The 57,671-nt window shown below is 63.4% G+C and carries 51 protein-coding genes; 16 read left to right on the top strand and 35 right to left on the bottom strand.

The window, feature by feature from the left end; genetic code table 11:
• Positions 1-91: 91 nt before the first annotated feature.
• The 6 genes from MUO32_RS12775 to MUO32_RS12800 all read right to left on the bottom strand — a co-directional run bounded on the left by MUO32_RS12775 (position 92) and on the right by MUO32_RS12800 (position 6,458).
• Complete coding sequence (locus MUO32_RS12775; RefSeq protein ID WP_257948678.1) at positions 92-1,093, bottom strand: ABC transporter ATP-binding protein; 1,002 nt, start codon at positions 1,091-1,093, stop codon at positions 92-94.
• A gap of 11 nt (positions 1,094-1,104) precedes the next feature.
• Positions 1,105-2,169, bottom strand: a complete 1,065-nt coding sequence (locus MUO32_RS12780; RefSeq protein ID WP_257948679.1) for a Gfo/Idh/MocA family protein — start codon at positions 2,167-2,169, stop codon at positions 1,105-1,107.
• On the bottom strand, positions 2,166-3,005 hold the full coding sequence (locus tag MUO32_RS12785) for a carbohydrate ABC transporter permease (RefSeq protein ID WP_257948680.1): 840 nt from the start codon (positions 3,003-3,005) through the stop codon (positions 2,166-2,168). The genes MUO32_RS12780 and MUO32_RS12785 overlap by 4 nt, the downstream gene beginning before the upstream one ends.
• Positions 3,006-3,020: 15 nt before the next feature.
• Positions 3,021-3,974, bottom strand: coding sequence for a carbohydrate ABC transporter permease (locus MUO32_RS12790; protein ID WP_257948681.1), 954 nt, complete (start codon positions 3,972-3,974; stop codon positions 3,021-3,023).
• A gap of 286 nt (positions 3,975-4,260) precedes the next feature.
• Positions 4,261-5,520 carry an ABC transporter substrate-binding protein gene (locus MUO32_RS12795; RefSeq protein ID WP_257948682.1) on the bottom strand — a complete coding sequence of 420 codons (1,260 nt, stop codon included), beginning with the start codon at positions 5,518-5,520 and terminating at the stop codon, positions 4,261-4,263.
• Positions 5,521-5,564: 44 nt separating this feature from the next.
• Entirely contained in the window at positions 5,565-6,458 is an 894-nt protein-coding gene (locus tag MUO32_RS12800) for an N-acetylmuramic acid 6-phosphate etherase (protein ID WP_257948683.1), read from the bottom strand.
• 197 nt (positions 6,459-6,655) lie between these two features.
• On the opposite strand from MUO32_RS12800, the gene MUO32_RS12805 reads away from it, so the two are divergent.
• The 7 genes from MUO32_RS12805 to MUO32_RS12835 all read left to right on the top strand — a co-directional run bounded on the left by MUO32_RS12805 (position 6,656) and on the right by MUO32_RS12835 (position 12,967).
• Positions 6,656-7,543 carry an N-acetylglucosamine kinase gene (locus MUO32_RS12805; RefSeq protein ID WP_257948684.1) on the top strand — a complete coding sequence of 296 codons (888 nt, stop codon included), beginning with the start codon at positions 6,656-6,658 and terminating at the stop codon, positions 7,541-7,543.
• The gene (locus tag MUO32_RS12810) at positions 7,540-8,304 is read left to right on the top strand and encodes a GntR family transcriptional regulator (RefSeq protein ID WP_257948685.1); all 765 of its coding nucleotides are present in this window, start codon (positions 7,540-7,542) and stop codon (positions 8,302-8,304) included. The genes MUO32_RS12805 and MUO32_RS12810 overlap by 4 nt, the downstream gene beginning before the upstream one ends.
• Positions 8,305-8,324: 20 nt before the next feature.
• Positions 8,325-9,347 (top strand): SIS domain-containing protein, encoded by a 1,023-nt coding sequence (locus MUO32_RS12815; protein ID WP_257948686.1) that lies wholly within the window; start codon positions 8,325-8,327, stop codon positions 9,345-9,347.
• On the top strand, positions 9,344-10,504 hold the full coding sequence (gene nagA / locus MUO32_RS12820) for an N-acetylglucosamine-6-phosphate deacetylase (protein ID WP_257948688.1): 1,161 nt from the start codon (positions 9,344-9,346) through the stop codon (positions 10,502-10,504). Before MUO32_RS12815 ends, nagA begins: the two co-directional genes overlap by 4 nt.
• Before the next feature lie 72 nt (positions 10,505-10,576).
• Complete coding sequence (locus MUO32_RS12825; protein WP_257948689.1) at positions 10,577-11,632, top strand: dipeptidase; 1,056 nt, start codon at positions 10,577-10,579, stop codon at positions 11,630-11,632.
• A gap of 19 nt (positions 11,633-11,651) precedes the next feature.
• Positions 11,652-12,398 (top strand): copper homeostasis protein CutC, encoded by a 747-nt coding sequence (locus MUO32_RS12830; RefSeq protein ID WP_257948690.1) that lies wholly within the window; start codon positions 11,652-11,654, stop codon positions 12,396-12,398.
• 62 nt (positions 12,399-12,460) lie between these two features.
• Entirely contained in the window at positions 12,461-12,967 is a 507-nt protein-coding gene (locus MUO32_RS12835; RefSeq protein ID WP_257948691.1) for a CreA family protein, read from the top strand.
• A 76-nt stretch (positions 12,968-13,043) separates the two neighbouring features.
• Here MUO32_RS12835 and MUO32_RS12840 read toward each other — a convergent pair whose 3' ends face one another.
• Both MUO32_RS12840 and MUO32_RS12845 read right to left on the bottom strand, forming a co-directional pair.
• Positions 13,044-13,508, bottom strand: coding sequence for a chemotaxis protein CheW (locus MUO32_RS12840; protein ID WP_117366518.1), 465 nt, complete (start codon positions 13,506-13,508; stop codon positions 13,044-13,046).
• A 2-nt stretch (positions 13,509-13,510) separates the two neighbouring features.
• Entirely contained in the window at positions 13,511-15,505 is a 1,995-nt protein-coding gene (locus MUO32_RS12845) for a methyl-accepting chemotaxis protein (protein WP_257948692.1), read from the bottom strand.
• Positions 15,506-15,772: 267 nt separating this feature from the next.
• Between MUO32_RS12845 and MUO32_RS12850 the strand changes: the two genes are divergently transcribed.
• The 4 genes from MUO32_RS12850 to MUO32_RS12865 all read left to right on the top strand — a co-directional run bounded on the left by MUO32_RS12850 (position 15,773) and on the right by MUO32_RS12865 (position 20,048).
• Entirely contained in the window at positions 15,773-15,931 is a 159-nt protein-coding gene (locus MUO32_RS12850) for a hypothetical protein (RefSeq protein WP_257948693.1), read from the top strand.
• Between the two features lie 122 nt (positions 15,932-16,053).
• The gene (locus MUO32_RS12855; protein WP_257948694.1) at positions 16,054-16,653 is read left to right on the top strand and encodes an SCO family protein; all 600 of its coding nucleotides are present in this window, start codon (positions 16,054-16,056) and stop codon (positions 16,651-16,653) included.
• 69 nt (positions 16,654-16,722) lie between these two features.
• On the top strand, positions 16,723-17,601 hold the full coding sequence (locus tag MUO32_RS12860; RefSeq protein ID WP_257948696.1) for a 50S ribosomal protein L11 methyltransferase: 879 nt from the start codon (positions 16,723-16,725) through the stop codon (positions 17,599-17,601).
• Positions 17,602-18,212: 611 nt separating this feature from the next.
• Positions 18,213-20,048 (top strand): aminopeptidase P family protein, encoded by a 1,836-nt coding sequence (locus tag MUO32_RS12865; RefSeq protein ID WP_257948697.1) that lies wholly within the window; start codon positions 18,213-18,215, stop codon positions 20,046-20,048.
• Here MUO32_RS12865 and MUO32_RS12870 read toward each other — a convergent pair.
• From MUO32_RS12870 to panC, 4 genes are all read right to left on the bottom strand, one after another.
• Positions 20,038-20,349, bottom strand: coding sequence for an AzlD family protein (locus MUO32_RS12870; protein WP_257948698.1), 312 nt, complete (start codon positions 20,347-20,349; stop codon positions 20,038-20,040). The genes MUO32_RS12865 and MUO32_RS12870 overlap by 11 nt on opposite strands.
• Before the next feature lie 2 nt (positions 20,350-20,351).
• Positions 20,352-21,083, bottom strand: coding sequence for an AzlC family ABC transporter permease (locus tag MUO32_RS12875; protein WP_257948699.1), 732 nt, complete (start codon positions 21,081-21,083; stop codon positions 20,352-20,354).
• A gap of 129 nt (positions 21,084-21,212) precedes the next feature.
• Positions 21,213-22,037, bottom strand: a complete 825-nt coding sequence (panB, locus tag MUO32_RS12880) for a 3-methyl-2-oxobutanoate hydroxymethyltransferase (RefSeq protein ID WP_257948700.1) — start codon at positions 22,035-22,037, stop codon at positions 21,213-21,215.
• A 1-nt stretch (position 22,038) separates the two neighbouring features.
• The gene (gene panC / locus MUO32_RS12885; protein ID WP_257948701.1) at positions 22,039-22,902 is read right to left on the bottom strand and encodes a pantoate--beta-alanine ligase; all 864 of its coding nucleotides are present in this window, start codon (positions 22,900-22,902) and stop codon (positions 22,039-22,041) included.
• Between the two features lie 281 nt (positions 22,903-23,183).
• Between panC and MUO32_RS12890 the strand changes: the two genes are divergently transcribed.
• The 4 genes from MUO32_RS12890 to MUO32_RS12905 all read left to right on the top strand — a co-directional run bounded on the left by MUO32_RS12890 (position 23,184) and on the right by MUO32_RS12905 (position 27,530).
• Complete coding sequence (locus MUO32_RS12890) at positions 23,184-25,160, top strand: DEAD/DEAH box helicase (protein ID WP_257948702.1); 1,977 nt, start codon at positions 23,184-23,186, stop codon at positions 25,158-25,160.
• 69 nt (positions 25,161-25,229) lie between these two features.
• Entirely contained in the window at positions 25,230-26,072 is an 843-nt protein-coding gene (locus MUO32_RS12895; RefSeq protein WP_257948703.1) for a TIGR02587 family membrane protein, read from the top strand.
• Positions 26,073-26,079: 7 nt separating this feature from the next.
• The gene (locus MUO32_RS12900) at positions 26,080-26,490 is read left to right on the top strand and encodes a TIGR02588 family protein (RefSeq protein ID WP_257948704.1); all 411 of its coding nucleotides are present in this window, start codon (positions 26,080-26,082) and stop codon (positions 26,488-26,490) included.
• Positions 26,491-26,615: 125 nt separating this feature from the next.
• Positions 26,616-27,530: a M23 family metallopeptidase gene (locus MUO32_RS12905; protein WP_257948705.1), complete on the top strand. Its 915-nt coding sequence runs from the start codon at positions 26,616-26,618 to the stop codon at positions 27,528-27,530.
• Here MUO32_RS12905 and ligA read toward each other — a convergent pair.
• The 8 genes from ligA to MUO32_RS12945 form a co-directional block, all read right to left on the bottom strand.
• The gene (gene ligA, locus MUO32_RS12910; RefSeq protein ID WP_257948706.1) at positions 27,517-29,676 is read right to left on the bottom strand and encodes an NAD-dependent DNA ligase LigA; all 2,160 of its coding nucleotides are present in this window, start codon (positions 29,674-29,676) and stop codon (positions 27,517-27,519) included. The genes MUO32_RS12905 and ligA overlap by 14 nt on opposite strands.
• Before the next feature lie 64 nt (positions 29,677-29,740).
• Complete coding sequence (gene recN, locus MUO32_RS12915; protein WP_257948707.1) at positions 29,741-31,411, bottom strand: DNA repair protein RecN; 1,671 nt, start codon at positions 31,409-31,411, stop codon at positions 29,741-29,743.
• 74 nt (positions 31,412-31,485) lie between these two features.
• Positions 31,486-32,352, bottom strand: a complete 867-nt coding sequence (locus MUO32_RS12920) for an outer membrane protein assembly factor BamD (protein WP_257948708.1) — start codon at positions 32,350-32,352, stop codon at positions 31,486-31,488.
• 155 nt (positions 32,353-32,507) lie between these two features.
• Entirely contained in the window at positions 32,508-33,464 is a 957-nt protein-coding gene (lpxC, locus tag MUO32_RS12925; RefSeq protein WP_257948709.1) for a UDP-3-O-acyl-N-acetylglucosamine deacetylase, read from the bottom strand.
• 331 nt (positions 33,465-33,795) lie between these two features.
• The gene (ftsZ, locus tag MUO32_RS12930) at positions 33,796-35,532 is read right to left on the bottom strand and encodes a cell division protein FtsZ (RefSeq protein WP_257948710.1); all 1,737 of its coding nucleotides are present in this window, start codon (positions 35,530-35,532) and stop codon (positions 33,796-33,798) included.
• A 97-nt stretch (positions 35,533-35,629) separates the two neighbouring features.
• A complete protein-coding gene (ftsA, locus tag MUO32_RS12935) occupies positions 35,630-36,961 on the bottom strand; it encodes a cell division protein FtsA (protein WP_257948711.1) in 1,332 nt (443 codons plus the stop codon).
• On the bottom strand, positions 36,958-37,878 hold the full coding sequence (locus MUO32_RS12940) for a cell division protein FtsQ/DivIB (RefSeq protein ID WP_257948712.1): 921 nt from the start codon (positions 37,876-37,878) through the stop codon (positions 36,958-36,960). Before MUO32_RS12940 ends, ftsA begins: the two co-directional genes overlap by 4 nt.
• Positions 37,866-38,792 carry a D-alanine--D-alanine ligase gene (locus MUO32_RS12945; protein ID WP_257948713.1) on the bottom strand — a complete coding sequence of 309 codons (927 nt, stop codon included), beginning with the start codon at positions 38,790-38,792 and terminating at the stop codon, positions 37,866-37,868. The genes MUO32_RS12940 and MUO32_RS12945 overlap by 13 nt, the downstream gene beginning before the upstream one ends.
• A gap of 439 nt (positions 38,793-39,231) precedes the next feature.
• Between MUO32_RS12945 and MUO32_RS12950 the strand changes: the two genes are divergently transcribed.
• Positions 39,232-40,536: an MFS transporter gene (locus MUO32_RS12950; protein ID WP_257948714.1), complete on the top strand. Its 1,305-nt coding sequence runs from the start codon at positions 39,232-39,234 to the stop codon at positions 40,534-40,536.
• Between the two features lie 72 nt (positions 40,537-40,608).
• Here MUO32_RS12950 and aqpZ (MUO32_RS12955) read toward each other — a convergent pair whose 3' ends face one another.
• From aqpZ (MUO32_RS12955) to MUO32_RS29305, 15 genes are all read right to left on the bottom strand, one after another.
• Positions 40,609-41,295: an aquaporin Z gene (gene aqpZ, locus MUO32_RS12955; RefSeq protein ID WP_257948715.1), complete on the bottom strand. Its 687-nt coding sequence runs from the start codon at positions 41,293-41,295 to the stop codon at positions 40,609-40,611.
• 150 nt (positions 41,296-41,445) lie between these two features.
• The gene (gene aqpZ, locus MUO32_RS12960) at positions 41,446-42,132 is read right to left on the bottom strand and encodes an aquaporin Z (protein WP_257948716.1); all 687 of its coding nucleotides are present in this window, start codon (positions 42,130-42,132) and stop codon (positions 41,446-41,448) included.
• Between the two features lie 142 nt (positions 42,133-42,274).
• Positions 42,275-43,249, bottom strand: coding sequence for a UDP-N-acetylmuramate dehydrogenase (gene murB, locus MUO32_RS12965; RefSeq protein ID WP_257948717.1), 975 nt, complete (start codon positions 43,247-43,249; stop codon positions 42,275-42,277).
• Entirely contained in the window at positions 43,246-44,661 is a 1,416-nt protein-coding gene (gene murC, locus MUO32_RS12970) for a UDP-N-acetylmuramate--L-alanine ligase (RefSeq protein ID WP_257948719.1), read from the bottom strand. Before murC ends, murB begins: the two co-directional genes overlap by 4 nt.
• Positions 44,658-45,779 carry an undecaprenyldiphospho-muramoylpentapeptide beta-N-acetylglucosaminyltransferase gene (gene murG, locus MUO32_RS12975; RefSeq protein ID WP_257948720.1) on the bottom strand — a complete coding sequence of 374 codons (1,122 nt, stop codon included), beginning with the start codon at positions 45,777-45,779 and terminating at the stop codon, positions 44,658-44,660. The genes murC and murG overlap by 4 nt, the downstream gene beginning before the upstream one ends.
• Before the next feature lie 9 nt (positions 45,780-45,788).
• Positions 45,789-46,943, bottom strand: a complete 1,155-nt coding sequence (gene ftsW / locus MUO32_RS12980) for a putative lipid II flippase FtsW (RefSeq protein WP_257948721.1) — start codon at positions 46,941-46,943, stop codon at positions 45,789-45,791.
• A gap of 69 nt (positions 46,944-47,012) precedes the next feature.
• Positions 47,013-48,410, bottom strand: coding sequence for a UDP-N-acetylmuramoyl-L-alanine--D-glutamate ligase (murD, locus tag MUO32_RS12985; RefSeq protein WP_257948722.1), 1,398 nt, complete (start codon positions 48,408-48,410; stop codon positions 47,013-47,015).
• Positions 48,411-48,419: 9 nt separating this feature from the next.
• Positions 48,420-49,520, bottom strand: a complete 1,101-nt coding sequence (mraY, locus tag MUO32_RS12990; protein WP_257948723.1) for a phospho-N-acetylmuramoyl-pentapeptide-transferase — start codon at positions 49,518-49,520, stop codon at positions 48,420-48,422.
• 118 nt (positions 49,521-49,638) lie between these two features.
• Positions 49,639-51,072, bottom strand: coding sequence for a UDP-N-acetylmuramoylalanyl-D-glutamyl-2,6-diaminopimelate--D-alanyl-D-alanine ligase (locus MUO32_RS12995; protein WP_257948724.1), 1,434 nt, complete (start codon positions 51,070-51,072; stop codon positions 49,639-49,641).
• The gene (locus tag MUO32_RS13000) at positions 51,069-52,520 is read right to left on the bottom strand and encodes a UDP-N-acetylmuramoyl-L-alanyl-D-glutamate--2,6-diaminopimelate ligase (RefSeq protein ID WP_257948725.1); all 1,452 of its coding nucleotides are present in this window, start codon (positions 52,518-52,520) and stop codon (positions 51,069-51,071) included. The genes MUO32_RS12995 and MUO32_RS13000 overlap by 4 nt, the downstream gene beginning before the upstream one ends.
• 64 nt (positions 52,521-52,584) lie before the next feature.
• Positions 52,585-54,327, bottom strand: coding sequence for a penicillin-binding protein 2 (locus MUO32_RS13005; RefSeq protein WP_257948726.1), 1,743 nt, complete (start codon positions 54,325-54,327; stop codon positions 52,585-52,587).
• The gene (locus tag MUO32_RS13010; protein WP_257948727.1) at positions 54,327-54,725 is read right to left on the bottom strand and encodes a hypothetical protein; all 399 of its coding nucleotides are present in this window, start codon (positions 54,723-54,725) and stop codon (positions 54,327-54,329) included. The genes MUO32_RS13005 and MUO32_RS13010 overlap by 1 nt, the downstream gene beginning before the upstream one ends.
• A 3-nt stretch (positions 54,726-54,728) precedes the next feature.
• The gene (rsmH, locus tag MUO32_RS13015) at positions 54,729-55,754 is read right to left on the bottom strand and encodes a 16S rRNA (cytosine(1402)-N(4))-methyltransferase RsmH (protein ID WP_257948729.1); all 1,026 of its coding nucleotides are present in this window, start codon (positions 55,752-55,754) and stop codon (positions 54,729-54,731) included.
• Positions 55,755-55,768: 14 nt separating this feature from the next.
• Positions 55,769-56,209 carry a division/cell wall cluster transcriptional repressor MraZ gene (gene mraZ, locus MUO32_RS13020; protein WP_257948730.1) on the bottom strand — a complete coding sequence of 147 codons (441 nt, stop codon included), beginning with the start codon at positions 56,207-56,209 and terminating at the stop codon, positions 55,769-55,771.
• Positions 56,210-56,822: 613 nt separating this feature from the next.
• On the bottom strand, positions 56,823-57,632 hold the full coding sequence (locus MUO32_RS29305) for a M10 family metallopeptidase C-terminal domain-containing protein (protein WP_308311287.1): 810 nt from the start codon (positions 57,630-57,632) through the stop codon (positions 56,823-56,825).
• Between the last annotated feature and the right edge of the window lie 39 nt (positions 57,633-57,671).

Below are 57,671 nucleotides of genomic sequence, written 5' to 3' on the forward strand. Positions count from 1 at the left end.
CGCTGTATGTTAATTCCTGATGTTTGACAATCGTAGATCACGCACCGTAAGGCGGCAATCCACCCTGATCACGAACTCGTGATGAGGGACCTCATCGTATTGCCCTGCCGTTTGCATCGAAACGATGCGTCTGGCCGGCCGCCGAAGTGGCGAAGACCACGTCGTCAACGGCGTAGTGGTGCTCGCCGAACAGACGAACGGTGATGAGGCCCACTTTCTCCGATTCGAGATAGATGATCGTGTCCGCGCCGAGGTGCTCGACATGTACCACCTTGCCCTGCCATTCGCCATTGTCACGCGACAGGGACAGATGTTCGGGACGCACCCCTATCGTCTTGGCGTCCGTCACCCCAAGACGGCCTGCATCGATGAAATTCATGGCCGGCGAACCGATGAAGCCGGCGACGAACAGGTTGGCCGGCCGGTTGTAGAGTTCCATCGGCGAGCCGACCTGCTGGATGACACCGGCATCGAGCACCACGATCTTGTCCGCCAGCGTCATCGCCTCGACCTGGTCGTGCGTGACGTAGATCATGGTTGCCTTCAGCTCGCGGTGCAGCCTGGCGATCTCGAGGCGCGTGTTGACGCGCAAAGCCGCATCGAGATTGGAGAGCGGCTCGTCGAACAGGAACAGCTTCGGTTCACGCACGATGGCGCGACCGATGGCGACGCGCTGGCGCTGGCCGCCGGACAGCTCCGCCGGACGGCGGGCCAGGTATTTTTCAAGCGACAGCATGGCCGAGGCCTTGGAGACGCGCTTTTCGATCTCGTCCTTCGGCGTGCCGGCCTGCTTGAGACCAAGCCCCATATTGTCCTTGACGCTCAGGTGCGGGTAGAGCGCGTAGGACTGGAACACCATGGCAATGCCGCGCTTGGCCGGCGGCACGGTCACGACTTCGGCGCCATCGATGGTGATGGAGCCTGATGTCGCGTCCTCAAGGCCGGCGATGATGCGCAGCAGCGTGGACTTGCCGCAGCCGGAGGGGCCGACGAAGATGACGAACTCGCCGTCCTTCACGTCGAGATCGATGCCCTTGATCACGTCGACAGTACCGAAGGACTTGCGTACGGATTTAAGTTGAAGAGAGCCCATCCAATTTCCCCTTAAAGCTTGACCGTTTGACCGGTTCTGACACTTTCGTCGGCCGCAAGGCAGATCCTCAGCGACTGCACCGCATCGTCCATGTGCCGCGTAAGATCGATGTCTTCGCGAATGGCCTTCAGAACATAGGCCTGTTCACGGTCGCAGAGTTCCTGGTGGCCGGGTTCGCCGGCCATCTTCAGGTCCTCGTCCGGTGCCAGGAATTTGCCATCGGCGCCGGTGGCGGCGTTGTGAACGCGGATGACCGCGGTCTTGGTGTGCGTGTCGATATCGTCGGACTTGGCGTTCGGATCCATCACGATGGAGACCGAACCGTTCGGCGACATGACGTCCTTCACGAAGAACGCCGTTTCCGAGATCATCGGCCCCCAGGCCGCCTCGTACCAGCCGAGCGAACCATCGTCGAACAGCACCTGGAGATGACCGTAATTGTACATGTCCGGCGCAATCTCGTTAGACAGCCGCAGGCCCATGCCGCGCACCTCGACGGGCTTGGCATCGGTGATCTGGCACATGACGTCGACATAGTGCACGCCGCAATCGACGATCGGCGGCGTCGTGTTCATCAGCGCCTTGTGGGTCGCCCAGGTCGGCCCGCTCGACTGCTGGTTCAGGTTCATGCGGAACACGTAGGGACCGCCCAGCTTGCGCGCTTCCTCGATGAGGCGGATCCACGAGGGATGGTGGCGCAGGATATAGCCGACGACCAGCTTGCGGCCGTTCGCCTTGGCGCAGGCCACCACCCGTTCGGCGTCGGCGACCGTGGTCGCCAGCGGCTTTTCGAGGAAGACGTGCGAACCGGCTTCGAGCGCCGCGATCGCATAGTCGGCATGACTGTCCGAATAGGTGCTGATCGAGCAGAGTTCGGGCTTGAATTCGTGGAGAGCATCGAGGAACGACGGGTGGATCTCGTAGCCTTCCAGCCCGGCAGGAACCGGAACCTTCGAGCGATTGACGAGGCCGACGATCTCGAAGCCGGGATTTTCGTGATAGGCCAGCGCATGGCTTCTGCCCATGTTGCCGAGGCCGGCGGAAAGAACGCGAATGGGGGGCATGGCTGAACTCACTTGACTGCTCCGGAGGTGATGCCGCGGATCAACTGCCGCGAGAAGACGAGGTAGAGGACGAGGACGGGGAAGATCGCCAGCGATAGGGCTGCGAGCACCGCGTTCCAGTTGGTGACGAACTGGCCGATGAAGATCTGGGAGCCCAGCGTCACCGTCTTGGTCGCCTCGCTCGGCGCCAGGATCAGCGGGAACCACAGGTCGTTCCAGATCGGGATCATCGTGAAGACCGCGACGGTCGCCATGGCCGGGCGCACCAGCGGCAGAACCAGGCGGAAGAAGATCGAGTATTCCGAGAGACCATCGATGCGCCCGGCATTCTTGAGATCGTCGGAGACGGTCCGCATGAATTCCGAGAGGATGAAGACGGCGAGCGGAATGCCCTGCGCGGTATAGACCAGAACCAGCGCCGTCAGCGTGTTGACGAGGCCCGTCGCCACCATGCCCTGAAGGATCGCCACCGTTCCGAGACGGATCGGGATCATGATGCCGATGGCGAGATAGAGACCCATCAGTGTGTTGCCGCGGAAGCGATATTCCGACAGCGCGAAGGCGGCCATCGCTCCGAACAGCAGCACCAGCGCGATGGACGCCACCGTGACGATGAAGCTGTTCTGGAAGTAGTTGGCGAAGTCGCCCTGCCCCAGCACCGTATAGTAGCCGACGAGATCGAAGGTCTTCGGGCTCGGCAGCTGCATCGGGTTGCGGAAGATCGCGTTACGATCCTTCATCGAGTTGATGATCGTCAGGAACACCGGGAAGACCGAGATGATCGCGTAGCTGATCAGCGCCAGGTGAACGAGCGACGTGCGGGTGAGAGACGTGCGTGCTTTAGACATACCCTGCCCTCCCGATCAGAACTGGTAGCGACGCATGCGCCGCTGGATGACGAAGAGATAAAGCGAGACGCCGGCGAGGATGATGAGGAACATGACCGTTGCGATCGTCGCGCCCATCGAGCGGTCGCCGAGCTGGAGCTGGAAACCGAAGAAGGTGCGGTAAAGCAGCGTGCCGAGAATGTCCGTCGAACCGTCAGGTCCGGCCAGCGCGCCCTGCACGGTATAGACCAGGTCGAAGGCGTTGAAGTTGCCGACGAAGGTCAGGATCGAGATGATGCCGATGGCAGGCAGGATCAGCGGCAGCTTGATCTTGAAGAACTGGCTCCAGCCGGTGATGCCGTCGCACTCGGCCGCCTCGATGACTTCTTCGGGAATATTGAGGAGGGCTGCATAGATCAGCATCATCGGGATGCCGACATACTGCCAGACCGAGATCAGCGAAACCGCGATGAGGGCCGAGTTCGGCCGGCCGAGCCAGGGCGCGAACAGCGATTTCAGACCGACGACATCCAGCAGGAAGGGCGACACGCCCCAGATCGGCGACAGGATCAGCTTCCAGATGAAACCGACGATCACGAAGGAAAGCAGCGTCGGCAGGAAGATCGCGGTGCGATAGAACGAGGCGAAGCGCAGCTTCGGCAGCGACAGCATGGCGGCAAGCGCCACACCCATCGGGTTCTGCACCAGCATGTGGATCGCGAAGAAGACGAAGTTGTTCTTCAGCGCGTTCCAGAAGTCATGCGCCCAGCGCTCATCGCCGAACAGAACCTTGAAATTGGCGAGGCCCACGAAGGTCGACTGGCCGTCCACGGTGTTGAACAGCGAAAGGCGCAACGTTTCGATGAGCGGCAGGATCATGACCGCCGAATAGACGATGAAAGCCGGCAGCAGGAAAACGACGATATGCCAGCGCGTCGGGCGCTTGATGATCGGTCCTGTTGCATCATGGGTAGAAGGTGTGTCGCTCATGGCCCTGCCTGCCCCTCCGTTTGTTGTCGTTAAATCCGCATACGCGAACGCCCTGCGCGGCAGCGTGAGCCGCACATGACAAGTTCAGCATACACATTAGTGACGGGGCCGCGCCCCGAATTTGCCCTTCGGCACCCTCTGTCCACCGGGACCGGGAGGGGTATGGCAGGCGCCTGATCGTTCGAGCCGCGCCGCCCAAGGTTCCTCCCCCCGAATTTTACGGGGAGAGGACCGGAGCGGGACGACGCCCGCTCCTCAAGCAGAGTTCAGCAGCCGGAAACCGGGCTTACTTGACCGGCTTGAACCAGCTGTCGAGGCCCTTCTGGAGCTTCTCGGCGGCCTGTTCAGGCGTTTCCGTGCCGTTGATGACGTTGGCCGATGCCGTCCAGGTCTCGTTTTCGAGGTTCGGCGTGCCGCGCGACAGAATCTGGTAGGTCGAGCGGATCGTCGGCTTGCACTTTTCACGCCAGGAAACGAATTCCTGCGCCAGCGGATCGGCCATCTTCACGGCCGTCGAGTTCAGGCTGAAGAAGCCCGGCAGCGAGTTGGCGTAGATGTCAGCGAATTCCGGCGAGGACACGAAGGACAGGAATTTCTTGGCAGCTTCCTGGTTTGCGCCCTTTGCGTTCAGACCAACGCCGATGTCGTTGTGGTCGGAGATGTAGCAGGTGTCGCCGGCATTCTTAACCGGAGGCGGGAAGGCGCCCATCTTGAACTGGGCCTGCGTGTTGAACAGGCCGATTTCCCACGAGCCGGCCGGGTAGATGGCAGCGCGGCCGAGCGTGAAGAGGTTCTGGCTGTCCGGATAGGTCTGGGCTTCGAAACCGTCGCCGAGATAATCCTTCCACTTGGCGAGAACGCGGTAGGGCTCGACCCAGGCGTCGTCGGTCAGCTTCTGTTCGCCCTTGATGAGGGCTGCGCGGCCTTCCTCACCCTTCCAGTAGGTCGGGCCGATATTCTGGTAGCCCATGGTGGCGGCTTCCCAGAGATCCTTCGTACCCATGGCCATCGGGATGTAGCTGCCTTCGGCCTTGATCTTTTCGAGGGCGGCGAAGAATTCGGCTTCCGTCGTCGGAACAGAGATGCCGAGCGTGTCGAAGGCATCCTTGTTGTAGATGAAGCCGTGGATGACCGAAGCCATCGGCACGCAGAACGCCGTTGCACCATCGTCCGTCGTCCAGGCGGACTTGGCGACCGGCGAGAAGTTCTCCATGCCCGGCAGATCGTTCAGGCTGGCCAGGTGGCCCTTCTTGAAGAGCTCCAGCGAAGCGTCGAACGGGCGGCAGGTGATGAGGTCACCGGCCGAACCGGCGTCCAGCTTGGCGTTCAGCGCAGCGTTGTATTCGGTCGGCGCGGTCGGTGCGAAGACGACCTTGATACCAGGGTTCTTGGCTTCGAAGGCCGGAATGATCTTTTCCTGCCAGATGGCGAGGTCGTCGTTGCGCCAGCTTTCGACGGTCAGCGTGACGTCGGCAGCCTGGGCAAACCCGGCCGTGCCGAGGATGCTGGTCGCAAGGAGCAGACCCTTGATTGCGTTGCGTGTCATTGCATTCTCCCCTTTTATGCGCCGTAGCGCGTTTTGAGACTTGATTATCCGAGAGCCTTGAGGGCGCGCCGGAGGCTTTGCCCCGACCGATCCAGCGCCGCCTTCGCGGCACCGGCATCCTGAACCCCCGCAGCCAGCAGCACGGCTTCCTTGACCGAGCCTTCGGAGCGCGTGAGAAGGCGTTCCGCCTCGTCCAGCCCGACACCGGAAATGTCGGAGACGATGCGGCAGGCACGCCCTTTCAATTTAATATTGTCAGCCTTGAGATTGACCATGTGGCCGTCATGCACATGGCCGAGCAGGATGCCGACCAGCGTGGAAAACATGTTGAAGGCGATTTTCTGCGCCGTGCCGGCCCCCATGCGCGTCGAGCCGGAAATGACCTCCGGCGGCGTCTGCAGGAGGATCGAGACATCGGCACCGTCGAACAGCGCGGCACCCGGATTGTTGGCCATCGCCACAACCTGCGCACCCTTCTCTTTCGCATAGGCCGCGATGGCCAGCGCGTAGGGCGTGCTGCCGCTCGCCGAGACGGCGATCACACAATCATTGGCGGCGATTTTCGCCGCTTCGGCATCGCCGACGGCGAGCGCGCGGTCATCCTCATAGCCGCCGGCAAGATCTTCCAGGCTTGCGGCGCCGCCGGCAAGCAGGATGACGATGCGGTCGCGGGAAATACCATAGGTACCGGGAAGTTCGAGGGCATCGGCCATGGCCATCAGGCCGGAGCTGCCGGCACCGACATAGACGAGGCGGCCGCCGGAAAGCAGCGCCTCAGCGGCAAGACGGGCGGCGGCGGCGATATCGGCAAGCGCGCCGTCGACAACGGCGGCCGCGGCCTTCTGGCCATCCGCGAGCACTTTCAACGCGTCGACAGGCTGACATTCGTCCAGCCCTCTCGCCTGATCGTGCCTGCCTTCTGTCCTGCCTGCAGCCATCGTTCGTTCTCCTCTGGCCCAAATTAATGCCAAAAAAATACCAATTGTCCATAGGAAATTAATTTTTGAGACCACTTTTTTGCAATCAAATATTTTTATCGTTCAAAATCAACAATTTGTTGAAAAGCTCATGTTCGATACCACCATACCCCTTGGTTAATGGTATTTTTTTGGTATCGTTGTGCTCGGAGGTGCCCATGACAGATTACATTCTCGGTATCGACGGTGGGGGGACGAGCTGCCGCGCGGCAGTCGCGAGGCCCGACGGCATCATTATGGGTCGCGGCAAGAGCGGGGCGGCCAATATCCTGACCGACCCCAACAATGCGATCATCTCCATTACGGAAGCGGCCAAGGCCGCCTATCGCGACGCGGGGCTCGACGAGGCCGGCGTCAACAACGCCTCCGCCTTTCTCGGCCTTGCCGGCACCAATGTCGGCGATCTCACCCGCTACGTGCATGATCGCCTGCCGTTCCGCCACACGGCCATCGACTCGGACGGCCTGATCGCCCTGCAGGGTGCTATCGGCGACGAGGACGGCGCGGTCGCGATCCTCGGCACCGGTTCAATCTATATGGGGCGCAAGGACGGTACGGTCCGCTATATCGGCGGCTGGGGCTTTACCGTCGGCGATCTGGGCGGCGGCGCGCGGCTCGGCCACGCCCTGCTCCAGGAAGCGTTGCTCGCGCACGACGGCGTGCATCCGCGTTCCCCGGTCACCGACGCCATCATAGAAGAGTTCAAACACGATCCACGCGGCATCGTCGAATTCGCCCGCCTTTCCAAGCCCGGTGATTTCGGGCGCTTCGCACCGCTGCTGTTCGATCATGCGCGGCAGGGCGATGCGCAGGCGATCGCCATCGTCAAGGCGGGTGCGGCTACGGTCAACGAATCCCTCGACGCCATCATGATGCTGGCCGGCGCGCCCCGCCTCTGCCTGCTCGGTGGACTGGCGCCGCTTTATCCGGATTGGCTTTCGGAAAAGCACCGCACGATCCTGGTCGAATCCCAGGCGGACGCACTGACCGGCGCTGTGGCATTGGCCGCAAAGGGCTACCGGGAACGCACGGGAGCTGCCGCATGAGCGCGCCCCTTGCCACGATCCTCACCCCGGAAAGCCTTCAATCCGGCGTGCCGGGCCCGCTTTATCTGAAACTGCGCCAGACGCTGGAAGAGGCGATCACCTCGGGCAAGCTGAACTACGGCGACGCCTTGCCCGCCGAGCGCGACCTGGCCGACCACGCCCATGTCAGCCGCGTCACCGTGCGCAAGGCCGTCGACGATCTCGTCAAGGACGGCCTGCTGATCCGCCGCCATGGTTCCGGCACCTTCGTGGCAAAACCGGTTTCCAAGGTGCAGCAGTCGCTGTCCCGCCTCACCTCGTTCACCGAGGACATGGCGCGGCGTGGCCTCACGACCCGTGCGGAATGGCTCGATCGCGGCCTGTTCCACCCCTCGCCGGACGAGATGATGATGCTCGGCCTGCCCGCCGATGCGCTGGTCGCCCGGCTCGGACGCCTGCGCGTGGCCGACGACATGCCGCTCGCCATCGAGCGCGCCTGCATCTCCTCAGAATTCCTGCCCGACCCCATGCAGGTCCAGGGTTCGCTCTACGCCGCCCTGGAAAAGCACGGTTGCCGGCCGGTGCGCGCCGTGCAGCGCATCTCCGCCTACAACATGAAGGATCCGGACGCCTCGGTGCTCGGCGTTCCCCCGGGCTCGGCCGGGCTTTCCATCGAGCGTGTTTCCTATCTTCGCACCGGCCGGGTGGTCGAATTCACCCGCTCCATCTATCGCGGCGACGCCTATGATTTCGTCGCCGAACTGACGCTGTCCGAGACGTGACCAACCGCAAAGGTACTTCCATGCAGACCAACATGCGCCGAGAGATCAACGAAATCCCCGAGGCGGCGGCCCGCGTCCTGGCAAATGCAGCAGGCTCCATCACGGCTGCCGGCAAGGCGCTGCGCGAGCGTGACCCACAGTTCTTCGTAACGGTCGCGCGCGGCTCGTCCGACCACGCGGCCCTCTTCCTGAAATATGCGATCGAGCTGACCGCCGGCCGGCCCGTAGCCTCGCTCGGGCCATCCCTCGCCTCGATCTACGGCGCCAGGCTGAAGCTCGCGGGCGGTGCGGCCATCGCCATCTCCCAGTCCGGCAAGAGCCCCGACATCGTCGCCATGGCCGACGGCGCGACGAAGGGCGGCGCAATCTCGATTGCGCTCACCAACACGCTGCCCTCGCCGCTCGCCGACGCCTGCTCCCACTCGCTCGATCTCTCGGCCGGTCCGGAGCTCAGCGTCGCCGCCACGAAATCCTATGTGAACTCCATCGTCGCCGGCCTTGCCGTGCTCGCCGAATGGACCGGAGACACCGACCTCGACCGCGCCGTGAAGGGCCTGCCCGAACAATTCGCCAAGGCTGTCGCGCTCGACTGGTCGGATCTGGCCGGCGACCTCAAGGATGCCCAGTCGCTCTACGTGCTCGGTCGCGGCCCCGGCCTTGCAATCGCCAGCGAAGCCGCGCTGAAGTTCAAGGAAACCTCCGGCATGCACGCCGAGGCCTATTCCTCCGCCGAAGTGCTGCACGGCCCGGTCGCCCTCGTCGGCCCGTCCTTCCCGGTCATTGCGCTCGCCGCCCGCGACGCGGCGGAAGCCTCCGTCACCGGCATGGCCGACAGTCTCGCCGACCGCGGTGCCTATGCCTGCGTCACCGCCGCCGGCGGCAAGAGCGCGCGCAAACTGCCCTTCGTCGCGACCGGCCATCCGATCACCGATGCGCTGGCACTCATCGTGCCGTTCTATGGCTTCGTCGAAGCCTGGTCGCGCGGCAAGGGTCTCGATCCCGACAAGCCGGTCAACCTCAAGAAAGTGACGGAAACCCGATGACAGCGCTCACCGCCATTACCGGCGCCCGCATCTTCGACGGCGATCTCTGGCACGAAGACAGCGCGCTCCTGATCGAAAACGGCAAGGTCGCCGCCATCGCGGCTCACCGCGACGTGCCGACGGACGCCCGCCCGGTGCCGATGGACGGGCTGTCGCTCGTCCCCGGCTTCATCGACCTGCAGGTGAATGGCGGCGGCGGCGTGCTGCTCAATGAGCGGCCCGATCTCGAAGGCATCCGCACGATCTGTGCCGCGCATGCCCGTTTTGGCACGACAGGCCTTCTGCCGACGCTGATCACCGACAATGTCGAGGTGACGACGAAGACCATCGCCGCCGGCCTTGCAGCGGAAGCGGCTGATGTTCCGGGCTTCCTCGGGTTGCATCTCGAAGGCCCGCATCTGTCGGTCGCTCGCAAGGGCGCGCATGATCCCTCCCTCATTCGGCCGATGGAACAGGCCGATCTCGAGCGCACGATTGCCGCCCGCAAAGGGCTGACCGCGCTCCTGATGACGCTCGCACCGGAAAACACCACGAACGCCCAGATCGCGGCCCTCGATGAGGCCGGCGTCACGGTCAGCCTCGGCCATTCCGATTGCGGCTATGCAACGGCCGCCGCCGCCGTCGAGGCCGGCGCGCATATGATGACGCATCTCTTCAACGCCATGAGCCCGCTCGGTCACCGCGAGCCCGGCATGGTAGGCGCGGCCCTCGATCTCGGCCATCTCAATGCCGGCCTCATCGCGGACGGCTTCCATGTCGATCCCGCTTCCATCGGCGTGGCGCTGCGGGCCAAGCGCGGCCCCGGCCGCATCTTCCTCGTTACCGATGCCATGTCGACCATTGGCACCGACATGACGAGCTTCTTCCTCAACGGTCGCGAAATCTTTCGCGAGGGCGGTCGCCTGACGCTTGCCGACGGCACGCTTGCCGGCGCCGACATCGATATGGCCTCCTGCATTCGCTATATGCGCGACCACGTCGGCATCGATCTCGAAGAGGCGCTGCGCATGGCCTCGCTCTATCCCGCCGAAGCCATCGGCATGACCGGCCGCAAGGGCCGTCTCACCCATGGCCACGATGCCGATTTCGCCGTCATCGACGGCGACGTCAACGTCGTCTCCACCTGGATTGCCGGCATCCCGGTCTTCGCGGCCTGAGCCATCGCCGCAGTCCTTGCAGGGCGCGGCGGAATCGGCTCTACCCGGCGGGAGCAAGCATAGGAGCGGCACATGCAATTGATCTTCGACGGCCACAACGACGTTCTCCTGCGCCTGTGGGAGCACGCGAAGAAGGGCGCCGATCCGGTCGCCGAATTCGTCGACGGTACCGACAAAGGCCATATCGATGCTCCGCGCGCGAAGAAGGGCGGCCTGGCCGGCGGCTTCTGCGCCATGTTCATCCCGCCGAACGAGGACTATCCGCCGCGCGAAGTCGATGAGAACGGCCATTACAACATCCGCATGGTCGGCCCTCTGGAGCAGCCCGCAGCCCTTAATACGGCGCTCGAAATGGCGGCCATCGCCTTCCGCCTGGAGCGCGCAGACGCACTGTCGATCTGCCGCACCACCGCCGATATCCGCGCCGCCTTCGACGCTGGCCGCTTTGCCGCCATCCTTCACATCGAGGGCTGCGAGCCGATCGCGGAGGATCTGTCCACGCTCGAAACGCTCTACGCCGCAGGCCTGCGCTCCCTCGGTCCCGTCTGGAGCCGGCACAATGCATTCGGCCACGGCGTGCCCTTCGCCTACCCGTCCTCGCCCGATACGGCGCCCGGCCTTACCGACGCCGGCGTGGAACTGGTCAAGGAATGCGACCGCTTCGGCATCATGATCGATCTCGCCCATATCACCGAGCAGGGTTTTTGGGACGTCGCTCGCGTCAGCACGGCGCCGCTCGTCGCCACCCATTCCAACGTGCATGCGCTGACGCCGATCTCGCGCAACCTCACCGACCGGCAGCTCGACGCCATCCGCGAGCGCAAGGGTATCGCCGGGCTCAACTATGCCACGACGATGCTGCGCGCCGATGGGATGGAAAATGCCGATACGCCGCTCGCCGACATGGTGCGCCACATCGACTACATGGTCGAACGCATGGGCATCGATTGCGTGGCGCTCGGCTCGGACTTCGACGGCGCGACCATTCCTTCCGCCATCGGCGACGCGGCCGGCAGCCAGGCACTGGTCGAAGCGTTGCGTACCGCCGGCTACGGCGAAGACGATCTAGCAAAACTCTGCCGCGAAAACTGGCTGCGGCTCCTGAAAACCGTCTGGCACGAAGCCTGACCAACCTGCGGATATCTCCATGACCAAGCCCCTCATCGAACTGTGCGTCGAAGGCATCGACGGTTTCCTCGCGGCCCAGGAGGCCGGCGCCGACCGCGTGGAACTCTGCGCAAGTCTCGTTGAGGGCGGCCTGACACCGAGTCTCGCAACCATCCGTGCCGCTGTGAAGGCGGCAAAAATCCCCGTCCATGTCATCATCCGTCCGCGCGGCGGCGATTTCCTCTATTCGCAGACGGAATTCGAAACGATGGTCGAAGACATCAGGGCGCTGTGCAGTGAGGGCGTTGCGGGCGTCGTCATCGGCTGCCTGACACCGGACGGACGGATCGATGAAGCGCGGACGACGGCGCTGGTGGAAGCTGCCCGCCCGATGTCCGTCACCTGCCACCGCGCCTTCGACATGACCGATGACGCTCATGAGGCGCTGGAAGCCCTCGTCCGCTGCGGCGTCAATCGCGTGCTGACCTCAGGCCAGCGCGACACAGCCGTGGAAGGCATCGCCATCCTCAAGGCCGCCGTCGAGCAGGCCGCAGGCCGCATCGTCATCATGGGCTGCGGCGCGCTCGATGCGGAAAACATCCGCACCGTTCGCGATGCGACGGGTCTCGTCGAGATGCACTTCGCGGCACTGACGACCGTGCCGAGCGGCATGACCTTCCGCAATCCGCATGTAGGCATGGGCGGCACCGAGAAGGACCGCGAATACGAACTGACGCTGACGGACAAGGATGCCGTGCGCGCGACCATCGCCGCGGCAAAATCGTAACGCTCAGCCTTGCAAGCGGCAGGCGGGTATCCTTACGTGTAGGTCGAACAAGGAGACCTGCCATGTCGCTGAAGACTTTCGTCCCCTCGCCCCTTCGCACGGCAATCGCTGCCGGCCTGTTGGCGCTCGCCACCCTGCCCGCTGCCGCAGAGACGGTCGGCAAGGTCGGCGTCGACTGGATCGGCAACGACATCTATATCGACGCGGTCAGCGATCCCGAGGTGACGGGCGTCACCTGCCATGTCACCTATTTCGACCGCTCCGTCATAGATCGCCTGAAAAAGGGCAACTGGTTCGAGGACCCGTCGAACAACGCCATTTCCTGCCAGCAGACCGGCCCGATTACCATCGGCGACATCGAATTGGACAAGGAGGGCGAAGAGGTCTTCAAATCCGGCCTGTCGCTGATCTGGAAATCGCTGATCGTCACGCGCATCTACGACAAGAAGAACGACACACTGATCTATCTCGCCCATTCGCGCGAACTGACGGAGGGATCGGCCAAGATGTCGATCTCCACCGTGCCGCTCTATGGCCAGACCGTCACCTGGACGAACGGCAAGCCGTAGTCCCGCGTACGCGCGAAGGCACCCGGCCGGAAACCGGCCAGGTGCCTTGCAACCCGAGATCCTTCCCCTGAATAAATCAGGCCGCCTGGGCCAGTTCGTCGGCGATGACGGTGTCCAGGTTGAGGAAGCAGACCATCGATTTTTCGAGTGCCACGATACCGCGGCAGAAGGCGCGCTGGGCCTCCGGAATGATTTCCGGCGCCGGCTGCAGGGCCTCGCTCTTGATGGTCATCATGTCCGAAACCTGTTCCACCAGGAGACCGACCAGCTTGCCGGCGATGTCGGTGACGATGATCGCCGAACGCTCGGACGGTTCCGTCATCTTCATACCGAGGCGGCAGGCCATGTCGATGACCGGGATCACCGCGCCGCGCAGGTTGATGAGGCCGAGCACATAGGGTGGCGTGTGGGGCATCGGCGTCACGGGCGCCCAGCCGCGGATTTCGCGGATGGCCATGATGTCGATGCAGAATTCCTGTTCTCCGAGATGGAAGGAGACGATTTCGAGATAGGCGCCGGACTGCTTGATGGCATTGGACATGGTCAGAACTCTTCCCAGTTCTCTGCGGCGGCTTGGGTGTTACCCCTGACCGCGGCACTGCTGCTGAAAGCCCCGGCAACCTTGGAAACAAGGTTTCTTGCCGGAGACGGGGCGGGACGGGAGGCGGTGGAGACCGCCCTCGGGCTACCGACGGAGGCGCGTGCGCCTTCGCGGATCTGGAACTGGCCGACAAGGCGCGTGAGGTTTTCCGCATCCTGGGCCAGCGTATGGCTTGCCGCATTGGTCTCCTCGACCATCGCGGCGTTCTGCTGCGTCACCTGATCCATCTGGTTGACGGCAACGTTGATTTCCTGAAGGCCGCTCGTCTGTTCGCGAGCGGCGGTGACAATGGAGGCCATGTGCTCGTGGATGCGCAGCACGTCGCCGCCGATGCGGCCGAGCGATTCGCCCGTCGCCTGCACGAGGCGCGAACCGGTCTTCACTTCGTCCGACGAGCGGGTGACGAGGCTCTTGATGTCCTTGGCGGCACCGGCCGCACGCTGCGCCAGCTCGCGCACTTCCTGCGCCACGACCGCAAAGCCCTTGCCGGCCTCCCCCGCCCGCGCCGCTTCGACGCCGGCGTTGAGCGCCAGGAGATTGGTCTGGAAGGCGATCTCGTCGATGACGTTGATGATCTTGCCGATCTCGCTGGAGGCGCCTTCGATGCGCTGCATGGCGGCCATGGCGTCGCTGACGATGCGCTCGGATTCCACGGCACTTTCTTTGGTCGAATCGACCATGCGACCAGCTTCCTCGGCGCGCGCCGTCGCGGTGCGCACGGTGGTCATGATCTCGTCGAGGGCGGCGGACGTCTCTTCAAGCGACGCGGCCTGCTGTTCGGTACGGCGGGCGAGATCGTCGGCGGCGGCGCGCATCTGGCCGCTGTTCGACTGGATGGAACCCGTATTGTCCTTCACCTCGGCCATGACGTTGCGCAGGCGCTCGACGGTGCCGTTGAAATCGGAGCGCAGCTGTTCGAGGTCGGCGCGGAAGGGTTCGAGAATGGCCACGCTGAGGTCGCCTTCGGAAAGACGGGTCAGGCCGCGACCAAGCGCCTCGACGGCGATGCGAACCTGGCGCTCGTCCTCACGGGCAATGGCCTCGCGGTCGTGCCGTTCGGTTTCGTTGCGCGAGCGCGTGTTCTCGTTCGCCTCTTCCAGCCGGCGCTTTTCGACGGCCGCAAGCCGGAAGGCTTCGGCGCAACGCGCCATCTCGCCGATCTCGTCGCCACGATCCGTGGCCGCGACCGATGTGTTGAGGTCGCCGGAGAGAATGCGCTGCATGCTGTCGCGCACCGCGAAGATGCCGCGGCGAAGCATGTTGCCGTGATAGACGATGAGGCCGAGAAGCGTCACCATGCCGAGAAGCCCGATGGCGATCTGGTATTGCATGGACTGGGCGGAGGCGAGCTGCGCATCGTGGACGCGCGCTTCGAGCAATGCGGAGCCTTCCGCCGCCAATGCGCCGAGCGCCGCCGTCATGCGCTCGCCGCCGGCATCCACCGCGTCATCGAGCGAGGAAAACGCCTCCATCGGCGCGCCCGCCTCGATCATCGTCTTGAGATCGACGGCGACGGCCTTTTCCATCATCTGCAAATCGCCGTCGAAGGTCTCGAGCAGCGCCGGCTTGCCGATTTCGGCGGCAAGCGCTCTGGCGGAGGCCGTGCCTTCCTTCAACACCTTCAGCGATCTTGCGATGATTTCCACCCGTTCGGGCTGGATGGCCTTCTCCTCGCGATCGATGATGCTGTCCATCGCCACGAGCACGAGATCGACATTGGCGAGCCGCATGGCGCCAACGGTATCGACCTCATCCTGAATATTGACGGCGGCCTCGGAGGCGGCGCCGATCGTCGCATTGCCGTACCAGCCGGCAGCGAGCATCGTGCCGAAACCGAGGAACGCGGCAGCGCCGAGCGTTGCGAGACGGGAATTGACGGAAAGGGTCCGGCCCTTCGCTGTATTTTCATGAGACATGATGCGGTTCGCCCGAGCCATGGCCCTCGCCACGGCATCCCTTCTGGATCCTGGGTGAAATACGCTTCTCGCCGTCTCCCCCGGTCGGCGGACATCATGCCCGATGAGCCGATTCCGGCCCTTGCGCGTAATCCGGACCGTGACAAAGGAAGATTAACCAAAACCTAAGGACATCAGGCCGAAACCTGCATTTTAGCAAAATTTGATAAATTCGGCCTTCCGGAATACCTGACGTTGCGGAATGGAGACGCGGTTCCAAAACCTGCCGTTTCATGCTATGGTAGCACCATGAACAAGACCGCCCGCCGCTATACCGTGCTGCCCGCTGCGCTCATCGCGCTCGGCCTCGGCGTCATGGCGGCAACCGCCGCCTTTGCCGGCTGGATGGAGCATGGAACGGCGATCTTCCTCAGCCTTGCCGAATCCGGCATGTCCTGGTGCTTCTGATCACATTTGCGCGAGCCCGTCATCCATCGCCCCGTTGCGGCATTTGGCGCGTTTGCGCACGGCTCCGCGAGGGACTATGACACCGGCGACCCATTTGCCGTTTCGTCTCCTGAAGGACTGCCATGAAGACCTTGCGCCTCGTATTGTGGATTGCCGTCGCCCTCGTCGCGGCCCTGCTCGGCTGGCTGACGCTGGAAGCGACGCGTACGAAGGATGAAGTGGCCGGCGGCCCGTTCGGCGTGCCCTTCGAGCTCGTCGCGCAGGATGGCAAGCCGATCACCGAGAAGGCGTTCACCGGCAAGCCGACCGCCCTCTTCTTCGGCTTTACCCATTGCCCGGAAGTCTGCCCGACCACATTGTTCGAAATGAACGGCTGGCTCACCAAGGTCGACCCCGACGGCACAAAGCTGCAGGCCTATTTCGTCACCGTCGACCCGGAACGCGATACGCCCGAGCTGATCGGCCAGTATGTCGGAAACGTCTCGAAACGCATCACCGGCATTTCCGGCCCGACCGACAAGGTCCTTGAGATGGCCAAGGGGTTCCGCGTCTACTATCGCAAGGTGCCGCTCGACGAGAAAAAGCCCGACGGTGACTATACGATGGACCACACGGCCTCCGTTTTCCTGCTCGACGCCACCGGCCGTTTCGTTGGAACCATCGCTTATGGCGAGAATGCGGAGACGGCCGAGCAGAAGCTCGCCAACCTGATCACGCGATAAGCGTGATCCGGCTTTGCCCTCGGCTTTCGGACATGCTAGGCGAACCCTGAGACAACAGGGACCCTGGCCGTGAGCGAAATCCGCCTCTACATCACCACCACAGAGAAGAAGGCGGACACCGCACTCTCGCTGATGACCGACGCTTTCGAGGAAGAAGGCTACGCCATCGCGACGATGGAAATCGACGAGAAGAACGACATCTGGGAAGCCTCTGTCTACATGTTCAGGGTGGATGAGGAGGAGGTCAGTGCACGCTTCACCGCTCTTCTTGCCGCCGACTTCCCGGACGCCGAAATCAAGCGTGAAGAACTGCCCGATATCGACTGGATCGCCAAGTCGCTGGAGGGCCTGAAGCCTGTGCGCGCCGGCCGCTTCGTCGTGCATGGCTCGCACGACCGTGGCACCGCCCGTCCCGGCGAGATTTCCATCGAGATCGATGCCGGCCAGGCCTTCGGCACCGGCCATCACGGTACGACAGCGGGTTGCCTCGAGGTCATCAACAGCGTGATGCGGTCCCGCAGAGTCAAGCGTGTGCTTGACCTTGGGACAGGCAGCGGCGTGTTGGCGATCGCTGCGCGAAAACTTTCCCCCGCGAAGGTGCTGGCCACCGATATCGACCCCATCGCCACCCGCGTCGCCCGCGAAAACGTCCGCATCAACGGCATTGCCTCCGGCATTGCGCTGGAAACCGCACCGGGCTTCCATTCCACCGCCTTCGGTCGCCACGGCCCCTTCGACCTCATCATCGCCAATATCCTCGCCCGTCCGCTGATGCGCATGGCGCCGCAGCTTGCCGCGCAACTGACGCCGGGCGGCGACGTCATCCTGTCGGGCATCCTCGCCTCGCAGCGCTGGAAGGTGCTGGCCGCCTACAACGGTGCCGGCCTCAGCCACGTGCGCACCATCTGGCGCGAAGGCTGGGTGACCATCCATCTCGCCAAGCGCTGATGGTTTTTTCAAGCGGAAGGTTCGCCTTCCGCTTTCATTCCAGTGAAATGAAGGCAAAGAAAAAGGCGGTGCCAGAGGCACCGCCTATGGGTCGGCAAGCCGACCTGTCCGCGAGCTTGAGGAGGAGGAGTGCTCAAGCGGACCTATGTGTTCCGAACGCCTTCCCGGAGGAGGGAGGAGGAGTGACCAGAAAGACGCCTGATCGGAACACCTAGTCTTTCGCCTTTCGGCGTTTCATGCACGATACGAAGGACTGGAGGAAGCTTCACTTCGTTTCGTTTGAAGCGCGTTTCAAGTTCGCTTCGTTGGCGCTGCTTATAATCGATTCAGAAATTAACGACAGCGCTGATGTGGCATGGGTGCCATGCGTAAGATGCATAAGTCCAATCCAAGACCTCTTGGGACCAGCCGACATGGCCGCGACCGTCATTCCCCTGCTTGCACGTGCCGCCATCGTCCGGATGCTCTGGACTGCCGTTCGTGCCAATGCGGAAAAGAAGACGCTATTGCAACAACCAGCGCCGTCATGGAGCGCTATCTCTCCCGCCTTTGACCTGCCCCCGCGATGGGCTAGATTGCCGCCACGATTCCTAGCCTGAGCGGAAGTCCCCATGTTCCAGAGTTTCGACGTCACCTCCACGCCCCAGTTCGGCCGCGAACGCGCCGATGCGCTGCGCGCCTCCTTCGATGCGCTCGGCATCGACGGTTTCCTCGTGCCGCGCGCCGATGAGTATCAGGGCGAATATGTACCGGCCTCGGCGGAGCGCCTGTCCTGGCTGACGGGATTTACCGGCTCGGCCGGCATGGCGCTTGTCATGCGCGGTCAGGCCGTCGTCTTCGTGGATGGCCGCTACGTTACGCAACTGGCCGAGCAGGTGGACGGCAGCGTCTATACCGGCGGCGACCTTGTCGGCGAACCGCCGCATCTCTGGCTGCAGAATCACGGTCCCAAGGGGTTTCGCCTCGGCATCGACCCTTGGCTGCACACGGCGGCCGAAGTGCGCCGCCTCGAAAAGGCACTCGCCACGCTTGGCGGCAGCCTCGTCTTCCTGCCCTATAATCCGCTCGACAAGGCCTGGACGAACCGCCCGGCCGAACCGCTCGGCCGCGTGACGATCCAGGACATCGACCATGCCGGCGAACTCGCCAGGGACAAGCTCGTAAAAATGGCCGAGGCCACAGGGAAGGCCGGCGCGGATGCGCTCGCCGTAACCGACCCCTCCTCCATCGCCTGGATCTTCAACATCCGCGGCAGCGACGTGCCGCACACGCCGCATCCGCTCGCCCGCGCCATCATCCCGGCAGACGGCCGTCCCCTGCTCTTCCTCGACAAGCGCAAGACCGGCATCGAGCCGGAAGCCTATCTCACCCAGCTCGCCGACCTCCTGCCGCCATCGGATTTCGACAACCGCATCGCGGTACTCGCCGCCGAGGGTAAACGCATCCTCATCGACCCCGACCAGGCGCCGTTCGCGCTCGGCGAGATCGTGCGCGCCAAGGGCGGCACACTGGTGGAGGCCATCGACCCGGCCCGCCTGCCCCGCGCCTGCAAGAACAGCGTCGAGCTTCAGGGATCAGCCCGCGCCCATCTTCAGGATGGCGCAGCGATGGTGGAATTTCTCGCCTGGCTCGACAGCACGACGCCGGGAACGCAAACGGAAATCGCCGTCACCAGGAAGCTGGAAGAGGTGCGCCGCAGCGTCGGCGAGCGCCAGCAGAACCCCCTGAAGGACATATCCTTCGATTCGATTGCCGGTGCGGGCGCGCACGCCGCCATCATGCACTACCGCGTGACGACCGATACGGACGCGACCATCGAACCCGGTACGATGTTCCTGATCGATTCCGGCGCGCAATATGTCAACGGCACCACGGACATCACCCGTACCGTCGCCGTCGGCGCAGTGCCGGAAGAGCAGAAGCGCTTCTTCACGCTGGTGCTGAAGGGCATGATCGGCATCAGTCTCGCCCGCTTCCCCAAGGGCACGCGCGGCTGCGATCTCGATCCGCTTGCCCGCATCGCACTGTGGAAGGCCGGCGCCGATTTCGCCCATGGCACCGGCCACGGTGTCGGCTCCTATCTCTCGGTGCATGAAGGCCCGCAGCGCATTTCGCGGCTTTCGACGCAGGAACTGCTGGCCGGCATGATTCTTTCGAACGAACCCGGCTACTACCGCCCGGGCGCGTTCGGCATCCGCATCGAAAACCTCGTGCATGTCCTGCCGGCCGCCGCTGTCGCGGGCGGCGATATCGACATGCTCGGCTTCGAGACGCTGACCTTCTGCCCGATCGACCGCCGCCTCGTCGTGACAAGCCTGCTGACGGAGGAGGAGTTGGTCTGGCTCAACGCCTATCACGCGGAAACAAACGCAAAAATCGCGCCGCTCCTTTCGGACGACGCGACCAAAGCGTGGCTTGAGAAGGCGACGGCCCCGATCAGCCGATGACGTGACGCAGCAGCATCACCACGACCCAGCCGACGGCCAGCATCGGCAGAAGCGCGAGGCGCAGGCCGACGAGAAAGGCGACCGCCATGGTGATGCTGACGTCCCATCCGCCCGTGACGGCGGCCGGCGCCACCAGCGTGGTGAGCACCGCTGCCGGGACGGCGTTCAGCGCCGCTTCGGCGCGTGGCGGAATACGTTTCATGCGCGTGATGAAGACATAACCGCCGACGCGGGTGAGATAGGTCGCAACCGCACCGGCGGCGATGATCAGCAGCGTCTGCATGTGAAACATGTTTTCCATGTTCACGCCTCCCCTTCCGCGACATCACCGACCGGCGCTGCGCTTTCCTTGTCGAGCGGCAAAAGCGCCGCGACGGCGACACCGGCAAGCGCGCCGAGGCTGACATGCCAGGGCGAGCCGACGAAATGCATGGCAAGGACCGAGCCCACGCCGGAAGCCAGCACGACGGGCAACCAGTTCGCCCGCTTGCGGAAGCCGAGCACGAGGCCCATGAAATAGACCGGCAGCAGTACATCGATACCGATCGCCCGGGGATCGCCGATCAGGTTGCCGAGCAGACCGCCGACGACCGTCAGGCAGAGCCAGGGCACATAGACGCTGAAGCCGAGCACCATCAGCCAGATATAACTGACCCGGATGCCCGCATCCGCCCGCCGCTCGGTTTCGGCGAATTGCGGGTCCGTCAGAAGGAACAGAGACGTCGCTTTCTGCCAGAAGGTCAGGTGCCGGATATGCGGGGCGATGGCGGCCGAATAGAGCACGTGGCGGAAATTGACGGCGAAGATCGAGAGCACGACGAGCCATGGCGCGACATGGTGGTTGAACAGCTCGACGCCGACGAGCTGGCTGGCACCCGCATAGAGCGTTGCGCTCATCAGGGTCGCTTCGGCCACGGTCAGGCCATTGTCGATGGAAACGGCGCCGAACAGCACGGCAAACGGCGATGCCGCAATGGCAACGGCGATGCCACGCCGAAAGGCGTCGCGGATTTCTTCTTTCGTGTCGGGGGTCATGGGTCTGCTCTATCTTAAGATGGGCAAGCCATAGAGCAGGCACGGTCCACCCGCAAACCAATATGGCTGATGGACCGTTCAGCGCCGTTGATCAATCAGCGCCGATTCTCGACCGGCGCTGATGACTGATCAGACTTTCTTGAGCTGGAACGTGTGCTCCGGCGCAGGGAAGCTGCGGGCCTTCACCTCTTCCGCATAGGTCGCGAACGCCTCGCTCATCACGGGCGCGAGATTGGCGAAATGCTTGACGAAGCGCGGCTTGAAGTCCGTGAAGATGCCGAGCACGTCGTCGACCACGAGCACCTGGCCGTCGCAAGCCGGCGATGCGCCGATGCCGATGGTCGGCGCCTTGACCTTGCCGGTGATTTCGCGCGCCAGCGGCTCGACCGTGCCCTCGATGACGATGGCGAAGGCGCCGGCATCGTCGATGGCGGCGGCGTCCTTGCGGATTTTTTCGACTTCCTTGTCGTTGCGGCCAAGCGAGCGGTAGCCGCCCGTCGTGTTGATGAGCTGCGGCATCAGGCCGACATGGCCGAGCACCGGAATGCCGCGCTGCGTGAGGAAATCGACCGTCTCGGCCATTTCCGCGCCGCCCTCCAGCTTGATCGCCGAACAGCCGGTTTCCTTCAGCACACGGGCGGCCGTCGCGAAGGCCTGCTCCTTGGACTGCTGGTAGGAGCCGAACGGCAGGTCGACGACGACACAGGCATTCGACGAACCGCGCATGACCGCCTGCCCATGGGCGATCATCATCTCCAGCGTTACGCCGACGGTGGAATCGAGCCCGTAGAGCACCATGCCCAGACTGTCGCCGACCAGCATGAAATCGACATGCGGATCCATCAGCTTGGCGACCGGCGTCGTATAGGCGGTGAGGCTGACGATGGGGCGTTCGCCCTTGAGGGCTTTGATGTCGGACGGAGCCAGACGGCGCTTGGCGGTGTGTACGCTCATGTCACGCAACCTTCTTCTTTGGGCTGAGGACCCGGTTATCGAGGAGCTTCGTGCTTCCAAAACGCACGAAAAGCAACAAAAGAGCCGGCTTCTCGCCGACCGTGTCGATATCGGCCAGCGTTTCCGGATCCCTGATGGCGACGACCTCCGGTTTGGCCAGAGGTTGGGTGCGGATGAAGGCGACGATACCCTCCTCCAGCTTTTTCGCATTGGTTTCGCCCGCGGCGACCAACCGTTCGGCTTCTTCCAATGCGCGCGGCACGATGGCTGCGGCGGCGCGCTCTTCCGGGGAGAGATAGACATTGCGCGAGGAACAGGCGAGCCCGTCCGCCTCGCGCACCGTCGGCACGCCAATGACTTCGACGGGCTGGGCGAGATCGGCGACCATACGGCGGATGATGGTGAGCTGCTGGAAGTCCTTCTCGCCGAAATAGGCGCGGTCGGGACCGGCAATATTGAAGAGCTTGGTCACGACGGTCGCGACACCGGCGAAATGGCCTGGGCGCACGGAACCTTCGAGTTCCGCGCCGAGCTTCGGCACGTCGACCACGGTTTCCATCGGTCGCGGATACATATCCTCGACACCGGGCGCAAAGAGATAGTGCACCCCCTCGGCCTCCAGCATCGCCTGGTCGCGGGCGAGGTCGCGCGGATAGCGCGCGAGATCCTCGTTCTGGCCGAACTGCAGCGGATTGACGAAGATGGTGGCGACGACGATGTCGTTGTCGGCGCGGGCCTGCCTGGCAAGCTCCATATGGCCGACATGAAGATAGCCCATGGTGGGTACGAGGCCGATGGTGCGGCCGTCCAGCCGATGCGGCGCAAGGGCCGCACGCAAATCCGCGATGGTGGTATAAGTCTTCATCGGCGGTTCCTCCTTGCTCTCGTCCTCTCCCGTGGACGATACCTCCCATGCGGTCTCTGCGGACCACTTCCCGAGGGCGCCGTTTTCTATCTTGTGCAGCGCAAAAAGACAATCGGGAAAGACTTTCCCCCTCCACCGCTCAACCCGCCGGGCAGCATTGCGTTTTGCGCACTGTACATTTTGCCCAAGGAGCAGTAGAGAGCGCACAACACGCTCGTTAGGTACGGGCTTGCGAGTGCGACGCCAGATCGTCGCTGAACCCGAATTCCGAAAGACCCCACATGACGAGTTTCGACAGCCTCGCTCCGGCGATGGCAAAGGCGTTGGAAAAACGCGGCTATACCACTTTGACGCCGGTGCAGATCGCCGTCTCCGACCCCAAGATCGGTGATTCCGATGCGCTGGTTTCCGCGCAGACCGGCTCCGGCAAGACCGTCGCCTTCGGCCTCGCCGTCGCTCCGACGCTGCTGGAAGGCGAAGAGCGCTTCGACCGCGCCGCCAGCCCGCTTGCCCTCGTCATCGCCCCGACGCGCGAACTGGCCATGCAGGTCAAGCGCGAGCTGGAATGGCTCTACGAGATGACCGGCGCGATCATCGCCTCCTGCGTCGGCGGCATGGATGTCCGCAACGAGCGCCGTTCGCTCGAACGCGGCACGCATATCATCGTCGGCACGCCGGGCCGCCTGCGCGACCATATCACGCGTGGCAATCTCGATCTCTCGGCCATCCGCGCCGTCGTGCTCGACGAAGCCGACGAAATGCTGGACCTGGGCTTCCGCGAAGACCTCGAATTCATCCTCGAGGCCGCCCCGGAAGACCGCCGCACGCTGATGTTCTCGGCCACCGTGCCGAAGGAAATCGCAGCGCTGGCGAAGAATTACCAGCGCAATGCGATGCGCATCTCGACGGCCGCCGAGCGCGAACAGCATGTCGACATCGAATACCGCGCGTTGCTCTGCACTCCCTCGGACCGCGAAAACGCCATCATCAACACGCTGCGCTTCTATGATGCGCAGAACGCCATCGTGTTCTGCTCGACGCGCGCGGCGGTGAACCACCTGACGGCCCGCTTCAACAATCGCGGCTTCTCGGTCGTGGCTCTCTCCGGTGAACTCAGCCAGAACGAGCGCACCCACGCGCTCCAGGCCATGCGCGACGGCCGTGCCCGCGTCTGCATCGCGACCGACGTCGCCGCGCGCGGCATCGACCTGCCGAACCTCGAACTCGTGGTGCATGCGGACCTTCCGACCAACCCGGATACCCTGCTTCACCGTTCGGGCCGCACCGGCCGCGCCGGCCGCAAGGGCGTCAGCGCCCTCATCGTGCCGCTCAGCGCTCGCCGCAAGGCCGAGCGCCTGCTCCAGATCGCAAATCTCAAGGCCAATTGGGCAACCCCGCCGTCGGCCGAAGATATCCTGCGCCGGGACGACGAACGCCTGCTTGCCGACACGACGCTGACCGACGCGATCGGCGAAGACGAAGTCGAGACCATCGATGCGCTCGTCGGCAAGTTCGACGCCCGCCAGCTCGCCGCCGCCGTCGCGCGCTACTTCAAGGCCGGTCGTTCGGCACCCGAAGACCTGATCGAAGTCTCGCTCGAACAGCGCAAGCCGCGCGAGCGCAGCAACGATGCGATCCCTGCCGAAACCAAGCGCCCGCGCGACAGCTTCGCCCGCAGCACCTGGATTTCCGTCTCCGTCGGCCGCAAGCAGCGCGCCGAACCGCGCTGGCTGATTCCGATGCTCTGCCGCAACGGCAACATCACCAAGAACGAGATCGGCGCGATCAAGATGCAGCCGGAAGAGACCTTCATCGAGCTGTCCGCCGATGCCTCCGACGGTTTCATGGGTGCGCTCGGTCCCAACAGCATGCTGGAGCGCGGCATCCGCGTGACCGTGCTGGAAGGCATGCCGGACCTCACCCCGCAGTTCTATGAGCGGACGCCGGGCGAAAAGACCCAGCGCTACGACAAGCCGGTGCGCAACGAAGAGCGCCGCGCCGACTGGAAGCCGCGCGGCGAATTCGACAAGAAGCCCGGCTTTGCCAAGAAGAAGGACTTCGACAAGAAGCGCGAGTTCGACAAGCCCGAGGGTGCGGCGGCCAAGCCGGCGCACTGGAAGGACCGCGACGCGAGCGCCCAGAAGCCGGCAAAACCCTTCGGTGGCCCGAAGCCCTTCAAGGGCAAGCGCGACGAAAAGTTCGCCAAGCCGGAAGGCGGCCCGAAGAAGCCGAAGCCCAAGAAGTTCGACCGCCCCTAAGCGGTTGGCGGCGCGGAACTTTTTGCTCCGCGCCGCATTTCCCCCGCGCTGAAGCGAGGGGACACTGCGATGGCAGATGCGGCCACATCCGCTAACGACACAAAAGACGAATTCAACCGCTTCGTGACCGGTCTCGGCCGTGGTGTCGCCGGCGCTCTTTTCCTGGCGCTGCCGATGCTGATGACCATGGAAATGTGGTATCTCGGCTTCACCATCGCCCGAGAGCGGCTGTTGCTGCTGCTGCTTGTCAATATCCCCCTCCTCATCCTGCTCGCGCACCGTATCGGCTTCGAGGAGACGTTCACGTGGCGCGAGGCGAGCCGCGACGCGACCATCGCCTATGGTATCGGCATCGTGACGAGCCTTGTCGTGCTTACGGCGCTCGGCCTGCTGCGCGGCGACATGCCCGCAGGCGAGATCATCGCCAAGATCGCGCTGCAATCCGTACCCGCCAGCATCGGCGCCATGCTCGGCCGCAGCCAGCTCGGTCACGAAGAGACCGGTGACGACACGAAGGAAACGCCCTATCACGGCGAACTCCTGATGATGGCCGCCGGCGCCCTCTTCCTCTCACTCAACATCGCGCCCACCGACGAGATGATGGTGCTCGCCTACAAGATGTCGATCTGGCACGCCATCGCCGTCACCCTGCTCTCCATGGCGCTCATGCATGGCTTCGTCTATGCCGTCTCCTTCATCGGCGGACACGAGCTTGAGCCAGAAACGCCGTGGTGGCACGCTTTCGTGCGCTTCACCCTGCCCGGCTATGTCATTGCGCTGGCGATCAGCGTTTTCACGCTCTGGATCTTCGAACGGCTCGGCGACAGTTCCGCCGTCGAGATCATGCTCTCCGTCATCGTGCTCGGCTTTCCGGCTTCGCTCGGAGCGGCGGCAGCACGCCTGATCCTGTGAGGCCGCGATGACCAAATCCCAACAGGGCCGCCATCGCGAACGCCACGATCCGCACTGGATCGAATGGCTGACCGGCCTTTTCTCAGCCCTGCTGGTCGCCGCCATGCTTGGCTGGCTGACCTGGGAGGCCTTTACCCGCAAGATGACGCCACCCGATCTCGCCGTGACCGTTCTGACGACGGAAAAGACCTCGGCCGGCCACCGCATCACCTTCGATATCTACAACACAGCGACGACGACCGCCGCGGCCGTCACTGTCATCGGTCGGCTGACGGAGGGCGGCCGCGTAGTCGAGGAAAACGACGTGACCTTCGACTATGTCGCAGCCGAATCCAAATCGACGGGCGCCATTCTCTTCCAGAACGATCCGGCAGGCCGCACCGTCGACATCCACCCCGCCGGCTACACCGACCCTTAGGATACGCCATAAGCTGTGGAAGAGGCTCTGCGGTGCGGAACCAATACCATCGGAGCGAATTGAGCAGGGGTAAAGACCCGTGTCCGGTGACGGAAAGGACATGGCTGACCCTGAAGGGCGGAACCATGGAACTTCCACTGCTCATTCTGCTGACGACCCAGGTCCTTTTGCCCACGTTCTTCCTGCTGTGGCTCTGGCTGCCGCGCCCGGTTGACCGGATCACCTGGCTGATGCGCGTCGTCTACGGCGCCTGCTACTTCGCCTTCATCACCGTGGTCGGCCGCTGGGACTTTCTGAGCACCACGCTCGCGATAGTGCTGCCGCTCGTCTTCCTCGCCTCGGCGACCCTCGCCTATATGCGCGTGCGCCATCACCCGTGGAACCGCTCGGCATCCATCCTGCGCCCGCATGGTTTGACCGCGGCCATGGCCGTCTTCTTCCTGGCCCTCACCGCACGGGCGCTTTCAGGGTATGGCTATCAGGATAGCGCCGTCGACCTCGACTTCCCCTTCGCGTCGGGCAACTACTATATCGGCCAGGGCGGCAGCACGACGTCGATCAACTATCATCACACCGACAAGAGCCAGCGCTATGCGCTCGATATCGTGGCCCTCAACGGTTTTGGCGCCCGCGCCGCGAGTGTGATGCCCAAGAACCTCGTGGACTACGTCATTTATGATCGCGAGGTGAAGAGCCCCTGCACCGGCGTTGCCGTTTCGACCCATGACGGTATCGATGACAACCGGATTTCCGAGACGAACACCGGGGAACCGGCCGGCAACCACATCATCCTTGCCTGCGGCACGGCACGCGTCCTGCTTGCTCATCTCCGTAAGGGCTCGATCACGGTTCAGGGCGGCGAAATCGTCACCGCAGGCGAGACGCTCGGCCGTGTCGGCAATTCCGGCAATTCCTCCGAGCCGCATCTCCACATGCATGCCTATCTCGGCGGCACACTCGACTACAATGCCGGAGAGGGCCTCCCAATGACCTTCGACGGCCGTTTCCTGGTGCGCGGCTCGACCGTCACGCTCCCTTGATCAGCTCGAACCAGCCGTCTTCGTCGATCACCTCGACGTTGAATTCCTTGGCCTTGTCGAGCTTGGAGCCGGCGCCGGGGCCGGCCACGACGAGATCCGTCTTTTTCGAAACCGATCCCGCGACCTTCGCGCCCAGACGTTCGGCCATCGCCTTCGCCTCGTCGCGCGTCATCTTCTCGAGGGAACCGGTGAAGACCACCGTCTTGCCGACCACAGGGCTGGACGTTGCAACGACAGCCTCGGCCGCTTCCGGCGTCACCTCTTGCAACAGCCGGTCGATCACGTCGACATTGCGCGGTTCCTTGTAGAATTCCACCATCGCCCGCGCGACGACCTCGCCGATGCCGTCGATGCTGTTCAATTCATGCCAGGCCTCGCCCGAGAGCGAAACAGACCCCTTCATCGCCTCCTCGAAGGCGGCATAGGTGCCATAGGCGCGTGCCAGAAGCTTGGCATTGTTCTCGCCGACATGGCGGATGCCGAGCGCGTATATGAAGCGGTTGAGCGCGATCGAACGGCGGGCATCGATGGCGTCGTAGAGTTTTTTGACGCTGACCTTGCCGAAGCCGTCGATGTTTTCGAGCCTGGTCAGCGAACCCGCCTGCCGTTTTTCCAGCGTGAAGATATCGGGCGCCGTGCGGATCGCCAGCGATGGGTCCTCCGCCTCGAAGAAGAAGTCGATCTGCTTGGAGCCGAGACCTTCGATATCGAAGGCATTGCGCGAGACGAAATGCTTGAGATGCTCCACCGCCTGCGCGCGGCAGACGAAGCCGCCGGTGCAGCGCGTGACGGAATCGAGCCGCCCCGTCTTCTCATTGCGCTCGCGCACGGCATGACTGCCGCAGACCGGGCAGGTTTTGGGAAACTCGTAGCGCGGCGCATCGGCCGGGCGCTTCTCCATCACGACGTCAAGCACCTGCGGGATCACGTCGCCCGCGCGCTGCACGATGACCGTGTCGCCGATGCGGATGTCATGATCCTCGGCGCGGATACGCTCGCCGCTGTTGCCGATGCCTTCGATATAGTCCGCATTGTGCAGCGTCGCATTTGTCACGACCACGCCGCCGACCGTGACGGGCGTCAGCCGCGCGACCGGCGTCAAAGCGCCGGTCCGCCCGACCTGGATGTCGATCTTCTCCACCGTCGTGAAAGCCTGTTCGGCCGGGAACTTATGCGCCGTCGCCCAACGCGGGGAACGGGAACGAAAACCGAGGCGCTCCTGAAGCGCCAGCTCGTCCACCTTGTAGACGACGCCGTCGATATCATAATCGAGGTCCGGGCGGGCAAGACCGATCTCGCGGTAATGCGCGATGATGTCTTCGACGCGCGACAGCCGCTTGGTCATCGGATTGACGGGAAAGCCCCAGGATTTCAACACTTCGATCATGCCGAACTGGCTATCGGCCGGCATCCGGGACATCTCGCCCCAGGCATAGGCGAAGAAGCGCAGCTTGCGGCTCGCGGTCACGCTCGCATCGAGCTGGCGCAGCGATCCCGCCGCCGTGTTGCGCGGATTGACGTAGGTCTGCTTGCCCTCCGCCGCCATTTTCTCGTTGAGCGCCAGGAAGTCGCTCTTTGCCATGTAGACCTCGCCGCGCACCTCGACGACATCGGGCACGCCTGCTGGCAGGCGGTTCGGAATTTCGGCGATGGTCTGCACATTCGCGGTGACGTTCTCGCCCGTCGCGCCGTCGCCGCGCGTCGCGGCCGTCACGAGGCGCCCGTTCTCGTAGCGGATCGACATGGAAAGGCCGTCGATCTTCGGCTCGGCGGTAAAGGCGATGGAATCGTCCGGCAGGCGGCCGAGGAAGCGGTAGACGGAGGCGACGAAGTCGCGCACGTCCTCATCCGAGAACGTGTTGTCGAGCGACAGCATCGGGCGGGAATGGGCGATCGGGGCGAAGGTTGCGAGCGGCGCGGAACCGACCCGGCGCGACGGACTGTCATCGCGCATCAGCGCGGGAAAGCGCGCCTCGATCGCCTCGTTGCGCCGCTTCAGCGCGTCGTAGTCGGCGTCCGAAATTTCCGGTGCGTCCTGGCCATGATAAAGCTCGTCATTGCGGGCGATCTCCGCCGCCAGAAAGGCGAGCTCGGCCGCGGCTTCGTCTTCGGTCAGGTTTTCGACAGGGGTTTTCGCGTTCGCCATGACATGCTCCGGGATTCGCATCCGTTTTTAGAGAAAAGCTGACGAAAGGAAAGATGGGAGGCCGTCACGTCCCGCCGGAAAGCAGCCGCGCCGCGGCCGCCCGCGCCTCGTCTGTGACGGACGCACCGGCCAGCATACGGGCGATTTCTTCGGTCCGTGCGCCTTCGTCCATGCGGGCCACCCGGGTGGCGACGGTTTCGCTGCCTTCGACCGGCCCCTTGGAGATGAGAAGATGCGTTGCGGCCCGCGCCGCGACCTGCGGCGCGTGGGTGACCGACAGCACCTGCACCGTCGAGGACAGCCGCTTCAGCCGCTGGCCGATCGCATCGGCCACCGCACCGCCGACGCCGGTATCGATTTCGTCGAAGACGAGCGTCGGGGCCGAGCCACGATCGGCGAGCGCCACTTTCAGCGCCAGCAGGAAGCGCGAGAGCTCGCCGCCCGACGCGACCTTCATGATCGGGCCGGGACGCGTTCCAGGATTGGTCTGGACGTGGAACTCGACCGTGTCGATCCCCTCTTCCGCGCCGCCTTCCGGATCCGTGGTGATCTCGACGGTAAAGCGCGCGCGCTCCAGTTTTAGCGCCGGCAGTTCCGCCATCACGGCAGCGGCGAGCGCGTCGGCGGCGTGGTGGCGCTTTTGCGAGAGCGAGCGGGCGGAAATTTCAAAGGCAGCGCGTGCTTCAGTCAGCCGCGCCTGCAACTGCACCAGCCTTTCCTCGCCGGCATCGAGATCGGCAAGATCGGCGATCATCTTGGCAGCAAGCGCAGGAAGGCCTGTGACCGGCACGGAATATTTGCGAGCCGCGGCGCGCAGCGCAAAAAGACGCTCCTCCGTGCGCTCCAGTTCCTTGGGGTCGTATTCGGTCTTCCGCAGCGCCGTTTCCACGGCGGTCTGCGCATCGGAAAGCTGGTTCAACGCCAGATCGAGCAGCTCGACGGTCTCTTCCAGCAGGCCGGGCGCCTCATGGCTCTTGCGCTCCAACCGGCGCACGAGTGCGGCGATCAACGGTACGGGCGAGGCATTGCCGTTCAGGAATTCGCTCGCCTCGTTGATATCACCGGCAATGCGCTCCGCCTTCATCATGCGGGCACGCACCTCGGCCAGCGCATCCTCCTCGCCGTCCTGTGGCGAAAGGATTTCCAGTTCCTCGACGGAGGAGCGCAGATAATCGGCCTCGCGGGCGGCCGCTTCCACCTTCTCGCGGTGGCGGCGCAGCGTGCGCTCGGCTTCCTTCCAATGGTGGTACAACGTGCCGACATCGGTCGCCGCCTCGCTCAGGCCACCGAACGCATCGAGCAACAGGCGGTGCGCATCCGTATCGACGAGCGCGCGATCATCGTGCTGGCCGTGGATCTCGACGAGAAGCTGGCCTGCCTGGCGCATGAGCTGCACGGACACCGGCTGGTCGTTGACATAGGCCTTGGTACGGCCATCGGCCGATTGCTGGCGGCGGAAGATGAGGTCGCCGTCGTCATCGATGCCGTTGTCGCGCAGGAGCGAGCGGGCTGAATGCTGCATCGGCACATCGAAAACGGCCGTCACCTGCCCTCGGTCCGTGCCATGACGCACAAGCGAGCCATCGCCGCGCCCGCCGAGCGCCAGCGAAAGACTGTCGAGGAGGATGGATTTTCCGGCGCCCGTCTCGCCCGTCAGCACGGAGAGACCCGGCTCGAACGCAAGGTCGAGCCGTTCGATCAGAACGATATCGCGGATCGATAGCTGCGCCAGCATGGCACGTTTATCTCTTCAGTTTGTTCGCAATTCCGAACGCAAAACCGCTGCACATAGTTGCTGGCATTGCTCTATCAGGCACCGATCAGCTTCTTGCCGGCGCGCGAGATCCAGGAACCGTCGTTTTCACGCGGCTCCAGGCCCTTCGACTGCAGCAGCTTGTAGCTATCGGCATACCACTGGCTGTCCGGATAGTTATGGCCGAGAACGGCGGCCGCCGTCTGCGCCTCGCTGGCAAGGCCCATCGCGTAGTAAGTCTCTACGAGACGCGCCAGCGCTTCCTCGATCTGGTTGGTCATTGGATAGGTTTCCACGACCACGCGGAAGCGGCTGACCGCCGCGATGAATTCCTTGCGCTCGAGATAATAGCGGCCGATCTGCATTTCCTTGCCGGCGAGCTGGTCTCGGGCAAAGCGCATCTTGGCCTGCGCATCCTCGACATATTCGGAGTCCGGATAGTTGTCGATGACGGCCTTCATCGCTTCGAGCGTCTGCTGCGAGGTGCGCTGGTCCTGCGTCACGCTCGGGATCTGCTTCCAGTAGGCAAGGCCGATGATGTACTGCGCGTAAGCGGCGTCCGAAGATTCCGGATAGAGGTTCAGGTAGCGCTTGCCGGCCGTGACCGCCTCTTCGTACTGCCCCTGACGGTAGCTCGTGAACGCGCTCATCACGAGCGCCTTGCGGGCCTGGTCGGAAAAGGGATTCTGCCGGTCGACGGCCGCGAACTTGCGGTTCGCCTCGCCCACCTTGCCGGCGCTGAGGTTTGCCAGGCCCTGGTTGTAGAGGGTGTCGGCGGATTCGGTCTCGCCGGAGAGTTTCGAAATATCGATGTCGGGATCAGACTGGCAGGCAGAAAGACCAATCGAAGACGCCGTAGCGACAAGCGTAAGATAGACAATGCGCGCCGTCTTCTTCACACCAACAGACCCTGCAACAACCATGTGATAATCCCAGTTCAACGGCGCCCCATGCGGACGGGCCGCATATGCGCCCCGCGTTGTATCTCCAAACACGTGAAGATCGCAACGCCATGCCCGCGCATTAACGCATTTTTATGGCATTCGTGTCGGGAAAGAAAAAGGAAGACGTCCCGGTCTCAGAGAGACCAGGGCGCGAATTCCGGCGCATTGACGGCGATCAGCTCACGCTGGCCGGCGCGCGAACGCGGTGCGGCAGCTTCGACAACCTCATAGGCCGAGCGGTCGCTGAGCAGTGCCTTGAGGGCATGGGCATTCATCTTGTGGCCGCCGCGGTAGGAGCGGTAGCACCCGATGAACTGCGCGCCGGCAAGCGCGAGGTCGCCAACGGCATCGAGCGTCTTGTGGCGCACGAACTCGTCCTTGGCGTAACGCAGGCCCTCGACATTGATCACGGTGTTGTCATCGGAGATGACGACCGAGTTTTCCAGCGACGAGCCGAGCGCAAGGCCGGCAGCCCAGAGCCGTTCGACATCGCGCATGAAGCCGAAGGTGCGGGCGCGCGACAGTTCGCTGCGGAAGGTGGCGGGCGAAAGATCGCCCTTCCAGGACTGGCGGCCGATCAGCGGGCAGTCGAAGTCGATCTCGACCTCGAATCGCGTGCCGTCATAGGGCGAGAACTCGGCCCAGGAAGCGCCCGCCTCGACGCGGACCGGCTTGATGATTCGGATGTAGCGACGCTTCACGGAAAGCGGGATCAGGCCAACCTCGTCGATCGCATCGATGAAGGGCGCGGAGCTTCCGTCCATGATCGGCATTTCGGCGCCGCCGACTTCGATCAGCGTGTTGTCGAGGCCAAGCGCATAGAGCGCGGCCATGACATGCTCGACGGTCGCAACCGACGTTGCCGGCGAGAAGCCGAGAACCGTGCAGAGATCGGTGCTGCCAACCTGTGAGGAGACCGCACGGTATTCGCTGACGGTGCCATCGGCGAACTGGCGCTGGAAGACGATGCCGCTGTCGGCTTCGGCCGGATTGAAGGTGATCGAGACCGGCACGCCGGAATGCACGCCCGTGCCGGAAATCGTCACAGGGTTCGCAATCGTCGTCTGGAAACCGAGCATACCGATCGTCATGTGCATTCGCCTTGTCTTATTGCCGGCTCATTCTTCGCCGACACTTTCAATTCTTGGTCCAAGGGGAGCCCGTGGCCGGACGCTGCGCGCCCGCCGACAAGTTCGCCTGATCGTCTGGAGTGTTTGATGCGCTCCGGCTGGTGCCGGCGATCCGAATCCTGACTGGCCCCTGTGCCCACAGTGAATCTAGTAGGTCCCTCAGCGTCTTACAAATCACTGTTTCTTTCGTTTTGTTACGTTGTCATTCAGCGTGCAAATCATTGAAACAACAGCGAAAACAAAAATGCCCGGATCGAGATCCGGGCATTTTGTTGCAAAGCCGTGTCTGGCCTCAGTTCGACTGGCGGCGCAGGAAGGCCGGAATTTCCAGCTGGTCTTCCTCGTTGAGCGAACGCGGCTGCGGGTTGGCGCGGCCGTGATCGTCGAGCTGGCCACGACGCGGAGCGTAGAGGCTGGCTTCGGGCGAGAGCGCACGGCGCTGCTGCTGGGCGACCGGCTCCTGCTGGGCAACCTGCTGCGGCTCTTCATGACGGCCGAGCGACGAGGTCAGGCGCTTGAGGAGACCCATCGGGCCACGCTCTTCGGTGTGGGTCGCGACCGGCTGCTGGGCCGAACGGTGGTCCATTTCCGCCTGCACGACGGGCGGGAAGTCCTCGATCTTCGGCATACGCATGGCCTGCGGCTCCTGACGGATGATCGGAGCAGACGGCTCGACGCGCTGCTGCATCACCGGAGCCTGCTGGACCGGCTGCTGAACCGGAACGGTGCGCTGGACGACCGGCGCTTCAGCAGGCGCTGCGAACAGGCGGTTCTGCAGGCGCGGCTCTTCCTGGACCTGGGCGACCGGCTGGACCGGCGCCGGGCGCATTGCCGGGATGGCCAGCTCGCGCTCGAGGCTTTCTTCCGAGGCGCGGATGGCTTCGGCGATCGGATCGACGACCGGCTGCTGGAAAACCGGCTGCTGCAGCACGGGCTGCGGCTGGGCGACCGGCTGGGGCTGCGGGGCGACGGCGACCGGCTGGACCGGAACGGCGGCGGACGGACGAACTACCGGCTTGCTGAGGCTGCGAAAGTCAGCATTCCGTGCAGCCACCTCCGAGGCCGCGCGATCGATACCGGTTGCAACAACGGAGACGCGGATCAGGCCTTCGAGCTCTTCATCGAAGGTAGCACCGAGAATGATGTTTGCGTCCGGATCGACTTCCTCGCGGATACGGGTTGCCGCTTCGTCGACTTCGAAGAGGGTAAGGTCACGACCGCCGGTGATGGAGATCAGCAGGCCCTGCGCGCCCTTCATCGAGGTTTCGTCGAGCAGCGGGTTGGCGATGGCGGCTTCTGCGGCAGCCATTGCACGGCCTTCGCCCGAAGCTTCGCCCGTGCCCATCATGGCGCGACCCATCTCGCGCATCACCGAGCGAACGTCGGCGAAGTCGAGGTTGATGAGGCCTTCCTTGACCATCAGGTCGGTGATGCAGGCAACACCCGAATAGAGCACCTGGTCGGCCATCGCGAAGGCGTCGGCGAAGGTGGTCTTGTCGTTGGCGATGCGGAACAGGTTCTGGTTCGGGATGACGATCAGCGTGTCGACCGACTTCTGCAGCTCCAGGATGCCTTCTTCAGCAAGCCGCATGCGGCGGCCGCCTTCGAAGTGGAACGGCTTGGTGACGACGCCGACAGTCAGGATGCCCTTGTTGCGGGCTGCCTGCGCGACGACCGGAGCGGCACCCGTACCCGTGCCGCCGCCCATGCCGGCGGTGACGAAGCACATATGCGTGCCGTTCAGGTGATCGATGATCTCGTCGATGCACTCTTCAGCGGCTGCACGCCCGACTTCCGGCTGCGAGCCGGCGCCAAGACCTTCGGTGACCGCGACACCCATCTGGATGATGCGCGACGACTTGGTCATGGAAAGCGCCTGGGCATCGGTGTTGGCGACGACGAAATCAACGCCTTCGAGGCCAGCGGTGATCATGTTGTTGACAGCATTGCCGCCGCCGCCACCGACACCGAAGACGGTGATGCGGGGCTTCAGCTCAGTGATGTCCGGCTTATGCAGCTTGATAGTCATTCCAGTGTTCCTTTCGTTTCCGGCCGCTTCGCCCAGCCGGTCTATTCCTAAAACTCAGTTGTCGGTCTTTCCCGGCGGCGGACCGCCGGAAAACCCGTCAGAAACTTTCCTTCAGCCACTGGCCCATGCGGGCTATGCGGCCACTGCCCCCCGTCAGCTGCGAGAGCATGCCGCCCTGCACAGCGTGTTCTTCCAGTTCCGCGACCTGCGGATAGATCATCAGCCCGACGGCCGTCGAAAAGGCCGGACCCTTGGCCGCTGTCGGCAGACCTGACACGCCGAGCGGGCGGCCGATACGCACGTTGCGGGCGAGGATGCGGCGGGCCGATTCCGGCAGGCCCGTCAGCTGGCTGGCGCCACCCGTCAGAACGATGCGTTTGCCAACGATCGGCGAAAAGCCGGAGCGCTGGATGCGGTCGCGAATGAGTTCGAGCGTCTCTTCGATACGAGCCCGGACGATGCGCGAGATGAGCGCGCGCGGCACGTGGGTCGGCTGGTCACGGTCGTCCTCGCCGATTGGCGGGACGGTGAGGATGTCGCGATCGTCGCCGGCATTCGCCAGCGCCGAACCATGCACGACCTTCAGCCGTTCGGCGTCCTCGATACGGGTCGAGAGACCGCGCGCAAGGTCGGTGGTGACGTGGTGCCCACCGAGCGACACGGCGTCGGAATGCACCAGCTTGCCTTCGGCGAAGACCGAGATCGTCGTCGTGCCGCCACCCATGTCGATGCAGGCGCAGCCGAGTTCGACTTCATCGTCGACCAACGCCGAAAGGCCGCTGGCGTAAGGCGTCGCAACCATGCCCTCGACGGAAAGATGGGCGCGGTTGATGCAAAGTTCGAGGTTCTTGAGCGACGAACGCTCCGCCGTCAGCACATGCATGTCGACGCCGAGAACATCGCCGAACATGGAGAGCGGATCGCGGATGCCGCGTTCGCCATCCAGCGAGAAGCCTGTTGGCAGCGAGTGGAGGATAGCCCGGTCCGGGCGCAGCGACTGCTGGCCGGCGACGGCAAGCACCTTGCGCAGGTCGTTGGCATCGACTTCCTGACCGCCGAGATCGATGGTCGCGGTGTAGATGTCGCTCTGCAGGCGGCCTGCCGAGACGTTGACGATCAGGCTCTCGATGGTGAGACCGGCCATGCGCTCGGCCGCATCGACGGCGAGACGCACGACGCTCTCGGCGGCATCGAGATCGGCGATGACGCCGTTCTTCACGCCGCGGGATTTCTGGTGGCCGATGCCGATGATCTCGACATTGTGCGTGCGACCCGGAAGGATCTCGCTCTCGGCACGCGGCGTCAGCCGGCCGATCATGCAGACGACCTTGGTGGAACCGATATCGAGGACCGAAACGACGTGAGCCCGCTTGGAAGACAGCGGCTTCAAGCGCGGCAGGCCGAAATGGGACGAACCGAAAATGCTCATGTGCGCTTCGCTGCCTTCTTCAGGTCCTTGGCCCTCTGCTCGACCGCCTTGTTGCGGCGTTCGAGCGCTCCTTCCGTCAATTGAACCGTCGTGCGGTCTTCGAGACGCAGATCGACGGCTGCGATATCGCGCTCCAGAAGCTGCTCGCTCGCATCGAGCGAGGCCAGCATGTCCATGGCCCGCGGCACGTTGTGCTCCGGCAGCTTGACGACGATGCCGTTGTCGAGGCGCAGATCCCAGCGGCGGCCGGCGACCCGGATATAGGCCTTTACCCGCGACTTGAGTTCCGGCCAGCTGTCGAACTCATCGGCAAAGCTTGCCGCGGCGGTTTCAGCGTCGCGGCCGACAAAGAGCGGCAGCGAGGAGAACTTGTTGTCGCGCAGCGGCGCGATCACGCTGCCGTTCTTCTCGATCAGCGAGAGGTCCGTGCCATGCTGCCAGATCGCGAAAGCTTCGCGCTCATTGAGCGCGATCTCGATCGTACCCGGATAGACCTTGCGCACCGAAGCATCCTCGACCCAGGGCAGCTCCGTCAGCTTCTGGCGGGCTTCCTTGACGTCGAGGGCGACGAGCGAGGTCGTGCCATCGAGACCGAGGCGCTCGAGAATGTCGATTTCCGAGGTTTCCCGGTTGCCCGAGACCTTCACGTCCTCGATGGCGAAGCCGATCGCGGTCGTCGACGCCTGGGCGACATCCTGCGAATGACCGCCGAGCGACATGCCGTAGAGGCCCGTCGCACCGAGGAAGAGAGCCGCGGCGGCGCTGCCGCTGTGGCGCGGGATATAGATACGGCCAGCCGCGAGGCTGACGAGGAAGCGGACGATCCGGCGCAGCGGACGCGGCAGCACGCGACCGGCCTCCGTCTCGGGCAGACCGACGGGACGAACCCTGCTCTTCTTGACGCTCAACGCAAACACGACGCGTCCTCCACCATCCACTTCAAGAATTCACCAAATGAATGGCCGGCATGGTCGGCCATTTCGGGCACCAGGGAGGTAGGGGTCATGCCCGGCTGAGTGTTTATTTCCAGCCAGATCAGCTCGCCATTCTCGGAGAAACGGTCGTCGTAACGGAAGTCGGAACGGCTGACGCCACGGCACCCGATCGCTTGATGCGCCTTGAGTGCGAGTGTTTGTACTTTTTGGTAAATATTTGGTGAAATCTGCGCCGGGATGACGTGTTTCGAACCACCTTTTACATATTTGGAATCATAGTCGTAGAAGGCGTGGCCCTGCGGCACCACTTCCGTGACGCCAAGCGCCACATCGCCCATCACGCCGCATGTCAGTTCGCGGCCATAGACGTAACGCTCGACCATGACGCTGTCGCCATAGCGCCATTCCGACGAGGTGATGATCTGCGGCGGATGCGACTGGTCTTCCTTGACCATGACGACGCCGAAGGAAGACCCCTCGCGCACCGGCTTCACCACATAGGGCGGCGCCATCGGGTGGGAAGAGGTGAAATCGAAACGGTTCATCAGGCGCTGCTCGGCGATCGGAATGCCGGCGGCCTTGGCGATGATCTTCGCCTGCGCCTTGTCCATGGCGAGTGCAGAAGCGAGTACGCCGGAATGGGTGTAGGGGATTTCGAGATATTCGAGGATGCCCTGGATGGTGCCATCCTCGCCGAAGGGGCCATGCAGCGCATTGAAGGCCACATCGGGCTTCAGTTCGGCAAGCACGCTGGCGACATCATGACCGACGTCGACGCGGGTGACCTTGTAGCCGACGGCCTCGAGCGCATCCGCGCAGGCGTTGCCCGACGAAAGGCTCACCGGCCGTTCCGACGAAAAACCACCCATCAACATCGCGACGTGCCTGACGCTCATGAAACCCTCGACTGAATACCGCACACTGCCCCTCGTCGCTTGTGCGGACCTGATTTTTGCTCCGGATCCGACTCGGCGAGCGAGATGGGACCACTAGAGCGGCATTAAGGTTAATGAAGCGTTTACTTTCGTTAACCTGACGCATCGCGGGACGAATTTTCCCGCTCCGAATCAAGTCACGCTTCGATTCCTCTTCTGGAATCAGAGAGTTGAAGCCGACGCAAGAAAAACCAAAAAATTAGAAGATGCTGAGCAAGCAGTCCGATACGCCCGAAACGACAGGATGCGTTCGTAAACGCGGGGGAACCGGCAAAGACCGAAAAGTACGATTTGTTGCCCGCCCGCGATCTTTTATTGTTTCATCGACCGCTCGGTTGGCGTAATAGACCCCCGCTGCCTCCCAAGACGGCAAACAAGAAACACCAAAAAGGCACCCACGATGAGTGAGACACTCGCTTCCGGGTCGCCGACCGCAACGCATTCCAACCGCGCTGGATTGAACTCTCCCGCGCGTGTTCTTTTTGCAAGCCTGGTCGGAACGACCATCGAATTCTTCGATTTCTATGTTTACGCCACCGCCGCTGTGCTGGTCTTCCCGACGCTGTTCTTCCCCAACAGCGATCCGACGACCGCGCTGCTCGCATCCTTCGCGACCTTCTCGATCGCCTTTTTCGCCCGCCCGCTCGGCGCCATCGTCTTCGGACATTACGGCGACCGCATCGGCCGCAAGACGACGCTGGTCGCAGCGCTTTTGACCATGGGCGTCTCGACCGTGATCATCGGCCTCCTGCCGTCCTACGAAACGATCGGCGTGCTTGCACCGCTGCTCCTGGCGCTGTGCCGATTCGGCCAGGGCTTCGGCCTCGGCGGCGAGTGGGGCGGCGCTGTGCTGCTGGCCACGGAAAACGCCCCTCCCGGCAAACGCAGCTGGTACGGCATGTTCCCGCAGCTCGGCGCGCCTGTCGGCCTCTTCCTCTCCTCCGGCATCTTCTGGCTGCTGCTGCATGTCATGTCGCAGGAATCGCTGCTCGCCTGGGGCTGGCGCATTCCCTTCGTCGCCTCGATCGTGCTGATCGCCGTCGGCCTGTGGGTCCGCCTGTCGATCACCGAGACACCGGCCTTCCAGAAGGCCATCGAGAAGCAGGAACGCGTGGACGTGCCGGTCGTGGAACTCTTCCGCAACCACAAGCGCAGCCTCGTGCTCGGCACCTTCGTTGCGCTCGCCACTTTCGTGCTGTTCTACATCGGCTCGGCCTACCTGCTCTCCTACAACGTCAAGGTCCTGAAGATCCCGTTCGTAGAGGCGCTGGAGATCCAGCTGCTCGGCGCGGTGCTCTTCGGCATCTTCATTCCGATCGCCGGCAAGCTCGCGGAACGGTTCGGCCGCCGCGAAGTGCTGATCATCACGACCGTGCTGATCGGTGTCTTCTCCTTCTTCCTGCCCGGCCTGATGACGGGCGGCGAGGCGTCGATCTTCGTCTTCGTGATCTTGGCGATGGCGCTGATGGGCATGACCTACGGCCTGATCGGCACGGCGCTGGCCGCGCCCTTCCCCACGACGGTGCGCTATACCGGTTCGTCGATCACCTTCAACTTCGCCGGCATCTTCGGCGCCTCGCTCGCGCCCTATATCGCGACCTGGCTGCAGGCGAACTACGGCATGACCTATGTCGGGTACTATCTCGGCATCGCGGCCGTCATCACCCTCGCCTGCATCCTGCTGTCCGGCAAGGACGAGGTCTGAACCCTTTCAAAGGGCTTCGAATCAAAAACCCGCCGCATCACCGCGGCGGGTTTCTTTTTGCCTGCGATCCAATCAATCGTCTTCGCCGACGATCTTCCAGATCACAGCGCCGATGACGGCGCCGACGATCGGGGCGACCCAGAACAGCCAGAGCTGCGAGAGGGCTGCCGTCTCGGCAAACAGCGCCACGCCCGTCGAGCGAGCCGGGTTCACCGAGGTGTTGGTGACCGGGATCGAGACGAGGTGGATCAGCGTCAGGCCAAGGCCGATGGCAATCGGCGCGAAGCCTGCCGGCGCGCGACCATGCGTGGAGCCGAGGATGATGATGAGGAAGAACGCCGTCAGCACCACTTCGGCCACCAGCGCCGCCGTCAGCGAATAGCCGCCGGGCGACAGTTCACCATAACCGTTGGAGGCAAAGCCGCCCGCCGCAAAGCCGGCCTTGCCGGATGCGATGAGATAGAGCACCGCGGCGGCCGCCACCGCACCCACGACCTGCGCCACGATATAGGGCACGAGGCTGGAAGCCGGGAACTTGCCGGCAACCGTCAGGCCGACGGAAACCGCCGGATTGAAGTGGCCGCCGGAAATGCCGCCGACCGTATAGGCCATGGTGAGGACCGTCAGGCCGAAGGCGAAGGAGACGCCGAGCAAGCCGATACCGACCTCCGGAAAAGCGGCGGCCAGCACGGCGCTGCCGCAACCGCCAAAGACGAGCCAGAACGTACCGAGAAATTCGGCAGAAAGCTTTTTGAACATGAATGCCCCCTGGTCAAAACCCTGCTGGAGCAGGGTTGAATCGCGCAACCGTCACGCGATCACCCCTAGCATTCGCTAAACCCGCATGAATGGAAACTGAAGAGAGGCCGGAAATCATGCGCTTTATCGCAAAACCCACAATTTCCTGGATCAATCGCCCTCGCCGATCATCGTCCAGGCCAGCGCTCCGATGACTGCGCCGAGCATCGGGGCAAGCCAGAACAACCAGAGCTGGGACAGAGCGTTCGTCTCGGCGAAGAACACGACGCCCGTCGAGCGGGCCGGATTCAGCGACGTGTTGCTGACCGGGATCGACACGAGATTGATGACCGTGAGGCTAAGGCCGATGACGGCTGGCGCAAAATCCGCCGCCCCACGGCGGTGAGTCGATCCGAGAATGATGAAAAGGAACAGCGCCATCAGCACCACTTCGGTGACGAAGACAGCCGCCAGCGAATAGCCGCCCGGCGAAAGATCGCCATAGCCGTTGGCGGCGAAGCCACCCGCCTCGAAACCCGCCTTGCCCGACGCGACGAGATAGATCGTCGCCCCCGCCGCCGTCGCGCCCGCAACCTGCGCCGCGACATAGGGCAGGATGCCGGCAGCCGGAAACTTCCCGGCAACACAAAGCCCGACGGAGACCGCCGGGTTCATATGCCCGCCCGAGACGCCGCCAATCGTATAAATCATGGCCATCAGCGCCATGCCGGCGGCAAGGGAAACGCCGACGAGGCCAATGCCGATCTCCGGAAAAGACGCCGCCAGAATACCGCTGCCGCAACCGCAAAAGACGAGCCAGAACGTGCCGATGAATTCGGCGGTCAGTTTTTTGAACAAAATTCCCCCATCGCCCCGCGCATGCGGGGCGTCGCCACGCCCGCGGCGCGCGACTACACAAGTTTTGGATGAACCTGCCTGTGGGGGAGAGGGAGTGCGCAGCGCTCAAGGCGCCCGGGAACTCCCCAGCAAGGATAGCGGATCAGGCCGTTGCGCGGCCCAGAAACTCCTTGACCTCATAGCCCGGCATGAAATTGCCGAGACGCTTGATTTCCCATTGCAGCAGGATGCCGGAATGCTCCAGCACGCGGCTGCGCACGGTTTCGCCGAGATATTCCAGCTCGTGGCCGGTCGCCTGCCCCGTGTTGATCATGAAGTTGCAATGCATCGGCGACATCTGCGCGCCGCCGATCAGCATGCCGCGGCAACCCGCCTCGTCGATGAGCTTCCAGGCCGAATGGCCCTCGGGGTTCTTGAAAGTCGAGCCGCCGGTCTTTTCGCGGATCGGCTGGACGGTCTCGCGGTGCTGGCGCACGGCGTCCATCCTGGCGCGGATCTCATCCTTGTCGCCCGGCTGCCCCTGGAACACGGCGTGCGTGAAGATCAGATCCTTGGGCGCGGAGGAATGGCGGTAGCTGTAGCCCATATCGGCATTGGAGAGCACATGCTGGTTGCCCTTGCGGTCGATCGCATGGACTTCCACGACGAGGTCCTTCGTCTCGCCGCCATTGGCGCCGGCATTCATGCGCAGCGCGCCGCCTATGGCGCCGGGAATGCCGTAATAGAACTCGAAGCCGGCAATGCCGTGATCGAGCGCCATGGCGGCGATGTTCTTGTCCGGGCAGATGCCGCCCGCCTTGATGCGGTTTTCGCCGACAAGCTCGACGTCGCCAAAACCCTTGGCCGAAAGGCGGATGACGACGCCGGGAATGCCGCCGTCGCGCACGAGAAGGTTCGAGCCGACACCCGTCACGGTCAGCGGCACTTCGTCCGGCAGCAGTTTCAGGAAGGTCGAGAGATCTTCGATGTCATGCGGGTGGAACATCAGTTCGGCAAAGCCGCCGGCGCGGAACCAGGTCACGCGGTCCATCGGCGCGTCCGGCGTCAGACGGCCACGCACCGCCTTGATGCCCTCGCCCAGCGACGCCAGAAGTTTTGCTCCATCGACCGTTCTCATGCCACCTCACCCGAAATGCCTGCCAATTCCCTAGGCAACGCCTGCGCCCAATGCGTGATGCTGCCAGCCCCCAAGAGAACCACAAAGTCGCCCGGCTTTGCAATGCCGGCGACGATCTCGGCCAATCCATCCGGCGAAGCGAGGAACCGCGCATCGCGGTGACCGGCGGACTTGATGCGCGAAACCAGTTCTTCCGCAGTCACGCCCTCGATCGGGTCCTCACCCGCCGCATAGATCGGCGGGATCAAGATCGTGTCCGCATCGTTGAAGCAGCCGGCGAACTCCTCGAAGAGGCTCGCCACGCGGCTGTAGCGGTGCGGCTGGTGGATCGCGATGATGCGCCCCGCGCTCGCTTCGCGCGCGGCGCGCAGCACAGCCTTGATCTCGACGGGATGGTGGCCGTAATCGTCATAGACGCTGACACCGTTCCAGCTGCCGGTGAAGGTGAAGCGGCGCTTGACGCCGCCAAAGCTCGCAAGCCCCTTGGCGATCTGCTCCGGCGAGATGCCGAGACGCTGGGCGACCGCGATGGCCGCCGTGGCGTTGGAAACATTGTGGCGACCGGGCATCGGCAGGCGCAGGTCATTTAGCGAAATCACCTGGCCGGTGCGGCGGCGGCGGATTTCGACGTCGAAGACGGAGGTCGCGCCATCCATGCGGATATTGGAAAAGCGCACGTCGGCCTGCGGGTTCTCACCGTAGGTGATGACCTTGCGATCCTCGATGCGGCTGACCATGGCCTGCACTTCCGGATGGTCGAGGCACATGACGCCGAAACCGTAGAACGGCACGTTCTCGACGAACTGGCGGAAGGCCGCGCGCACGGCGTCGAAATTGCCGTAGTGGTCGAGATGCTCGGGGTCGATATTGGTGACGATGGCGATTTCGGCCGGCAGCTTCAGGAAGGTGCCATCCGATTCGTCGGCCTCCACCACCATCCACTCGCCCTCGCCCATGCGGGCATTGGTGCCGTAAGCGTTGATGATGCCGCCATTGACGACCGTCGGATCGAGACCGCCGGCTTCGAGCAGCGTGGCGACCATCGACGTGGTCGTCGTCTTGCCATGCGTACCGCCGACGGCGATCGCATTGCGGAAACGCATCAGTTCGGCGAGCATTTCCGCGCGGCGCACGACCGGCAGAAGCTTTTCGCGCGCCGCGATGAGTTCCGGGTTGTTCTTCTTGATGGCGGTGGAGACGACCACGACTTCCGCCTCGCCGAGGTTTTCCGCCTTGTGGCCGACAAAAACCTCGATGCCCTTTTCACGCAGGCGCTGCACATTGGCGCTCTCTGCCTGGTCGGAGCCCTGCACCTTGTGGCCGAGATTGTGCAGCACTTCGGCGATACCGCTCATGCCGATGCCGCCAATGCCGATGAAATGAACGAGCCCTATGCTCTTCGGCATCTTCATGGCCGTTCTCCCTTGAATTGTGCGATGGTCTTGCCGCCCGCAATAGCCTCAACCATCAAGGCGAGCAAGCGCGCGGCATCCGGTTTGCCCGCCTTTCTGGCATTCGCGGCCATCGTTGCCATGCCCGAGGGGTCGCACATCGCTTTGGAAACGATACTCGCAAGGCGCTCCGTCGAAAGCTCCGATTGCGCGATCACCTTCGCCCCGCCGCCCGAAGCAAGGGCTGCGGCATTGGCCGCCTGATCGTGATCGAGCGCGTAGGGATAGGGCACCAGAACGGACGGGCGGCCGATGACCGAGACTTCCGAAACGGTCGAGGCACCGGAACGGCTGATGATGAGATGCGCATGACCGATACGATCGGCCATGTCGGTGAAGAACGGCGAAACGTCGGCAGGGATGCCCAGGTCGGCATAGCTGCGCACCACCTCGTCGCGATCTTCCGGCCGCGCCTGCTGGGTGATCCTCAGTCGTGCCCGGTCCGCCGGCTCGAGAGCCGCGATCGCCGAGGGAATGGCCTTGGAAAAGAACTGCGCGCCCTGGCTGCCGCCGAACACGACGAGACGGAACTCTCCGTCGACAGACGCTTCGTAGGCAATGGTGGCGGCATCCAGAACGGCCGGACGCACCGGATTGCCCGTCGTCACCGTCTTGTCCGAATATTGCCCGCCCGTCTCCGGCAGGAAGCCGCCGGCAATGGCTTTCACGCGCGCGGCAAGCGCCTTGTTGGCGCGGCCCATCACGGCGTTTTGCTCGTGGATCATCGAGGGGATGCCCATACCGGTGGCGGCGAGAAGCGGCGGCAGGGTCGGATAACCGCCGAAACCGACAACGACCTTCGGCTTCAGCCGGGTCATCAGTTTTCGCGCGACGCGAATGCCCTTCCAAAGCGTGAAGAGGGATTTCGCGACGCTGATCGGGTTCTTCGAACCGATCGTCGCCGAGGGAACGACATGGATTTCGTCCGCCGGAAACTTGCCGGCAAAACGCTCGGCGCGGCTGTCGGTGACGAGATGCACCGACCAGCCGCCGGCCTTCAGCTCATGCGCGAGCGCCTCTGCGGGAAAGAGATGGCCGCCGGTGCCACCGGCGGCGAGGAGAACGATGCCTTTGGTCATTCGAAACCCTTATTCAGCGGGCGCCATGATGCCGCCGCGGAAGAGGCTGCGCTCGGAGGCGCGCTTTTCCGGCCGGTGGCGGGTCAGCGCCAGGATGAAGCCGGCCGTGATGCAGATCGCGATCATCGACGAGCCGCCGTAGGAGATGAGCGGCAGCGTCATGCCCTTGGCCGGCAGCAGTTCGAGGTTCACGCCGATATTGATCATCGACTGGATGCCGAGCTGCAGCACGAGGCCTGCCACGGCGAAACGCGTAAAGTCGTTGCGCTCCTTGAAGGCATGGTTGAGGCCGCGCATCACCACGAAGGCGAAGATCGCGACAATGACCATGCAGAAGATGATGCCGAACTCTTCCGCCGCAACGGAAAAGATGAAGTCGGTATGGCTATCGGGAATGATGCGCTTGACGGTGCCCTCGCCGGGGCCCTGGCCGAACCAGTTGCCTCGAATGATGGCTTCACGCGCCGTATCCATCTGGAATGTATCGCCTTCGCCCGTCATGAATTTGTCGATACGTCCGGCGACGTGCGGCAGGAACGTATAGGCCGTGAGCAGGCCGCCGACGGCAGCACCACCGAGCACGACGATCCACAGCCAGGGCATGCCGGCCATGAAGAACATGCCGCCCCAGACGGCGGCCGTCAGGATGGTCTGGCCGAGGTCAGGCTGGGCGACGAGCAGGGCCGCGACGATGCCGAAGAGGATGATGGCAAAGAGGTTTCCGGGGATTTCCGGCTGGCGGGCATGTTCGGAAAACAGCCAGGCGCAGATGATGACGAAGGCGGGCTTCATGAACTCCGACGGCTGGATGGAGAGGCTGCCGATGGAGATCCAGCGCCGCGAGCCCTTCACTTCGACGCCGAAGAACAGCGCCAGCACCATGGCGGCAAGCGAAATGACCAGGAGGATCATCGCCGCCCGGCGCACTTGGCGCGGCGACAGGAAGGAGATGCCGAACATGATGGCGATCGCCGGCACGAGGAACATCGCGTGGCGTCGCACGAAGTGGAAGCTGTCAAGGCCGATACGCTCGGCGACCGCCGGACTTGCCGCGAAGGACAGCATGAAACCAAGGCCCATCAGAAGGATGAAGGCCGCGAGGAAGAACCGGTCTATCGTCCAGAACCAGTCCGCCAATGCACCGCGTTCGGCACGACTAACCATGTCTCTTTCCCCTGTTTCAGATCAATTCCGGACCGAGCCGCCGCACGCGACTGCCGGAATCGTGCAATTTCAAACGGCGACCAGCATGGACACGCCCGGCACGCCGGCAACGTGTTTCACAAAGGCGTCACCACGCACTTCAAAATTCTTGTACTGGTCGAAGCTTGCGCAAGCCGGGGAAAGCAGAACGGCAACCGGGCCGCTGCCATCGCTCTCAGCATCCGCCGCCGCGTCCGCCACGGCCTGCTCCAGCGTGCCCGACATGGCGTGGGGCACCGTATCGCCGAGCGTCTCGGCAAAAGCCGACGCGGCTTCACCGATGAGATAGGCCTTGGCGATCTTCGGGAAGAAACTGCCAAGGGAAGAGATGCCCCCCTCCTTCGGCACGCCGCCGGCGATCCAGTAGATGCGCTCGAAGCTCGACAGCGCCGGTGCTGCCGCATCGGCATTCGTCGCCTTGGAATCGTTGACGAAGAGCGTGTCGCCCTTCCGGCCGACCGGCTGCATGCGATGCTTCAGGCCGGGGAAGGACTCCAGGCCCGCACGGATCTCGTTTTCGCTGATACCGACCGCGAGGCAGGCGGCAACAGCGGCTGCCGCGTTCTGCGCGTTGTGGCTGCCGCGCAAGGTCTGGATCGACGAGAGATCGGCGATCTCACGCGTCGCGCCGCCCTGCGCGTGGATCAGCCGGGCGCCCTCGGCATAAATGCCATCGGCCAGCACGTTGCGCTTGGAGATGCGCACGACCTTCGTTCCCGCGCGTTCGATGCGGTCGGCGATACCGGCACAATAGGTATCGTCCACGCCGACGATGGCTGTCTTGCTGTTGGCGACCAGCCGTTCCTTGACGTCGGCATAGTGCTGCATCGAGCCATGGCGATCGAGATGATCGGGCGTGAGGTTGAGCAGAATGCCGGCAGAGGGGTTTAGGCTCGGCGCGAGGTCGATCTGGTAGGACGAGCACTCGACGACATAGAAGCGGCCCATCTTCGGCGGATCGAGCGTCAGCACGGCCGTACCGATATTGCCGCCGAGTTGCGTGTCGCGGCCGGAAGATTTCAGGATATGGGCGATGAGCGCCGTCGTGGTCGACTTGCCGTTCGTGCCTGTTATGGCGATGAAGGGGCAATCCGGCGCATGCGCCCGGCGCTCGCGCGCGAAAAGCTCGACGTCACCGATGATCTCCACACCGGCGGCGCTGGCAAGCCCGGCACTCCAGTGCGGCTTCGGATGGGTCAGCGGCACGCCGGGCGAGAGCACCAGCGTGTCGATGCTTTTCCAGTCGAGCTCACGCAGGTCGCCGGTTTTCACGCCGGCAGCGGAAGCGTTCTCGACGCTTGCCGGACTGTCGTCCCACGCGATGACATCAGCGCCACCCGCGGCGAGCGCCAGCGCGGTCGCCAGACCGGAGCCGCCGAGGCCGAAGAGCGCGACCGACTTTCCCTTCAATGTGGTGACGGGGATCATCGGAGTGCCTTACCGCAGCTTGAGCGTGGACAGGCCGACCAGCGCCAGGATGACGGCGATGATCCAGAAGCGGATGACGACCTGGCTTTCCGTCCAGCCCTTCTTTTCGAAGTGGTGGTGGATCGGCGCCATCAGGAAGACGCGCTTGCCGGTGAGCTTGAACGAACCGACCTGGATGATGACCGACAGCGTCTCCATGACGAAGAGGCCGCCGATAATGGCCATGACGATCTCGTGTTTGGTGGCGACGGCAACGGTGCCGATAAGGCCACCCAGCGCCAGCGAACCGGTATCGCCCATGAAAATGGCGGCGGGCGGCGCGTTGAACCACAGGAAGCCGAGGCCGGCACCGATGACGGCGCCGAGAACGACGGCGAGTTCACCCGTGCCGGGCACGAAATGGATCTGCAGATAGTTCGCAAACACCGCGTTGCCGGCGAGATAGGCGATGACCCCGAAGGAGGCGGCCGAGATCATGACCGGGACCGTGGCGAGACCGTCGAGGCCGTCCGTCAGGTTGACGGCGTTGCCGGCAGCGACGATGACGAAACCACCGAAGAGCACGAAGAACATGCCCAGATTGACGATCAGGTCCTTGGCGAAGGGGAAGGCGATGGACGAGCCGAAGGTCGAGCCGGCCGGACCTGTGGCCAGCGAGGCGCGCATCATGAAATAGGTCGCGGCACCGGCGATCAGGAACTCGAGGCCAAGGCGAGCCTTGCCGGAAAAGCCCTTGTCGGTCTGCTTGGTGACCTTCAGGTAGTCGTCATAGAAGCCGATGGCGCCGAATCCGAGCGTGACGAGCAGTGTGGCGACCACATAGACGTTGGACAGGTCGGCCCAGAGCAGCGCGCTGCCGACGATGCCGGCCAGGATCATCAGGCCGCCCATCGTTGGCGTGCCGGCCTTCTTGAAATGCGTCTGCGGTCCGTCGGCGCGGATCGGCTGGCCCTTGCCCTGGCGGACACGAAGCGACGAGATGATCATCGGTCCGAACAGGAAGACGATCGTAGCGGAGGTGAACAGCGCAGCGCCGGTCCGGAAGGTAATGTAGCGAAACAGGTTGAACACCTGAATGGTGTCAGCCAGCTCGACGAGCCAAAGCAGCATTGTCACCCTTTCCCCAAAAGGTTCCCCGAAGCGTCCGCGGCGTGACGGGCCGGCGGACAGAGAAGCAAATCACATAAAGAAGAAGGTCCGGCGGACATCTGCCCGGCCGAACCCCTCCTCAACTCTCGTGTTCCCCATCGGAGAACGCCGGATATTTGTCAAGCAGGGCCGCCACGATGCGGCTGAAACCCGTGCCCTTGGACGATTTGACGACCAGAACGTCACCGGCGCGCACGGCATCCAGTGCGTATTTGGCAAGCTCGTCGGCCGTTTCGCGGTATTCGCGATCAACACCTTCGGGCAGCGCATCGCGAAGCGCCGCCATGTCGGGACCACCGAGCCAGACATCCGCGATGCCGGCTTCGACAAGCGGTTCGGCAAGGCCGGCATGGACGGCGGGCGAATGTTCGCCCATTTCCAGCATATCGCCGAGCACGGCGATGCGCCGGCCCGCACCGTGCGGTTCGCCATCGCGCAGCAGCGAGATCGCCGCGCGCATCGAGGCCGGATTGGCATTGTAGCTTTCGTCGATCAGCGTGAACCAGCCATCATCCTTGGCGAGCCGGTGGCGCCGGCCGCGCCCTTTCTCGGCCTGCATGGTGGCAAGCCCGCCCATCGCCTTCTCGATATCCGCGCCGGCCAGATGCACCGCACCGAGCACCGCAACGGCATTTTCCGCGATGTGCCTGCCGGGCGCGCCCATCGGCACTTCCAGCGTCTGGCCACCCACGGCGGCGCGCAGCAGACTGCCTTCCGCGCTCGGCAGGAAGTCGAGCAGGCGGAACTCCGACTTGGGATCGGCGCCGAAGGAGTGGATATGCGAGACCCCTGCGGCCTGCGCCGCCTTTTCGAGGAACGCGAACTGCTCGTTGTCGCGATTGAGGATGGCGTGACCGCCCCGCACCACGCCTTCGAAGATTTCGGCCTTGGCGGCGGCGATCTCTTCGAGATCGCGGAAATTGCCGAGATGGGCCGGCGCGATCGTCGTGATCAGCGCGATATGCGGACGCACCATGGCGACCAGCGGGCGTATCTCGTTGGCGTGGTTCATGCCGACTTCGAAGACGCCGTAGTCCGTGGTCTCGGGCATGCGCGCCAGCGTCAGCGGCACGCCCCAATGGTTGTTGAACGAGGCGACGGAGGCATGCACGCTACCGGATGGCGAAAGCGCCTGGCGCAGCATCTCCTTGCTCGTCGTCTTGCCGACCGAGCCGGTGACCGCGATGATGCGGGCCGCCGTGCGGTCGCGCGCCGCGCAACCGAGATCGACCAGCGCCTGCAGCACGTCCTGCACCACGATCATCGGCGTGACGAGACGACCGAGCGCGGGCAGCTTGCCCTCGCTGACGACGAGCAGCGCCGCACCGTTGGCGACGGCAAAACTCGCGAAATCATGACCGTCGACACGGTCGCCCTTGATGGCGAAAAAGGCTTCACCCGCACCGATTTCGCGGCTGTCGATGGAAATGCCGGTCACGCCCTGCGGCAGGTTGCCGATGGGGCGGCCGTGCATGGCGGCGATGAGATCAGCGCTGGTCCAAAGCCATTTCAACGGTCGAGTTCCTCCAGCGCCTTGCGCAGTTCCGCATGGTCGGAGAACGGCAGCGTCACGGCGCCCACGGTCTGCCCCTCCTCATGCCCCTTGCCGGCGACGATCAGCGTATCGCCCGCCTGCAGCATCGTCACCGCCCCGCGGATCGCCTGCGCACGGTCGCCGATCTCGGTGGCGCCGGGTGCGGCAACCATGATCTCGGACCGGATGACATCAGGCACTTCCGAACGCGGGTTGTCGTCCGTCACGATCACCACGTCTGCGAGACGCGTGGCGATCTCGCCCATGATCGGGCGCTTGCCCTTGTCGCGATCGCCGCCGCAGCCGAAGACCACGATGACGCGGCCAGTCGTGAAGGGGCGCACGGATGTCAGCACGTTTTCCAGCGCATCCGGCTTGTGCGCATAATCCACATAGGTGAGCGCGCCGTTTTTCGCGTGGCCGACCAGTTCGAGGCGGCCGGGCGCGCCGATCAGCTTTTCGAGTGCAGCCATGGCGACCGCAGCCGGAACATCCGTCGACATGGCAAGGCCGGCCGCAACAAGGGCATTGGCCACCTGGAAATCGCCGGCCAGCGGGATGTGCACTTCATAGATATCGTCACCGACATGGATTTCGGCGGTCTGCTTGTGGCGGAAATGCTCGACGCGCTTCAACGCGAGATAGTCACCCTTGCGGCCAACCGTGCGCACGTCGAGGCCAGCCTTGCGCGCGGCGTCGATTGCGACGCCCGACCATTCGTCGTCGGCATAGATGACAGCCGGAGCGCCCTTTGCCAAAAGCGTATCGAACAGCCGCATCTTGGAGGCCATATAGTGCTCGACCGTTGGATGGTAATCCATGTGGTCGCGGCCGAGATTGGTGAAGGCGGCGGCAGCGAGCTTCACGCCGTCCAGGCGCGACTGGTCGAGGCCGTGGCTGGAGGCTTCCATGGCCGCGTGGGTGACGCCGGCATCGGCAAGCTCGGCAAGCAGCGCATGCAGCGACACCGGATCGGGCGTCGTCAGCGAGCCGTAGTCGTTGCGGCCGGGTGCGACGACACCGGTCGTACCGATCATCGCGGCGGCATGGCCGGCATGCGCCCAGATCTGGCGGGTGAAGGAAGCGACAGAGGTTTTCCCCGCAGTGCCGGTGACGGCCACCATGGTTTCCGGCTGGCGTCCGTAGAATTTTGCGGCGGCAAGCGCCAGAAAGCGACGCGGCTCGGCAGCAACGATGACCGGAACGGACGTTTCGGCTTTGACGCCCTCGGCAACGACAACGGCTGCCGCACCGCGCGACACCGCATCCGCGATGAAGACGCTGCCATCGGCCTTGCTACCCGTCAGCGCGACAAAGAGGTCGCCCGGCTTTACCCTCCGGCTGTCGCTGGTAATGCCGCTTACCGTTGCGGCGGTTGCGGCGCCCAGGTTGTTGCTTTCGGGTCCGGCGAGGTCACTGATCTTCATTGTCCGCTCTATTGCTGTCTGGGGGCGCCGTTTCGCTTCCGAATCGACGCCCCGTCTTCTCCGTTCAATAAGACACAAGCAAGGCAGACCCGTCCTCACCGAATTTCGGCTTTACACCGAGAAGGGCAGCCGAACGGCGAATGATCTCGCCCACCATGGGCGCCGCGTTGAGACCGGCGGTGCGCCCCCCGCCCTCACCCGTCTGCGGCGCGTCGATAAAGGTCAGGACCACATATTTCGGGTCGTCTATCGGGAAGGCGGACAGGAAGGCGTTGAAGTTCTGCGTGTTCGAATAGCGGCCGCCGACAACCTTGTTGGCCGTGCCCGTCTTGCCGCCGACATTGAAGCCGGGAACCAGCGCGCGCCGGCCGGAGCCGTCATTAGCATTCAGCTTGAAGAGGTAGCGCATCTTGTCGACGGTGTCGGGGTTCACGACCACCTTGGCGATTTCGTTTGCCTCCTCGGCCGTGCGAGGCAGGAATGTCGGGTTGATGAGCCGGCCGCCATTCATGAGGGCGGCAGCGGCCACCGCCGTCTGCAGCGGCGTCGTGGAAACCCCGTGGCCGAAGGAGATGGTGATCGAGTTGATCTTCTTCCATTCGCGCGGCTGCGACGGTGTCTTCACTTCCGGCAGTTCGGTCTCCATCCGGGTCAGCAGGCCAAGGCGGGTCAGGAACTCCTTGTGCCCTGCGATACCGACGACGTCAGCCATCTTGGCCGTGCCGATGTTCGACGAATACTGGAAGATTTCCGGCACGGTCAGCACGCGGTGCTTGCCGTGGAAGTCCTTGATGGTGAAGCCGCCGATGCGGATAGGCGCGCGCGCGTCAAAGCTGTCGGTGATCTTCACCTTGCCCGAATCGAGCGCCATGGCGGTCGTGAAGCTCTTGAAGGTGGAGCCCATCTCGAACGTGCCGTTCGACATGCGGTTCATCCAGCCGTCCTTGGCACCTTCGGCCGGGTTGTTCGGATCGTAATCCGGCACCGAGGCCATGGCGAGGATTTCGCCGGTATTGACATCCATCACGACGGCACCGGCGGCAAGCGCCTTGTACTTCTCCATGCCGTCCTTGACGACCTCGCGCACGATGGCTTGGACGCGGAGATCGATGGAGAGGCGCACCGGCTCCAGCTTGGCGTCGCTCGTCATGCCGATGGCGGCAAGATCGGCAAGGCCCTGGCTGTCGATATAACGCTCCATGCCGGCAATGCCGCGGTTGTCGATATTGACATGGCCGACGACGTGCGAAGCGGTCGCACCGCCCGGATAGAAGCGACGCTTTTCCGGCCGGAAGCCGACGCCGGGAATACCGAGCGCCAGGATGCGGCTCTGCTGCTTGGGTGTCAGCTGGCGCTTCAGCCATTGGAAGCGCGACTTGGAGGTGAGCTTGCGATAAATCCCGCGACGGTCGAGATCCGGCAGCACCGTCGCCAGCATTTCGACGGCTTCGTCTGCATCGACGATCTTGTGCGGCTCGGCATAGAGCGAGACGGTGCGGATGTCGGTGGCGAGGATTTCCCCGTTACGGTCGACGATATCGGGGCGCGAGGCCATCAGGTGATCGGCCGGGCCGATGGCGGAAACGGTTTCGGGCGAGGCCATGCCATACTGCACAAGGCGGCCGCCAATGACGGCGTAGGCGATCCCGAAGCAGCAGATCATGACGGCGACGCGGCTGCGGGCCTGCGAACCCGAGCGCTTGCGCGTGCCCTCGAAAGCCGGGCCGCCCGCGCCGGTATTGTTGTTGCCGCCGGCGTTGAAATGCGCCTTGCTTTTGATGACCATGATGCGGGAGAGGAAAGACATCAGCGCGCCACCGATCCGGTTTGGATTGCATCCGTGCCCGAGGCTTTCTTCTTGTTCTGCTTGCCGTCGGCCACCTTCTCGTCCTTGGCAGGCTCCAGCGCCGGCAATTCGGCCATCGGCATCGGCAACTCGTTCGGCTGCGCGAGCTGGGTCGATTCGGTCGGCACGAGCTTCAGGTCGGCTTCAAAGGTCTTCACGAGACGATTGAGACGGTTCGGCTGGGACAGCAGCGCCCAGTCGGCCTTGAGAAGGTCGATCGTATCCTCCTCCAGCTTGATCTCGGCGTCGAGCTTGCGCACCTCTTCCAGCTTGTTCTCAGCCTGGTGCTTGAGCGAATAGGTGACGGTGGCTGCTGCGGTCATGACGGCGATCATCACGACATCAAGGGTACGGAACATCACTCAGCTTCCCATCTTCTCGATGCTGGCAAGGTTGGGCAGATTGAAAATGGACAGATCATCCGTCCCGGCAGGAGCGCTGGTGCGCTCGCCTGCCCTCAGCTTCGCGGATCTGGCGCGCGGGTTGACCGCGCTCTCCTCGTCACTGGCCGCCACCATAGGGCGCCCGACTGGTGCGAAGGTTGCGGCCTTGTCGTGAACCTCGGGAAGGTGCCGGGAGCCAGCCGCCTTGCCCGAGCGATCCTGGAAGAATTTCTTGACGATGCGGTCTTCCAGCGAATGGAAGGAGACGATGACGAGACGCCCGCCCGGCTTCAGCGCCCGCTCGGCGGCAAACAGCGCTTCGGCAAGCTCGCCGAGTTCGTCGTTGACGAAGACACGCAGCGCCTGGAACACGCGCGTCGCCGGATGGATCTTGTCCTTCGCCTTGCGCGGCGTCGTCAGCTCGATGAGATTGGCAAGCTGGCGCGTCGTGGTGAAGGGCTCCTTCTCGCGCGCCTTCTCGATGGCGCGGGCGATGCGCCCGGCCTGCTTCTCCTCACCCAGGAAACCGAAGATGCGGATAAGATCGGAAACTTTCGCGCGGTTCACCACGTCGGCGGCCGAAACGCCCGATGCGGACATACGCATGTCGAGCGGGCCGTTCTTCTGGAACGAAAAGCCGCGCTCGGCCTCGTCGATCTGCATGGAGGACACGCCGATATCGAGCACGACGCCATCAAGCCCGCCTGCGGGCGCATGATCGGCGAGCTCGGAAAAACGCGAATGGATGAGGGTCAGCCGGCCACCGGAGGCCTTGACCAGTTCCTGCCCGCCGGAAATGGCATTGGGATCGCGGTCGAGGCCGATGACGTCGGCGCCGGCAGCAAGGATGGCGGACGTATAGCCGCCTGCCCCGAAGGTGCCGTCGAGAATGATCTCACCGGGCTTGGGCGCAAGCGCCTCGATGACCTCGGAGAGAAGAACCGGAATGTGACGGACCGGTCCGCCTTCGGCATCAGTAAAACCTCCGCCTAGATCCGCCGTCATTCCGATTCTCCGTCTTATTCCGAGCCCAGGCCTCGCATCCTGAACTCTTCCCGGGCCGCCGCCTGCGTGGCTTCGAATATCTGCGGTGCCCAGAGCTGAAAATGATCCGCCCGACCGACAAAGGTCACATCCGTCGTGATGCCCGTGAAATCCCGGATGAAATCCGTGACCGGCAGGCGCCCCTCCGAATCGAGCTTCATGAAGACCCCGCCCCCGTGAATGAGGAGCGACATCCGATTGGCTTTCGGCGAGAAAACATCCTCGCTGGCGATCTGGCGCTCGAAACGATCGAGCAGATCCAGCCCACCGACGCTGATCGCCGGAAACAAGAAATCCTGGAAGCAATACAGCTCCCGGATGTCGCGTTGCGCGAGCACGGAGCGAAACGCCGAAGGAACGGAAACCCTTCCCTTGGCATCGACCCTGTTCGTCGCATTCGACAGGAACCGGTTCATGACACGATACAGCCGTTCCCCAAGCCGGGACGCTGTGCATCCACCCCGGCAAATCCAACACCACACTGCGCGCAGGCACCAGCGCTGATGCAACGCTTACGCGTCGCACCGTCCCCAGCCGGTTTGCCTCAAAGCTTAGCGATGATCGGACGCTCATGCGTCCTCGTGCAGTGTGATTTTGGGATACCATGGGACCATATGGGCGTCAATGGGAAGTGACCTCGTTCCCCGCGTTCAGACCGTCAAACGTTTATAAGCTGTTAAGTTTAACAAAACGTTAGGAAGCGCCCCGCAACGCCTTGTATTTGCAGACGACAAGACACCATCCGCGTGCGTTTCAACGCACGGCAAGGCATGCGCGAAACCCTAGGATTTCAGCGCATTAGCCGGTCATGAAAAAAACGTCGAAAGGGAAAGTTTTGGCGGTCAACCCGCATGTCGGGTTCAGGGTGCATCAGCAAGCAGGTGCCGCTCGCGTAGCAAATCGCGGCGGGCTTCATGGCGCTTCGCACGCCGCCCCGCAACAACGGCGTCACGCCGTGCGCCACATTAACCTGAGGAGGCAACCAGCCTCCTCAGGATGCCGATACGGTCGGCACGACAACAGCAAGCGTTACATAATATCAAAATTATCCGACGTAAGAGCCAAGCCTTTGTTCAGGATTGCAAATTGAACCGCGACAGCGCGACCATTTCCATCAGCATCGTAGTACAGGGCGCCAGTCTTGTTGTTATATATGACGCGATCAAATTCATCCTGAGCTTTTACCCCAATACGAAACTCTTCCTCAATAAGGGTGCCGAGACCGCCATGCGACCCCCGAAAGAACAGATGATCAAGGGAAATTACGTCGCTCTTCGCGGAAAAATCCGTAATCGTATCGATGTTTTTCTTGGAGGCCTTGGCATCAAAGACGAAGATATCGGCCCCGGCACCGCCGGTCAGCTTGTCCATTCCAGTTCCACCGAAGAGAACATCGTTCCCGGCGCCGGCCGCAATAACATCATTGCCTCCACGTCCGCGAACGGTATCGTCCCCACCGAAAGCATCGATAACATCCGCACCCGATCCAAGCGTGATGTCATCATCGCCGGAAAATATATTCTTGAAAATTTCGGCCTTGGAGTCTGCCGTATTCTTTCTGATAAGCGAAGAAATCAGCTTCGCGGACACATCCACTTCCGAAATATATAGCTTCCGATATGGACTGCTTACATAAACGCCTTCGACCGTACCGCCATTGAAAACTCCGGATTTCGTTGTCGACAGTCCTGTTCCAACAAAAGAAAGGAGGTCGTTATTATACCAGAAATTCGTTTCGACAGAATCTCTATACATATCATTGTGATCTCGATAGTTTTCCCAAATGAATGTTTTTTTATAGTTGAATCCATAAATTGCATCGAGAATAAAATTCGCCATTTCACGTCCTCATCAATGGCTTCGATGGAAATTCGAAGC

Source organism: Shinella sp. CPCC 101442, assembly GCF_024704725.1.
Taxonomy (GTDB): Bacteria; Pseudomonadota; Alphaproteobacteria; order Rhizobiales; family Rhizobiaceae; genus Shinella.

Coding starts and splice junctions, on each gene's coding strand:
- MUO32_RS12775 (WP_257948678.1), bottom strand. CDS start 1,093: ATGGGCTCTCTTCAACTTAAATCCGTACGCAAGTCCTTCGGTACTGTC.
- MUO32_RS12785 (WP_257948680.1), bottom strand. CDS start 3,005: ATGTCTAAAGCACGCACGTCTCTCACCCGCACGTCGCTCGTTCACCTG.
- MUO32_RS12790 (WP_257948681.1), bottom strand. CDS start 3,974: ATGAGCGACACACCTTCTACCCATGATGCAACAGGACCGATCATCAAG.
- MUO32_RS12795 (WP_257948682.1), bottom strand. CDS start 5,520: ATGACACGCAACGCAATCAAGGGTCTGCTCCTTGCGACCAGCATCCTC.
- MUO32_RS12800 (WP_257948683.1), bottom strand. CDS start 6,458: ATGGCTGCAGGCAGGACAGAAGGCAGGCACGATCAGGCGAGAGGGCTG.
- MUO32_RS12805 (WP_257948684.1), top strand. CDS start 6,656: ATGACAGATTACATTCTCGGTATCGACGGTGGGGGGACGAGCTGCCGC.
- MUO32_RS12810 (WP_257948685.1), top strand. CDS start 7,540: ATGAGCGCGCCCCTTGCCACGATCCTCACCCCGGAAAGCCTTCAATCC.
- MUO32_RS12815 (WP_257948686.1), top strand. CDS start 8,325: ATGCAGACCAACATGCGCCGAGAGATCAACGAAATCCCCGAGGCGGCG.
- nagA (WP_257948688.1), top strand. CDS start 9,344: ATGACAGCGCTCACCGCCATTACCGGCGCCCGCATCTTCGACGGCGAT.
- MUO32_RS12825 (WP_257948689.1), top strand. CDS start 10,577: ATGCAATTGATCTTCGACGGCCACAACGACGTTCTCCTGCGCCTGTGG.
- MUO32_RS12830 (WP_257948690.1), top strand. CDS start 11,652: ATGACCAAGCCCCTCATCGAACTGTGCGTCGAAGGCATCGACGGTTTC.
- MUO32_RS12835 (WP_257948691.1), top strand. CDS start 12,461: ATGTCGCTGAAGACTTTCGTCCCCTCGCCCCTTCGCACGGCAATCGCT.
- MUO32_RS12840 (WP_117366518.1), bottom strand. CDS start 13,508: ATGTCCAATGCCATCAAGCAGTCCGGCGCCTATCTCGAAATCGTCTCC.
- MUO32_RS12845 (WP_257948692.1), bottom strand. CDS start 15,505: ATGGCTCGGGCGAACCGCATCATGTCTCATGAAAATACAGCGAAGGGC.
- MUO32_RS12850 (WP_257948693.1), top strand. CDS start 15,773: ATGAACAAGACCGCCCGCCGCTATACCGTGCTGCCCGCTGCGCTCATC.
- MUO32_RS12855 (WP_257948694.1), top strand. CDS start 16,054: ATGAAGACCTTGCGCCTCGTATTGTGGATTGCCGTCGCCCTCGTCGCG.
- MUO32_RS12865 (WP_257948697.1), top strand. CDS start 18,213: ATGTTCCAGAGTTTCGACGTCACCTCCACGCCCCAGTTCGGCCGCGAA.
- MUO32_RS12870 (WP_257948698.1), bottom strand. CDS start 20,349: ATGGAAAACATGTTTCACATGCAGACGCTGCTGATCATCGCCGCCGGT.
- MUO32_RS12875 (WP_257948699.1), bottom strand. CDS start 21,083: ATGACCCCCGACACGAAAGAAGAAATCCGCGACGCCTTTCGGCGTGGC.
- panB (WP_257948700.1), bottom strand. CDS start 22,037: ATGAGCGTACACACCGCCAAGCGCCGTCTGGCTCCGTCCGACATCAAA.
- panC (WP_257948701.1), bottom strand. CDS start 22,902: ATGAAGACTTATACCACCATCGCGGATTTGCGTGCGGCCCTTGCGCCG.
- MUO32_RS12890 (WP_257948702.1), top strand. CDS start 23,184: ATGACGAGTTTCGACAGCCTCGCTCCGGCGATGGCAAAGGCGTTGGAA.
- MUO32_RS12895 (WP_257948703.1), top strand. CDS start 25,230: ATGGCAGATGCGGCCACATCCGCTAACGACACAAAAGACGAATTCAAC.
- MUO32_RS12900 (WP_257948704.1), top strand. CDS start 26,080: ATGACCAAATCCCAACAGGGCCGCCATCGCGAACGCCACGATCCGCAC.
- MUO32_RS12905 (WP_257948705.1), top strand. CDS start 26,616: ATGGAACTTCCACTGCTCATTCTGCTGACGACCCAGGTCCTTTTGCCC.
- ligA (WP_257948706.1), bottom strand. CDS start 29,676: ATGGCGAACGCGAAAACCCCTGTCGAAAACCTGACCGAAGACGAAGCC.
- recN (WP_257948707.1), bottom strand. CDS start 31,411: ATGCTGGCGCAGCTATCGATCCGCGATATCGTTCTGATCGAACGGCTC.
- MUO32_RS12920 (WP_257948708.1), bottom strand. CDS start 32,352: ATGGTTGTTGCAGGGTCTGTTGGTGTGAAGAAGACGGCGCGCATTGTC.
- lpxC (WP_257948709.1), bottom strand. CDS start 33,464: ATGACGATCGGTATGCTCGGTTTCCAGACGACGATTGCGAACCCTGTG.
- ftsZ (WP_257948710.1), bottom strand. CDS start 35,532: ATGACTATCAAGCTGCATAAGCCGGACATCACTGAGCTGAAGCCCCGC.
- ftsA (WP_257948711.1), bottom strand. CDS start 36,961: ATGAGCATTTTCGGTTCGTCCCATTTCGGCCTGCCGCGCTTGAAGCCG.
- MUO32_RS12945 (WP_257948713.1), bottom strand. CDS start 38,792: ATGAGCGTCAGGCACGTCGCGATGTTGATGGGTGGTTTTTCGTCGGAA.
- MUO32_RS12950 (WP_257948714.1), top strand. CDS start 39,232: ATGAGTGAGACACTCGCTTCCGGGTCGCCGACCGCAACGCATTCCAAC.
- aqpZ (WP_257948715.1), bottom strand. CDS start 41,295: ATGTTCAAAAAGCTTTCTGCCGAATTTCTCGGTACGTTCTGGCTCGTC.
- murB (WP_257948717.1), bottom strand. CDS start 43,249: ATGAGAACGGTCGATGGAGCAAAACTTCTGGCGTCGCTGGGCGAGGGC.
- murC (WP_257948719.1), bottom strand. CDS start 44,661: ATGAAGATGCCGAAGAGCATAGGGCTCGTTCATTTCATCGGCATTGGC.
- murG (WP_257948720.1), bottom strand. CDS start 45,779: ATGACCAAAGGCATCGTTCTCCTCGCCGCCGGTGGCACCGGCGGCCAT.
- ftsW (WP_257948721.1), bottom strand. CDS start 46,943: ATGGTTAGTCGTGCCGAACGCGGTGCATTGGCGGACTGGTTCTGGACG.
- murD (WP_257948722.1), bottom strand. CDS start 48,410: ATGATCCCCGTCACCACATTGAAGGGAAAGTCGGTCGCGCTCTTCGGC.
- mraY (WP_257948723.1), bottom strand. CDS start 49,520: ATGCTGCTTTGGCTCGTCGAGCTGGCTGACACCATTCAGGTGTTCAAC.
- MUO32_RS13000 (WP_257948725.1), bottom strand. CDS start 52,520: ATGAAGATCAGTGACCTCGCCGGACCCGAAAGCAACAACCTGGGCGCC.
- MUO32_RS13005 (WP_257948726.1), bottom strand. CDS start 54,327: ATGTCTTTCCTCTCCCGCATCATGGTCATCAAAAGCAAGGCGCATTTC.
- MUO32_RS13010 (WP_257948727.1), bottom strand. CDS start 54,725: ATGTTCCGTACCCTTGATGTCGTGATGATCGCCGTCATGACCGCAGCA.
- rsmH (WP_257948729.1), bottom strand. CDS start 55,754: ATGACGGCGGATCTAGGCGGAGGTTTTACTGATGCCGAAGGCGGACCG.
- mraZ (WP_257948730.1), bottom strand. CDS start 56,209: ATGAACCGGTTCCTGTCGAATGCGACGAACAGGGTCGATGCCAAGGGA.
- MUO32_RS29305 (WP_308311287.1), bottom strand. CDS start 57,632: ATGGCGAATTTTATTCTCGATGCAATTTATGGATTCAACTATAAAAAA.